Origin of the sequence: Trinickia terrae, assembly GCF_005144415.1 — a bacterium.
GTDB classification, from domain to species: Bacteria; Pseudomonadota; Gammaproteobacteria; order Burkholderiales; family Burkholderiaceae; genus Trinickia_A; species Trinickia_A terrae.
The window spans coordinates 54,842-112,512 of sequence record NZ_SWJE01000015.1; the positions used below are offsets into that span (position 1 = coordinate 54,842).

A 57,671-nucleotide genomic window follows, 5' to 3' on the forward strand; every position below is an offset into this window, starting at 1 on the left:
CAGCATCATGAGTCCCGCTTCGAACGCGCTGTAGCCGAGGCTCACTTGCAGGAGTAGCGGGATCAGGTACGGCATCGCGCCGCTGCCGATCCGCGCGAACAGGTTGCCGAGCAGACCCACGCTGAAGGTGTGGATCTTGAAGAGATCGAGCGGGAAGATCGGGCGCTCCGCGCGCACGGCGTGCAGCCCGTACGCGACGAAGCACGCGAGGCTCAGGATCAGCAGCACGAGCACCGTCGCGTGCTGCATGCCGAGGTCGGCGAGGCCGTCGAGCGAGAACGTGATCGCCACCATGCCGACCGTGAGCAGCAGGTAGCCCTTGAGGTCGAAGCGGGCGGTGTCGGGATTCTTCGCGTCGGGCATGTAGACGAAGGTCGCAATGCAGCCGAGCACCCCGACCGGCACGTTGATCAGGAAGATCCAGTGCCACGATGCGATCTTGACCAGCCAGCCGCCGAGCGTGGGGCCGATGAGCGGGCCGATCAGGCCGGGAATCGCGACGAACGACAATGCCGACAGATACCGCTCGGCCGGAAATACCCGCAGCACGGCGAGCCGCCCGACCGGCAGCAGCATCGCGCCGCCCACGCCCTGCACCACGCGCCATGCGACGAGCTGCGAGAGCGTGTGCGCGTTCGCGCACAAGAGCGAGCCGAGCGCGAAGATCAGGATCGCGCTGAAGAAGACGCGCTTGATGCCGAGCTTGTCAGCGAGCCAGCCCGACACGGGGATCATCACCGCCATCGTCAGTGAGTACGCGATCACCACCGATTGCATCCTGAGCGGCGATTCGCCGAGGCTTCGCGCCATCGACGGCAGCGCCGTGTTGACGATCGTCGAGTCGAGCGTCTGCATGAAGAAGCCGGTGGCGACGAGCCACAGCAGCACGTTCAGCGACTGTTTGGTGTAGGTGCGGGCGGGGCGGTCGGCGGTGGTCGGCGGATTGGACATGAGTGAGGCGCCGTATCCGCCGATCGAGAGAAGCCGGAGGCGATGGGCGATGCGCGGCGTGGTGAACCGGTTGGGGAAAGCGACGCCCGCTATTCTAGGGCCTGTTCACTTCATACTTAATTACAGGCCCTGGTCCGCCGTCGCGATGTCACGCTTTGGCTCGAGCTGCACCGCGCCAGCGAAGAACGCGCGGGCGCGCGGATCGTTCGTGTAGGCGCTGTTGATGCGGATCCATGGGCAGGGTTCCGCGTGCGGCCGGAAGTAGCTGCCCGGCGCGACGGTGACGCTGCAGGCCGCGCCGCATGCGACGAGCTCCTGCGAATCGTCGATCTGCGGCACGCGCGCCCACACGAACTTGCCTCCGAGCGGCTTCGCGAACAGCTCCCAGCCATACGCCTCGAGCGTCTGGACGGTCGCGCCGAGCGCGTCGCCGATGCGCCGGCGCAGGCGGTCGAGATACTTGCGGTAGGCGCCGCGCTCGAGCAGCGCGAGCGCGACGCTTTCCGCAAAGAGCGAGCCGCTGATGCTCGTGAGCGTCTTGATGTCGGCGAGATCCTTGATGACCTTGGGGTGCGCCGCGATGTAGCCGATCCGCAGCGACGACGACATCGTCTTCGACAACCCGCCGATATAGATCACCTGCTCGAGCTGGTCGAGCGTCGCGAGCCGGTCGGTCGGCTCGGCCTGGAAGTCGGCGTAGATGTCGTCTTCGACAATCGTGAAGCCGTGTTCGCGTGCGAGCTGCAGGAGACGGAACGCGACGGGCGGCGTGACCGTCGTGCCGGTCGGATTGTGAAACACGGTGTTGATGAAGAACAGGCGCGGCCGGTGGCGCTTGAGCTGCGCCTGCAGCACGTCGAGATCCGGCCCGTTGACGGTGCGCGGAATGCCGACGACGTTTACTCCGTGCAGCTTCAGGAGCCCGAACAGGTTGTAGTAGCCGGGGTCCTCGACGAACATCGTGTCGCCGTCCTTCAGCATGTAGCGGATCACGAGATCGAGCGCCTGGCTCGCGCCGCAGGTGAGGAGGATCTGTGAGACGCCCGCCTGGATGCCGAGCTGCGCGCTGCGCGCGCTCAGGTGCTCGCGCAGGGCGGGGTGGCCGAGCGGTGTCGCGTAGTCGATCATGCTCGACGGATCGGTGCGCGAGACCTGGCGGATCGCCTGCGCGAGGCCGTCGATGTCGCGCCAGGCCTCCGGAATGAAGCCGCCGCCCAGCTTCAGGTGCTGGCCCGGGTGGTTGAACTCCTGAAGGACGTGCATCGATTCTTCTTCGGCGCGCCGAGGATCGGAGGCGCCCTGGCAGTCGTCGGCGGCGGGCGTGCGGCTCGACACGTAGAAGCCCGAGCCGTGCCGCGATTCGACGTAGCCGAGCGAGACGAGCCGGTCGTAGGCCTCGATGACAGGGAAGCGGCTCACGCCGTAGTCGGCCGCGAACTGCCTGATCGACGGCAGCTTCGTCCCCGCGTGGACGTTCTTCGCGCGAATCCAGCCCTGCACGCCGGCAACGATCTGGTCGATGAGCGGCACTCCGCTTTCACGGTCGAGTTCGAGATCGAGCTTCATGGCGGTGTTACCTCACTGTCTGGTAATTCAACTGAACAGTTTCAATGAAACTGTTCGGAACTGTGCATGTGATTCTAGCTAGGGTAAACCAATAATGAAGCCAACCAAAATGCTTTTCGAAGGAGAGTTGCGATGCGCGAGATCCGAACTTTCGAGCTCGAGTACGGCGAGCCGGCGACCGCCTGGCAGATCGACCGGCCGGGCGTGCTCACGGTGACCGAAGGGGAAATCTGGCTGACGGTCGAAGGCGATTCCGAGGACTATTGGCTCGCCGCCGGCGAACGGTTCGCGCTGCCGGAAGGCGCGCGGGCCTGGGTCAGCGCCGGACGCGGCGGCGCGCGGTTTTCGCTGGCGTTCGCGAGCGCGGGACGCGGCGTGGCTGCCGCTGTCGCACCGGCCGTGCGCAACTGGATGCCGCGCTGGCTGAACCTGGCCTGACGTCAGTCCGTCGCCGGATGCACGCCGACGTAACGCGCGCGCGGCCGGATCAGGCCGCCATCCGTGGTCTGCTCCATCGCGTGCGCGATCCAGCCGGTCACGCGGCCGAGCGCGAAGAGCGTGAAGGCCGCGCCGGCCGGCAACGCCAGCACGCGCTCGAGCGAAGCCAGCGCGAAGTCGATGTTGGGCGGGAGCCCCGTCGTGTCGCGCACGGCGCGGGCGATCGCCTCGACCTCGGCCATCGCCGGGCGCGTCCCCGCGTGCTCGGCGAGGCCGTCGAGCAAGAGCCGTGCACGCGGATCGCCGTGCGGATACAGCGGATGCCCGAAGCCCGACAGGCGATGACGGTGCGTGCCGTCGTCGTCGCGGGCGAGGCGGGCGGCCAGATGGCGGTCGATGTCGCCGGAGCGCGCCGCCTCCTCGAAAAACGCCGTGACGCGGGCGGTCTCGCCGCCGTGGCGCGGTCCCGCCAGCGCGGCGAGACCGCCCGCCACCGCGCCGAACAGATGCGTGCCCGTCGACGTGATGCAGCGGACGGTGAAGGTCGACGGGTTCAGCTCGTGATCGGCGCAGACGACGAGCGCCGCGCGCAGCAAATCGGCGTGCCGCCGGTTGCGCACGCCCCAGGCGGCGGCGAGCTGGCGGTGCAGCGGCTCGCTGGCCGGGGCCGCCGAAATCATCGCGGCCGCCAACAGTCGCATCAGCATGCAAGCGGCATCGAGCTGCGCGTCGCGGCCGAGCGCCCAGACGCGCGGCATCTGCGCGGCAGCCGCCGGCAGCAGCACGAGCGCGCGCTCTAGCGGCGCGCTTTCTCCCCACAGCTTCAGCCACGCCGCCCATTGCGCGCCCGTGATCGGCGCGGCCGGCGCCGCGGCGATCCGGCGCGGGCTGCATTCCCAGAGCAGCGCCGCGGTCTCTTCGAGCGTCGCGCTCCTGGCCAGCTCGATCGCATCGTGTCCGCGATAGAAGAGGCGTCCGCCGGCGACGAGCGTGATTCGCGATTCGAGCACCGGCACGCCCCAGTCGAGCACTTTCTGCGCGACCTTGCCCGCGCGCTTGCCGTCCTCCTTGCGGCGGGCGAGGCGGCGCACTTCGTCGGCGTCGTAGAGCCGCCGCTTGCCGTGCGCATCGGGCGACGAGCGCAGCATGCCGCGGCTCACGTAGGCGTAGAGCGTCGGCAGGCTGATGCCGAGCGCCTCGGCGGCTTCGGCGGCGGTCAGATGGCTGGACATCGGTCGGCTTCCTTGCGGTTTATACGAGCGTGCGCATGGTTCGGGGCGGGAATTCAAATAAATCGATATATATTGATTATTTGAATCAAGATTGATCGGGCGATGTGCCGATTCTAGACTCGTCTCACCTGCCCAGCCAACGTCTCCGCCGAAAATGACTCCGCTTATCGCTCTCGAACATCTCTGGTCGCTTGCCGAATGCGATCCGGCCGCCCTCGACTCGATCGCCATCGACGGCGACGATCCCGGCCTGCCGTCCCTCTATCGCGTCGGCACGCTGGCGTCGGCGACGATCGGCGCGATGGCGCTTGCCGCCGCCGAATGCTTCCGCTCGCGCACGGGGCGCCGGCAGCGTGTCGATATTTCGATGCGCCGCGCGCTCGCCGCGTTTCGCAGCGAGCGTTATTTGCGCGTGAACGACGGCCCCGCGCCCGAGCTACGCGGCCCGCTGACCGGTTTCTACGAAACACGCGACGGGCGCTGGATTCAGCTTCATACGAATTTCGAGCATCACCGCGATGGCGTGCTCAAGGTGCTCGGCTGTGCGAACGACCGGCAGGCGGTCGCCGAAGCGATCCGCGGCTGGAACGGCGCGGCGCTCGACCAGACGCTCGGCGACGCGGGGCTGTGCGCGGCGCTGATCCGCGCGCCGCGCGAATGGGCCGCGCTCGAGCAGGCGGCTGCGATCGCCGGCTTGCCGCTGTTCCAGATCGAGCGGATCGGCGATGCGCCGCCCGAGCCCGTCGGCAGCGGCAGCGAGCGGCCGCTCTCCGGCGCGCGCGTGCTGGATCTCTCGCGCATCATCGCCGGGCCGGTGGCGGGGCGCGCGCTCGCGCAGCACGGCGCGCAGGTGCTGCTCGTGAACGGCCCGCATCTGCCCAACATCGCGCCGCTCGTCATCGACAACGGGCGCGGCAAGCGCTCGGCCACCGTCGACCTGCGCCACGCCGACGGATGCGCGACGCTGCGTGCGCTCGCCGCCGGCGCCGACGTGTTCCTCCAGTCCTACCGCCCGGGCGCGCTGGCGGCGCGCGGCTTCGCGCCGGAGGAGCTGGCGCGCGTGCGGCCCGGCATCGTCTACGTGTCGATTTGCGCGTACGGACATACGGGGCCATGGGCCAACCGGCGCGGCTTCGACAGCCTCGTGCAATCGGCGAGCGGCATCGCCTGGAACGAGACGCAGGCCGCGCAGGCAGCGAGCCCGCGGCACCTGCCGTGCCAGGCGCTCGATCACGCCACCGGCTATCTCGCCGCGTTCGGCGCGATGGCGGCGCTCGCGCGGCGAGCCACCGAGGGCGGCAGCTGGCATGTGCGGGTGTCGCTCGCGCAGACCGGGCGCTGGCTGCAATCGCTCGGGCAGATCGAGGGCGGTCAGCGCGTGCCGGACGTTATGTTCGACGACGTGCGCGATTGCCTGGAGACCGTCGAATCGCCGTTCGGCAAGGTGCTCGGGACGTCGCCCGCCGAGCGGCTTTCCGAAACCCCGTCGTGCTTCGGCCGCCCGCCGGTGCCGATCGGGACCGACGAGGCGCGCTGGCTGGCGTAGAAGGCGGCAGGCGGCGAGACTCTGGCGGCTGGCGGGGGCGGTGAAGGACATGCTTATCGCGACCGCGCGGCGTATGATTTTTTTATAAAAACAGCGGGACCGGCGCATACGTTGCTGCAACAGGCATTGCGGCGGATCCCGTTTTTTGTGCGCATGGCGGAGGAGGGGCATCCTTTCCTCAACTTTCGCCGAGCGTCGCCGTAATCCTGCGTAGCTGTCCAAAGTTGTCGACTGAAGTCAGTGCTTCAGCACTGACTCCGGTCCCATGCAGAGCTAGTCGGCCCATCCTGATTCCTCAGGAGCTACGCAATGAAAACCCATCCTCTGGCTGTCGCCGTGTGTTCGTTCGCGATCGCCGTGCTGCCCGCGCTCGCGGCGGGCCACGGCGCTTCTCCCGATCCGGACCTGAGCACCGTCTTCGGCTCCGCCAAGCTGACCTCGACGCAAAGCGTCGGCGGCTCGGCCACCATCCGTTCATCGCAGGGGGCCGCGCTCGACGCGTCGATCGGCGCCGACGCGATGCAGAAGGTGAGCGGCAACGTGGGCGTCAACGTCGCGGCTGGCGCGCTCAACGCGCAGGCCAATCAGATCGCGCTGATCGATACGCCCGCCGCCGATATCTCGTCGACTCAGACCGTGGCCGCGGCCGTGCATCTCACCGGCGGCGGCAATGCCACGCTTGGGGCAGGGGCGCTTTCGGGCGTGTCGGGCAATGTCGGCTTGAATCTTGCCGCCGGCGTGGCCAACGCGCAGTACAACGGCTTCATCATCCACTGACATGAAACAAACGCCACGCTCGCTTCGCGAGGCGCAGCGAGCGTGGCGCAGCGCGTGCCGACATGATCGAACACTTCTGGTCGTACTCCGCCTGGCTGACCGCGGGCGTCGTCTATGGGGCGCCGTGCGTCGCCCTGATCGTCAGGCAGCGCGCGTCTGCACGCTCGCGCCGCCGCCATCGCTCCTACTTGCGCAGTTCCGCGACGAAGTCGTAGTAGTCGTTGCGGCAGTAGGTGTCGGTGAGCTCGATCGCGCGCTGCTCGGCGGTGTAGCCGACGCGCGTGATCAGGAGCAGCGCGTCGTGCGGCGCGATGCCCATCTGATGCGCGATTTCCTCGCTCGCATTGACCGCGCGAAAGTGCTGCAGCGCGCGCACGATCGCGAGCCCGCGCTGCTCGAGATAGCTGTAGAGCGAGTCGCCGATCGCTTGCGGATCGGGGACGACCGACGACGGCAGCGTCGAGTTCTCGACTGCCATTACGATGCCGTTGGCAAGGCGCAGGCGCTTCAAGCGCGTGACCGCCGCCGCCGGCGACAGCCCCAGCTGAATCACTTCCTCCCGATTGGCCGGCTGGATCTCGCGCGAGATCCACTGCGAGCTTGGCGTGAAGCCGCGCCGCCGCAGCATTTCGCTGAAGCTGGAGAGGCGTGAGAGCGGATCGTCGTAGCGCGGCGTGATGAAGCTGCCGGCGCCCTGCGTGCGGCGGATGAGCCCCTGCTCGACGAGCAGCGCGATCGCCTTGCGCGCCGTGATGCGCGACACACCGAGCGCCTCCGACAGCACGCGCTCGGACGGCAGCGCCTCGCCCGCGTTCCAGCGGTTCTCGTGGATCGCGTTGCTGAGCTTGCGGGCGAGTTGCAGATAGAGCGGCGTGTCGTTGTCCGGGTCCGGGCGCAGATCGCGCCAGCGGTCTTCCGTGCTTGAGTTCATGGAGGGAGTGAGACAAAGGGCAAGCGGCAATTCTAAGACATTGGCGCGCCGCGTTATAGCCGGTTTTTGCCCTCCGATACGATCGATCGGCGCGCGTGGCGCTACACTCGGCGCCATCCGCAGCACGAATCTTGCGCGCGATCGAGCACGCGCACACCGCCAAGGAAACGCCATGACCAACGATCAAGCCTATGTCAGCCTGCCCGGCGGCGAGCGCATCGCCAAGCTCGGACAGGGTACCTGGGAGATGGGCGAGCGGGCTTCGCGCCGCGCCGCGGAGATTGCCGCGCTGCGCGAAGGCATCGAGCTCGGCATGACCGTCATCGATACCGCTGAAATGTACGGCGACGGCGCGACCGAGGAGCTCGTCGGCGAGGCGCTCGCGGGCCTGCGCGAGCAGGTGTTCCTCGTGAGCAAGGTCTATCCGCACAATGCGAGCCGGCGCGGCGTCGTCGCGGCCTGCGAGGCGAGCCTCGAGCGCCTGAAGACCGACCGGCTCGACTTGTACTTGCTGCACTGGCGCGGCGGCGTGCCGCTCGCCGAGACGATCGAAGGCTTCGAGGCGTTGCGCCGCGCAGGCAAGATCCGCCATTGGGGCGTGAGCAACTTCGACACCGGCGATATGGAGGAGCTCGTCTCCGCGCGCGGCGGCGAGGCGTGCGCGACGAACCAGATTCTCTACAACGTCGCGCGGCGCGGACCGGAATTCGACCTGCTGCCGTGGCTCGCCGCGCGCAAGATGCCGGCGATGGCCTACAGCCCGGTCGATCATGCTCGTTTGCCGAACCGCACGCCGCTCGACGAGATCGCGCGGGCGCGCGGCGTGTCGGTGGTTCACATCGCGCTGGCGTGGGTGCTGACGCAGCCGGACGTGTTCGCGATCCCGAAGGCGGGGAGCGTCGAGCATGTGCGCGAGAACCGTCGCGCGCTCGATCTGCGGTTCAGCGCGGATGAGCTCGCGGCCATCGACGGCTATTTCAAGCCGCCGCGCGGCAAGCACCCGCTGGAAATGCTGTGAGCGGCGCCCGGCGCGCTAGCTTGTCAATTGCACGCGTGATGCATATGGACTGAGCCGAGCACGGCGACTTCGGCGGGGGTGCGCTTGAGCGCGTCGTCGTTGACTGTGTGCGTATCGGCGACGAACTCGTCGACGATCGCCGCCACCGGCGTGCCGGCCAGGCACAGGGAGACTTGCTGCACGGCGTTGGGCGGCACGGTGGCGCGCTGGCCGAGGAACAGCACCCCGTATTGATAGCCGTGGATGATGCCGCGCACCGCGCCCACGCATTGGCCTTGCGCGACGTTGTCGGTTTTCTGCTGGCAGAGCTGGGAAAGCGAGTAGGCAGAGAAAGAGGGGTCGGCGTGGGGTTGATCGGCGACTGGTTGCTGCGCGTAGGCCTGGGAAACCGTCGCGAGCGCTGCGGCGGCGAACAGGGCGTTTGCCGTGCGCCTTGCCTGCGTGATGACGTTTCGCTTCATCTTGTTCTCCTGTGTCGACCGCAGTTAGCGCTTCAGCGCTTGCTCCGGGCCATCAGCGGTCGAATCGAATGTCGAATTCGATAGAGGAGCACGCGACGATTTGGTTCCTGTGCGAGGGTTCGCCAGCGCACAGACAGACGCCGGCGCCGGCGCGCGGCGGGCATCGAGGGGTGCCGTGGTCCCGCGCCCCGGGCGGTGACGCTCGACGGGGGATCGATGCGTCACCGCCAAAAGACGCTCCGAAAGAAGTTGGCTGCGCATCGTGCGCCGGGCGCGACGGCGTCGAGATGCCGTCGCCGGGATCTAGCGTCCCTTGCCGCCCGAACCGTGTCCGCCGGAGCCGCCGCCGAAACCTCCGCCGAACCCGCCACCGAAGCCGCCGCCAAAACCCCCTCCGAAGCCGCCTCCGAAGCCGCCCGCGCCGCCACTTGGACCGCTCGGGCCGCTGTGGCCGCCACAGCCGCAACCGCCACTGCTACTACCGCCACTGCTACTACCGCTACTGCCACCGCTACCGCCGCTACCACCGCTACCACCGCTACCACCGCTACCACCGCTACCACCGCTACCGCCACCGCCACCGCCACCGCCACCGCCACCACTGCTGCCACCACCACCACCGCTACTTCCACCACCACCGCTACTTCCACCACCACCGCTACTTCCACCACCACTCGCGCTTGCGCTCCCGACGCCGCCTCTGCCGCTCGAACCGCCCGCACTGCCCGGCGTGCCGGCCGGATCGCCTGCGCCCGCGCTGCTCGAACCCGCTGTACCGTTCGCCGCCGGATTGCCACCGCCTCCGCCCGCATGCGAATTACATGCGCCGCGGTTCGGATCGTCGCGGCAAGTCCGGACCAGGAAGACCGAATCCGCGTCGTCGAGGTACGTCGATGCCAACACGATCCGCTGCCCGCTCGAAGCAGGCTCGACGACCACGGGCGCCGAGGCGCCAGGCCGAGAGGCTGCGTTCTCCTCGACGAGCCAACGTGGAATCACGTCGCCGGACGAAGCTGCGTACGCATCGTTCTCCATCGGCACGACCGCGATGCCTGCGGTCAGGACCACTGCACACCGGAAAACTACATGGCAATACTGAATGAATGTTCTGCTCTTCATGGCGCTTCTCCCGAGGAGACGGCCGGCTTCGAGGTGTTGTCGACCGTTCTGCCCATCGATCGAAACCCCGCTTGCTGGCGCGACCGGCGGCCCGGCTATGTGCGCCGTTTAAAGCGAGTAGCGTGCCACTGCGTGCAAACCCGCGCCGCGTAAAGAAACGGCGACGGGCGCATCGCGCGGCATCGGGCGAAGCTCATGAAAACGTTTCGAGCGTGAAACGAGCGCCGGAATTGGCGCAGGGCGGCGTTACATCCTTGATCGGGCGGGCCGTCGGTTGAAGCCGCCGGACGCTATCCGCGCCGCGGCCCGCGCTGCAATTCGCGCAGTTGTTCGACGGGGATGTGGCAGCGAATCCGATGCTCGCCGCCGGCGTCGAGAAAAGGTGGATCCTGCTGTTCGCAGATCGCGCCGAGCTTGCGCGGACAGCGCGTCTGGAACATGCATCCCGTGGGAACCGCCGACGGGCTCGGCAGGTCGCCAGAGAGGTGGATGCGAGCAACGCTCGCGCCGTCGCCGTCGAGCGTCGGCACTGACGACAGCAGCGCTTCGGTATATGGATGGTGCGGTCCGTCGAACACCGCGCCGGCCGGGCCGATCTCCATCAAGCGCCCGACGTACAGCACGGCGATCCGGTCGGACACATAGCGCACGACGTGCAGGTCGTGCGAAATGAACACGTAGCTCACGCCGCGATCGCGCTGCAAGTCGGCGAGCAGGTTGAGGATCGCGGCCTGCACGGAGACGTCGAGCGCCGAAGTCGGCTCGTCGCAGACCACGACGCGCGGGTCGCCCGCGAAGGCGCGCGCGATCGCGACGCGCTGCTTGAGGCCGCCCGACAGCTGCCGCGTGCGCACGCCGAGATAGCGCTCGGGCAGGCGCACCGCGGCCGTGAGCGCGGCGAGGCGCGCATCGTGCGCGGGACCGCACAGCGAGCCGAGCTTCGAGAGCGCGCGGCCGATCAGGCGCTTCACCGAATGCGCGCGATTGAGCGCCGAGTCCGGGTTCTGGAACACGATCTGCAGCGACTTGACCTGGTCGTCGTTGCGTCCCGTCACGCGCGGCGGCAGCGGGGCGCCGTCGAGTTCGAGCACACCGCCTTCGTCGGGCGCGACGAGGCCGAGCAGCAGTTTCGCGAGCGTCGTCTTGCCGCTGCCCGATTCGCCGACGAGGCCGAGCGTCTCGCCCGCGGCAAGCTCGAGCGAAACGTCGTCGACGGCGCGCAGCGGGCCGTCCGCCACGTGATAGGTCTTCGACAGATGCGCCGCGCGCAGGGCGATGGCGCTGCCGTTCGTCTTCGCTCCCGGCTGCGAGCGGTTCGCATGGGCATTGCCGTTGCCGTCATCGGCCGCTGCGCCGTTCGCCGCGCGCGGCAACTCGATCGCCCGCTCGTGGTAATGGCAGCGCGACATCTGATCGCCGTGCGCGGCGTTCACGCGATAGGGCGGCGGCGCTTCGCGCCGGCAGCGCTCGTCGGCTAGGCGGCAGCGCTCCGCGTACACGCACCCCCGCGTCACCGAGCCTGGCGGCGGCAGGTTGCCCGCGATCGTATCGAGCCGGTCGATGTCCTTGCTGCGTCCCGGGCTCGGCAGGCAACGCAACAGGCCCACCGTATACGGATGGCGCGGCCTCGCGAACACATCGCGCGTCGCGCCTTCCTCTACGAGCTTGCCTGCATAGAGCACGCCGACGCGGTCGCACATGCGTCCGATCACGGCGAGGTTGTGGCTGATGAAGAGCACGGCGGTGCCGAGCTCGCTGCGCAGTTGCGCGACGAGATCGAGCACCTCCGCTTCGACGGTGGCGTCGAGACCGGTGGTCGGCTCGTCGAGGATCAGCAGCGCGGGGTTCGAGGCGAGCGCCATCGCGATCACGACGCGTTGCTGCATGCCGCCCGACAATTGATGAGGATAGCTGTCCATCACGCGCTCGGGCGCGGCGATGCGCACGCGCTGCAGCATCTCGAGCGTGCGCGTGAGCGCTTCGGCGCGCGTCGCGCCGGCCGCTTCGAAGGCTTCCGTCACTTGCCGCGCGATCGTGAGCGACGGATTGAGCGCGCGCGACGGGTCCTGGTAGACCATCGAGATTGCGTTGGCGCGCAGGCGGCGCAATGCATCGGCGTTGAGCGAGGCGATGTCCTGCCCCGCGATCGAGATGCGTCCGGCCTTGACCTTGCCGTTGCGCGGCAGATAGCGCAGCGCCGCCATCGCCACGGTCGACTTGCCGCAGCCCGATTCGCCGACGAGTCCGTACGCTTCGCCGCGCCGCACGCGGAACGACACGTCCTGCAGCACCTCGCGATCGCGCCCGCGCATCCGGTAGGCGACCGTCAGGCCGACCACGGTCAGGGCGTCGGCATGCTCGCTCTTCGAGACGTCGAAGGCGGGGAAGGACGAAGGCGGCGGCCCGTTCATCGGTCGAGCACTCCCTGCACGCTGTCGGCGATCAGGTTCACGCCGACCACGAGCGTGGCGATCGCGAGCGCGTCGAACACGACGGTCCACCACGCGCCGCCCGCCATCAGCGTGTACGACTCGGAGAGCGCGAGCCCCCAGTCGGCCGACGGCGGCTGGATGCCGAAGCCGAGGAACGAGAGCGTCGCGACCGCGAAGATCGCATAGCCGAGCCGCACGTTTGCCTCGACGGCGATCGGCGGCAGCACGTTCGGCAGGATCTCCGCGAACATGATGTAGAGCGCGTTCTCGCCGCGCAATTGGGCGGCGGCGACGTAGTCGAGATGGCGCTCGGCAAGCACGGCCGCGCGCACCGTGCGAGCGGTGATCGGCGTGAACGTGATGCCGATCACGAGGATCACGGTGGCGTTGCTCGCGCCGACCGCCGCGAGCGCAAGCAGCGCGACGATCACGAGCGGCAGCGCGAGCAGCGCATCGATCGCGCGGCCGACGACGTTGTCGACCCAGCCGCCGAAGTAGCCGACGAAGAGCCCGAGCGCGGTGCCCGCGAGCGTGCCGGCGAGGGTGGCAAGCGGCGCGATCGTGAGGATGTCGCGCGCGCCGACGATCACGCGCGAGAACACGTCGCGCCCGAGCTGGTCGGTGCCGAACCAGTGGACGCGATCGGGCGGCGTGAGTGAATTGAGCGGATCGGATGCGTACGGATCGAGCGGGACGATATGCGGACCGAAGATCGCGCACAGCACCCAGAACGCGACGATGACGACGCCGACCACGAAAGTCGGTGAGCGCAGCAACACGCGCAGCGTATCGAGGCGCGGATGGCGCGGGCGAGCGGCGCTGTCGGCGGTGGTGCTCATTCCGCACCTCTTACGCGCAGCCGCGGATTGAGCGCGACGTAGAGCGCATCGGCGGCGAGATTGGCGACCGTGTAGACGACGCCGATCGTCAGCACGCCGGCCTCGAGCATCGGGAAGTCCTTCGACTTGGCCGCGTTGTAGATCAGCGAGCCGATGCCCTGGTAGTGAAACAGCGTCTCGACGACGACGAGCCCGCCGATCATGTAGCCGAGCTGCGTCGCGGCGACGGTGATGGTCGGCAAAAGCGCATTGCGCAGCACGTGCCGCATGATCACGACGCGCTGCGGCAGCCCCTTCAGGATCGCGGTGCGCGTGTAGTCGGCATCGAGCGCCTCGACGGTGCCCGCGCGCGCCATGCGCGCGATATAGCCGAAGAACACGAAGACGAGCGGCAGCACAGGCAGGATCAAATGCCGCAACTGCTCGAAGAAGCCGGCGTTCGCGGGGTAGTCCGCTTCGATCGGCAGCCACTCGAGCCAGATGCCGAACACGAGGATCAGCGCGATCGACGAGACGAACTCCGGCACCACGGTGGCCGACAGCCCGGTGATGCTGATCGCGCGATCGAGCCAGCGCCCGGCGTGCATCGCGGCCCACACGCCGCCCGCGATGCCGAGCGGCACGACGGCGATGAACGCGAGCGCGCCGAGCTTCGCCGAGTTGCCGAGCGCGCTCGCGATGAACGGCGCGACCGGCGCGCGAAACGCGTACGACATGCCCATGTCGCCCTGCACGAAATGCGTGATCCACGCGGCGTACTGCACGAAGAGCGGCCGGTCGGCGCCGAGCTGGTGATCGAGCGCGGCGACCGCGCGTGCATCGGCGAGCGGCCCGAGGATCGCGCGGCCGACGTCGCCCGGCAGGAGCTGCCCGCCCGCGAACACGATCACCGACAAGAGCCAGAGCGTGACGAGCGACAGCGCAAGCCGCGTCGCGAGAAAGCGCGCGATGCGGGCCGCGCTGCCGCTGGCGGCCCGCCGGGGAGGGGAGGAGACCGTGGTCGACATCGTTCTATCGTGACTCTCGCTCGCGCGCAGCTTCGACGCCGGGCGCTACGCGGTCAGCGTCGCGCGATCGAAGTACAGCTGCAGGATCGCGGTGAAGCGCAGCCCGTTGAGCGTCTTGCGCGCCGCGATCAGTTGATCGAAGAAATACGGAATCACGACCGGCGTCTCGTCGAGCAGGAGCGTCTGGATCTGCCCGGCGATCTTCTTTTGCGATGCGGCGCCGAGCGCGCCGACGAATTGGGCGACGAGCGAGTCGTACTGCGCGTTCTTGAAGTGGGCCGCGTTCCACGTGCCGCTCGACGTGAGCGGTGCGCTCAGGAAGACGTTCGGCACGCCGCGGTGACCGTAGTCGGTGATGCCGAGCGGCGAGTCGAGCCAGTCCGACTTGCCGGGCGTGCCGGCGCCGTAATAGAGCTCCTGGCTCTCGACCTTGAGCGAAACGTTCACGCCGATTGCCTTCGCCGCGTTCTGCACGACGACCGCGAGATCGGGAATCTCCATGAACTTCTCGGTGGTGAGCGTGACGTCGAAGCCGTTCGGATGGCCTGCTTGCGCGAGCAATTGCTTGGCCTTCGCGACATCGAGCTTGCGTTGGGCGACGGCGGTATCGGTCGACGGAAATATGGGTGCAAACGGGCTGTCGTTGCCGATCTCCGCGCGGCCGTGGAAGAGGCCGCGCACCATCACGTCGCGATTCAGCGCGAGCGCGAGCGCCTGGCGCACGCGCTTGTCGGTGAATGGTGCGATGTCGTTGCGCATGTGGATCTGTCGATGCGCGCTGGATTTCACGCCTGTCACCTTGAAGCCCGGATTGTTCAGGATGCCGGCGCCGCCCTGGATCGTGAAGCCGCCCATGACGTCGGCCTGCTTGCCCTGCAGCGCGAGGATCTGGGCCTGCTGGTCCGCATAGAACGAAAACTGCACGCGCTCCGGCAGCGCTTTGGCGCCCCAGTAGTCGGGGTTGCGCACGAACGAGGCACCCACCTTCGGCGTGTACTTCTCGAGCTTGAACGGACCGGTGCCGATGAAGCTCTGCTCGTAGTTGCCGCTGAAATTCGCCGGCAGCATCACGGCGTTGTAATTGTCCGAGGAAACGTAGTACGGGAAGTTGCCGTTGGGGGCGTCGAGGTGGAAGGCGACCGTGTGGTCGTCGACGGCCTGCGTGCCGCCCTTGGACAGCACCCCCTTCAGCACCGACAGCGCCGCCGACCCGCTCGCGGGATCGGCGAGGCGGTCGAACGTCGCGGCGACGTCCTTCGCGGTGAACGGCTGGCCATCGTGGAACTTGACGCCCTGGCGCAGCTTGAAGGTCCACACGTCGCCCTTCTCGTTCGCTTGCCACGACAGCGCGAGCGCCGGTTTCAGCGCCATGCGCTCGCTGTCGTCGTCGATCAGGTACTCGCCCGTCTGGCACAGGAGACCGACGCCCGCGGCATCCCCCACGGTCAGCGGGTTCATGGCGCCAGCGGGCATCAGGTGCGCGACGCGGATCGTCGCGTTCGCCGCGCCGGCCGTGCCTTGCGCGTGCGCGCCGCGCGGCGCGAGCAGCGCGCCGCCGCCGGCTGCCGCCAGCAAGCCGAATAAGCCCATCGTGCTCGCATGGCGCAGCAGCTCGCGGCGCGTGAGGCGCCCTGCGAAGTATTCGTCGATCGCATGGTTGCCGAATTCGCCGGCGTCGCGGCGGGAGGCCTCTAGAGCGAGGGCCAGGCGGAGTTCCGCGGGAGTCTTCATCGATGAGTTTTCCGTTTCGTGGAGGGGCGCGCCGGCCCGCGGCGCGTTTGGGACGAGCGGTACTGCGATGATGAAAGCGGTTTTAGTGTAAGCGATTGGGCATGTTTGCGGCGCGTTCGTGCGGGTTGTCCCCGGGGCGTCGAGCAAGCGGTGTTCCCGAGCGCGGGCGGGTGCTGCCTACCCGCCCTGCGCGCCTCAATGATCGTGAGGATGCTTGTGGATCGGATCGACCCAGTACACGGTCTCGGGCGTTTCCACGGCGTCGATGTCGAGGTTCACGACGACCGCTTCGTTGTCGCTGCGCACGACCACGCATTCGAGCGGCTCGTCGGTGCTCGCGTTGATCTCCTGATGCGGCACGTAGGGCGGCACGAAGATGAAGTCGCCGGGCCCGGCTTCCGCGGTGAACTCGAGGTGCTCACCCCAGCGCATGCGCGCGTGTCCGCGCACGACGTAGATCACGCTTTCCAGCGCGCCATGGTGATGCGCGCCCGTCTTCGCATTGGGGTGAATCGTGACCGTGCCGGCCCAGATCTTCTGCGCGCCCACGCGCGCCGCGTTGATGGCCGCCGCGCGGTTCATGCCCGGCGTTTGCGCGGTGCTGGCATCGAGCTGGTCGCCGCGGATCACCTTCACGCCGTGCTCTCGCCAATCCACGGGGGCGTGCTCGGATTGATCGCTCATGATGTCTCCTGGTTTCGGTTTCGATCGAAGAAAAAGCCCGCCTCAAGCAGGGCTCGGGGCGGGCTCGACCGACGGTTGCACTCGCGGGACGGCTTGCTTTCACGAGCAAGCCGTCCCGCGTCAAGCGACGCTCACCTGGCCGCCTTCGAATTGACGATCCCTTCCGACACGTTCGCCGGCGTTTCCGCGTAGTGCTTGAACTCCATCGTGTAGGTGGCGCGCCCTTGCGTGAGCGAGCGCAGCGAGGTCGAGTAGCCGAACATCTCGGCGAGCGGCACCTCGGCGCGCACGAGCTTGCCGCCGCCGCCCGCGATGTCCTCCATCCCCTGCACGATGCCGCGCCGGCCCGAGAGATCGCCCATCACGTTGCCCATGAAGTCCTCGGGCGTCTCGACTTCGACGTGCATCATCGGCTCGAGCAGCACCGGCTTCGCACGGCGCATGCCTTCCTTGAACGCCATCGAGCCGGCCATGCGGAAGGCGTTTTCGTTCGAGTCGACGTCGTGGTACGAACCGAAGGTGAGCGTCACCTTGATGTCGACCACCGGATAGCCCGCCAGCACGCCCGACTTGAGCGTTTCCTGGATGCCTTTGTCGACCGCCGGAATGAATTCGCGCGGCACGACGCCGCCCTTGATGGCATCGACGAATTCATAGCCGCCGCCGGGCTTCTGCGGCTCGAGCTTGAGCACGACGTGACCGTACTGCCCGCGTCCGCCCGACTGCTTGACGAACTTGCCTTCGACATCGTCGGCGCTGGTGCGGATCGTCTCGCGATAGGCGACTTGCGGCTTGCCGACCGTCGCTTCGACGCCGAACTCGCGCTTCATCCGGTCGACGAGGATTTCGAGGTGCAGCTCGCCCATGCCGGAGATGATGGTCTGGCCGGATTCCTCGTCGGTCTGCACGCGGAACGACGGGTCTTCCTGCGCGAGACGGTTGAGCGCGATGCCCATCTTCTCCTGGTCGGCCTTCGTCTTCGGCTCGACGGCCTGCGAGATCACGGGCTCGGGGAACACCATCTTCTCGAGGATGATGATGTGGTTCGGGTCGCAGAGCGTGTCGCCGGTGGTCGCTTCCTTCAGGCCGACCGCCGCGGCGATGTCGCCTGCATACACCTCCTTGATCTCCTTGCGCTCGTTCGCGTGCATCTGCAGGATCCGCCCGAGGCGCTCCTTCTTCTCCTTTATCGCGTTGTAGACCGTGTCGCCCGAGTTGACGACGCCCGAGTAGACGCGGAAGAAGATCAACTGGCCGACGAACGGATCCGTCATGATCTTGAACGCGAGCGCGGAGAACGGCTCGTCGTCGCTCGGATGGCGTTCGGCCTCCTTGTCGTCCTCGTCGTGACCGAGGATCGCCGGCACGTCGACGGGCGACGGCAGGTAATCGATCACCGCATCGAGCATCGCCTGCACGCCCTTGTTCTTGAACGCGCTGCCGCACAGCATCGGCACGATCTCGTTGGCGATCGTGCGCTTGCGCAGCGCGGTCTTGATCTCGGCTTCGGTCAGCGAATGGTGGTCTTCGAGATACTTCTCGAGCAGCTCCTCGCTCGCCTCGGCGGCGGCCTCGACCATCTTCTCGCGCCACTCCTCGGCGGTCGCTTTCAGGTTCTCGGGGATGTCCTGGTACTCGAACTTGACGCCCTGGCTCTCTTCATCCCAGATGATCGCCTTCATCTTCACGAGGTCGATCACGCCCTGGAAGTGCTCTTCGGCGCCGACCGGAATCTGGATCGGCACCGCGACGCCCTTCAGGCGCTCGCCGATCTGGCGCTGCACGCGGAAGAAGTCGGCGCCGACGCGGTCCATCTTGTTGACGAACGCGATGCGCGGCACCTTGTACTTGTTCGCCTGGCGCCACACCGTCTCCGATTGCGGCTGCACGCCGCCGACCGAGTCGTACACCATGCACGCGCCGTCGAGCACGCGCATCGAGCGCTCGACCTCGATCGTGAAGTCGACGTGCCCGGGGGTGTCGATGATGTTGATGCGGTGCTCCGGATAGTTGCCGGCCATGCCCTTCCAGAAGGCCGTGGTGGCGGCGGAAGTGATCGTGATGCCGCGCTCCTGCTCCTGCTCCATCCAGTCCATCGTCGCCGCGCCGTCGTGAACCTCGCCGATCTTATGGCTCACGCCGGTATAGAAGAGGATGCGTTCGGTGGTGGTGGTCTTGCCGGCATCGATGTGAGCGCTGATGCCGATGTTCCGGTAGCGCTCGATGGGGGTCTTGCGGGGCACGTGAGCCTCCTTGGAGTTGGGCGCCGCGGATGAACCGGCCGGCCGGCGGTGCCGGACCGCGCCATGCGAAGCGATCTGCGGCGCATGCGGTGAGACTACAAGAATAGCGCTTGGCGAATGCTTTTGCAGGATTCTTGCCAGTGGCGGGAGAGGGCGGCGGGGCGGGGGAGAGCGGGAGGCGCGCCGCGCGTGGGAACGTTTTCTGCGGCCGGCGTTTCCGGCGGCCGGCGCTCCGGCGGCCGGCGCTCCGGCGGCCGGCATTCCCGGTGGCCGGCATTCCCGGTGGCCGGCACAAAAAAAGCCGGCGCGCAACGCGGCCGGCTTCCTTCGATATCGGGTGCGCCGCTTCAGCGCGGCTGTGGTAAGCCCGTGATCTTCATGCCGGGCTTGACGCCCTTCGACGCAAACCAGCCCTTGCTCATTTCCAGCGCGTAGACGCCGTTGTTTGCCGGGCAGTGGTTGTTGGTGGTCTCGGCCTGCATCTCGTCGATATCGGTGATCGTGCCGTCGGCGCGCATGAACGCGATCGACAGCGGGATCAGCGTGTTCTTCATCCAGAAGCAGTGCACGGCGTTCTCGTCGAACGCGAACAGCATCCCTTCGTTGGGCTCGAGCTTCGTGCGATACATGAGGCCCTGCTCGCGGTCGGTATCGTTCGCGGCCACGGCGGCGTCGATCGCGTACATGCCGATCGAGAGCTTCACGCGCGGGAAGTCGCCCGGCTGCTTGGCGCCAGGAGGCATTTGCTGCGCAAACGCGGTGCTCGACGCTGCGAGCGACAGCGCGGCGGCCAAGGTAAAGCGCGCCATCAACGAGCTCAGGGGAAATCGCACGACATGACTCCTTGCATATTGGAACCTGCGAATGTTACGCGAACGGTCGGGGATCCAACAAAAGAAAAAGGCAGATCGCCTCGCGGTGATCTGCCTTTCAACGCCGTAAAGAACGGCAGGACTGCTGGTTCTTGACTGCGTTGTTACGACAAACTTACTCCGAAGCTGCCGAAGCGGCTTCTGCCTTCTTTGCAGCCTTCTTGTGCGCCTTCTTGTGCGTTGCCTTCTTAGCCGGTGCCGAAGCAGCAGCCGGAGCAGCAGCGGAAGCAGCAGCCGGAGCCGAAGCTTGTGCGAAAGCAGCCGTTGCGAAGAGGCCAGCGACCAGAGCGGCGATCAGTTTGTTCATTTTGTAAATCCTCAGCTTTAGTTAATTAACCAAATGACCCGGTTATTGAGTCAAGTCGGTAAACGCGCCATCCACCTTTCGGTTGACAGCCGCATCGAGCAAATTTGCTGACGCGTCTGCGAGCTGTGGGACCGCCTGTTCACACCGCCGTAACGGCTGGGACAAGCGACCTTGAGGCTAATGCCGGATAGCTTCGGCGGCATCTGCGTCGAATAACGCGGGACTTTGCGAGTCGGTTGACGAGAATTTTTACGAATTCTTATTCGATATAGTGGGAAGCGCCGAGCCCCAGGCAATAGGTGCATCCGCAACCATTTTGAGAAAACTGGTGGGGTGGGGAAAAGACTTTCCGCACAACGGGTTAGGCTGGTCGATGGCGCTGCCGCCACGCGTGGAACATCCGTGAAACATCAAGCGAGGCCGTCCCACGGCGAGTGCGGCGGCAGCGCGGTGGTTTGACCTGGCGCAAGGCCGAGCGCGAAGATGTCCAGCGCGCCGATGCCGACGCGGACGAGCCGAAGCGTCGGAAAGCCGACCGCCGCAGTCATGCGCCGCACCTGGCGGTTCTTGCCTTCGGTGATCGCGAGCTCGATCCACGTCGTCGGGATCGCCGCGCGATAGCGGATCGGCGGGTTGCGCGCCCAGAGCGTCGCGGGCGGCTCGGCGAACCCGGCACGGCAGGGACGCGTCACGTAATCGCCGAGATCGACGCCGCGCGCGAGCGCCTCGAGCACATCGCCGCCGGGTGCGCCTTCCACTTGTGCCCAATAACGTTTGACAAGTTTGTGACGCGGCTCGGCAATGCGCGCCTGCAAGGCGCCGTCGTCGGTCAGGAGCAGAAGGCCTTCGCTGTCGGCGTCGAGCCGTCCCGCAGGATAAACGTCCGGCGTCTGAACCCAGTCCGCGAGCGACGCGCGCGTGTCATGCGCCGAGAACTGGCAGATCGTGCCGAAGGGTTTGTTGAGAGCGATCAGGCGCATTCAGGAATTTCCGCAAACGTAAAGCTCTCCGGCGCCGGCCTGCTTCCGGGCGCTTGCGGGGCAGGGTGGCGTCTATGGCGAATGGCGGGATATTAATGCATAATACGGAACGCCTGGTCTTATGTCTTATATAAGACTTAAAGAGGCTGTTCTTTTCCGCGCGCGGAGCGCGGTTGTCCGGCCGGCGCATCCCGCAGCAACGGCGTGGGCTAAAATAGCAGTCTGGCCGCTCATGGGCGTCCGGCGCTGCGAGCAATGAGATAAAGCCCGGTTCCGCAGTCCCCACCTGCTCCCTACACCAGCTATCCAATACTGGAGTCGATCATGCCGTATCAGCACATCAAGCTCCCGACCGGCGGTGACAAGATCACCGTCAACGCGGACTTCACGCTCAACGTTTCCGATCAGCCGATCATTCCGTACATCGAAGGCGACGGCACGGGCGTCGACATCACGCCGGTGATGATCAAGGTGGTCGACGCCGCGGTCGAAAAGGCCTACGGCGGCAAGCGGAAGATCCACTGGATGGAGATCTACGCGGGCGAGAAGGCGACCAAGGTGTACGGCCCGGACGTGTGGCTGCCGGAAGAGACGCTGGAAGTGCTGAAGGAATACGTGGTGTCGATCAAGGGGCCGCTCACGACCCCGGTCGGCGGCGGCATCCGCTCGCTGAATGTCGCGCTGCGGCAGGAGCTCGATCTGTACGTTTGCCTGCGCCCCGTGCAGTATTTCAAGGGCGTGCCCTCGCCCGTGCGCGAGCCGGAGAAGATCGACATGGTGATCTTCCGCGAGAACTCGGAAGACATCTACGCCGGCATCGAGTGGCCGGCCGAGTCGGAGCAGGCGAAGAAGGTCATCAAGTTCCTGCGCGAAGAAATGGGCGTGAAGAAGATCCGCTTCCCGGAATCGTCGGGCATCGGCGTGAAGCCGGTCTCGCGCGAAGGCACGGAGCGTCTCGTGCGCAAGGCGATCCAGTACGCGATCGACAACGACCGCCGCACGGTCACGCTGGTCCACAAGGGCAACATCATGAAGTTCACGGAAGGCGCGTTCCGCGACTACGGCTACGCGCTCGCGGCGAAGGAGTTCGGCGCGGAGCTCGTCGACGGCGGCCCGTGGATGAAGTTCAAGAACCCGAGGACGGGCAACGACATCGTCGTGAAGGACGTGATCGCCGACGCCTTCCTGCAGCAGATCCTGCTGCGTCCGGCCGAATACGACGTGATCGCCACGCTGAACCTGAACGGCGACTACATCTCCGACGCCCTGGCGGCGCAGGTGGGCGGCATCGGCATCGCGCCGGGCGCGAACCTGTCGGATTCGGTGGCGATGTTCGAAGCGACGCACGGCACGGCGCCGAAGTACGCCGGCAAGGACTACGTGAACCCGGGCTCTGAAATCCTCTCGGCGGAAATGATGCTGCGCCACCTCGGCTGGACCGAGGCGGCCGACGTCATCATCTCGTCGATGGAGAAGTCGATCCTGCAGAAGCGCGTCACGTACGACTTCGCGCGCTTGATGGAGGGCGCGACGCAAGTGTCTTGCTCGGGCTTCGGTCAGGTGATGATCGAGAATATGGAGTAAGCGTCGGCTCCCTCGGAGCCTTCGGCGCTGAAAAGAAAACCCCGGCGGGGCCGATAGGCCTGCCGGGGTTTTTCTTTGCCGAGAGGCTGCAGCCGCGGATTCGCGGCTTGCTCACGTCACGTTTTCTTCGTGTCGAGATCGATGACGAGCTTGCGCCACCCGCCCGCTTGCTCCTCGCCGGCGAGGCTTCCCGTCTTGACCGAGACGCGCCGCGATTCCCCTGCCGGCACGAAGATCTCCACTATTGACTGGGTTCGCGGCATGCTGCCCGCGCGTTCGACGCAGATCGCCAGCGTTCCGGCCTCGCCTTGCGCCGATACCAGCCATTCGCCGAATTCGCCGCGGCGCCACGCTTCCGACTCACCGTCGTCTTCGACGCAGCGGCCCGCTACTCGCGCATCGCCGCGCGACGGCACGACCATGAACGCGCGCCGATCACCACGCTGGTCGAAATGCTGCTCGGCGACGTTCAGCGGAATCACGCTGCCTTCGCGAATCAGCATCACCGGCTGGTCCCACGGGGCGGGAAGCGTGACGCTCCGGCCGCCTTCGAACGCTTCGCCGCTCCAATAGCAGACCCAGTTCGCACCGGCCGGCAGATAGACTTGCCGCTGCGTCTGCTCCGGCTCGACGACGGGCGCCGCCAGCAGCGACGCGCCGATCATCATGTCGTCGCTTTCCGCGTAGCAGCCCGGATCATCGGGAAACTCGGCGAACGCCGGGCGCAGCACCGGCTCGTAGCGCATCGTCGAATCCCAGAGCAACTGGTAGAGATAGGGAATCAGGCGGTAGCGCAGCTTGAGCAGCGACGACACGCATTGCGTGAGATGCGGATGCATCCACGGCTCGTTGACGGTGCCGTCGTCGTTCCACGAGTGGATCGAGAAGCGCGGCATCCAGACGCCGAACTGCACCCAGCGGATGAAGAGTTCCGGCTCCGGCGCGGGCCCGGAGAAGCCGCCGATGTCGTGGCCGATGTTGGATACGCCCGAGAGTGCGAGCCCCAGTCCCATCTTCAGGTTGTAGCGCAGCGTTTCCCACGAGGTGGAGTTGTCGCCGGACCACGTCTGCACGTAGCGGTGCATGCCGACGGCGCCCGAGCGCGACACGAGGAACGGGCGCTTCTCGGGCGCATGCGCGCGCTGGGCGTCGCGTGACGCGCGCATCATCAGGAGCGTCTGCAGCACCTTGGTCTCGCGCGCAGGGTAGGGCTGGCCGAAGCCGTGTGCGAGCGCATCCGGCGACCAGATCTCGAACTCGTTGTTGTCGTTCCAAGTCGAGGCGATGCCGTAGCGCAGCAGCGCATCGGTTACGTGGGCTTTCCACCAGTCGACGGCGGCCGGATTCGTGAAGTCCAGATACGCGCCGATCTCGTCCCAGAACTGCACCCATGCCGGTTCGCCATCGCGTGAGCGGATCAGGAGGCCATCGCGCGCGGCCTGCTCGAATTCCGGATGGTCGCGCAAGAGGCATGGCTTGATGTTGGCGCAGAGCTTCACGCCATGCTCGAGGTAGCCCTGCACGAAGCCGTCGACATCGGGAAACTTGTCGCGATTCCAGTTGAACACGTAGCGCTTCGGGCCGATCGACGTGTAGCCCGACGACAAATGGAACGAGTCGCAGAGGATGTCGTGCTCGCGGCAGCGCTCGATGAACTCGCCCATGCGGCGCTGCGCGTCGGGGGCGTCGGTGTAGCTCATCGTCGAGCCCGAGTAGCCGAGGCCCCACTTCGGCATCAGCGCGGGCCGGCCGGTCAGCCACGTGAAGCGCTTGACCGCCGCGAGCGGCGTGGCGGGCGACGCGATGAAGTAGTAGTCGAGGTCGCCGTGATCGGCCACGAAGTGCCGGTAGTGGCCGTGATAGTTGTCGAGCTCGCGGCCCATGTCGAACGTGCAGTCGGCGAGTGTGTCGTAGAAGAGGCCGTAGCCGAGTTGCGCGTCCTTCCGCCACGTCAGGTAGAACGGGATGTGCTTGTAGAGCGGATCGGTCGTTTTCGCGCTGTAGCCCATCGCGTCGACGTTGACCATGCGGTAGCTTTGGTTCGCGCGGTCGAGCGAGCCGGCGCGCTCGCCGAGGCCCAGGTACATCTCGCCCGGCATCCTGTGCACGTAGTGATAAACGCGCTCATCCCACCAGCCGAAGTTGTAGGCTTGCGTCGCGCGGTCCTGCAGCACGGCGCGCCATTCGTCGCCGTGACGGATTTCCCACGCGCAATAGCCGCCCGCGAGCATGATCGTGAGCCGCACCTGCTGCGTCTCGATGCGAAGCTGCGCAGGCGTCGCGTCGAGCTTGAACGTCGGCCGCGTGAAGCCGCTCGTGTCGAGCCGGTCGCGTCCTTCGAGGGCGACGTCGTCGAGCCCCGGCGCGATCGCCCAGGTGCGCGGACCGCGCGCAACGCCTTCCGGCAGCACGCGCACGCGGACGATGTCTTCCTCGAGCACGAACACGTCGATGGTTGCGCGTTGCGTGCTCGTGAGAAGCAGATGATTTCCTTCGTTCGCCGCCAACGCGAAGGACGGCGGATGCAATAACGACGTCATTGAACTTCCTTGTTGATTCGAAAGCGCTATCGGGGGGGAGCCGGCCCTAAGCGTGCGCCAGCGCGCGTTCCTGTCTCGTTTGGCCGCGTATCAGCCATATGAGCAAGGCGGCGCCGATCAGGTCGAACGCGCCGAGACAGGCGAACAGCGGCCCGTACCCGACCGTGTCGGCCAGCGCGCCGACCATCAGCGAAAAGCCGAGGCCGCCGATCCACGCCGCCATGCCGGCGAAGCCGCTCGCCGTACCGACTTCGCCGGGATCGAAGACGTCGGCCGACAGCGTGTTCACGAGCGTGGAGATCATCTGGTGCGCGAAGCCGCCGACGCAAAAGAGCGCGATGGCCTGATACGGCGACGCGACGAGGCCGATGCAGGCAGGGCCGATCATCATGAACGCGCCGAGCACCACGCCGGCCACGCGCGACCAGAGAAGCGGCATGCGGAAATACTTCATCAGGAACGGCGACAGATAGCCGCCCAGTATGCCGCCCAAGTCCGCGGCCAGGAACGGCAGCCACGCGAAGATCGCGATCTGCTTCAAATCCATGTGGCGGCCGGTGGCGAGATAGAGCGGGATCCAGAAGCTGAAGGTCTGCCACGCGGGCTCGGCGAAGAAGCGCGGCAGCGCGATCGCCCAGAAACGGCGCGACGCGATCACTTCGCGCACGCGTCGTTTGCCGCTCGCGGGGGCAAGCTTCTGGCCGTCGAGAATCAGCGCGCGTTCGCGCTCGCCGATGCGCGGGTGGGCCGACGGCTTGCGATAGAGCGCGTACCACGCCGCGGCCCAGACGAAGCCGATCGCGCCAGTCACCATGAATGCGGCCTGCCAGCCGAAGCGCAGCGACAGGAAGATCACGACCGGCGGGGCGAGCACGGCGCCGAGCGAGGTGCCGGCGTTGAAGTAGCCGACCGCGACCGACTTCTGGCGGTCGGGAAACCACTCGGCGACAGCCTTCATCCCCGACGGGATGGCCGCGGCTTCGAAGAGGCCAAGAAAGCCGCGCACGAGGCCGAGCGAGAGCCATCCGCTCGCGAAGCCGTGCATGACGCCCGCTGCCGACCAGAGCGCCGCGAACAGCGCGAAGCCGAGCCGCAAGCCGAGCAGGTCGACGATGATGCCGCACACGGGCTGCATGACCGTGTAGCCGATCTGGAAGGCCGCGACGATATACGAGTACTGCTGGGTGGTGAAGCTGAGTTCGTGCTTCAGTTCGGGCGCGAGCACCGAGAGTGAGTTGCGCGCGAGGTAGTTCATGATCGTGCCGACGCAGACGAGGGCGATGATCCACCAGCGCAAGCCTTTGACCGTTTTCAAGCCTGTCTCCTATGTTTGGGGTGCGGCAATGTTCCGCTTGCCGTTGGCCCCTTATTTTGCGCAAGTCATGCGATGACCGATGTCGTTGCGTTCGAAAATGCTATGTTCGCGAGCGCATGCTGTCAAGCGCTGATGTTCGAACGAATTCGAAAAGGCTTGCTTGGTTTTCGGCGAGTCAACCGCCTTATTTAGCGGTTATTTCATTGAAGTACGCGCGGAATACGTTCCGTTCGGGTTGTGCGGAAGCCGCTGACGCCAGGCTTGACGATGCTCGTTTGCGAACATAGTATGGTTTCGCATTTTCCATATCAGTCATCAGACAACTTGACGCCGGCATGCCGGGCGGCCGCGCTTTCCGCGCGTTCGGCCGCGCATGAACGACGCCGTGGACAACAGGAAGAGACAGGATGAAAAAGCAAAGAAGGATCCAGGCGCTGCTGCTGGCAGGCGCCTCGCTCGGCGCTGCATCGGCCCACGCGCAATCGAGCGTGACGCTCTACGGCGTGGTCGACGACGCCATTGCCTACGCCAACAATCAGAAGGGCGCCTCGAACGTCTATCTGGCGCAGGGCAATCTCTACGCGTCCAAGTTCGGCTTTCGCGGCACCGAGGACCTGGGCGGCGGCACGAGCGCGATCTTCGATCTGCAAGCCGGCTTCAATGCGAATACCGGCGCGGCGTCGGCGGCGGGACTGATCTTCAACCGGCAGTCTTATGTCGGCTTGCAGAACCAGACCTACGGCACGGTGACGATGGGCCGCCAGTACACGCCGTACCTGCTGTTCGTCGGGCCGCTCGCATCGAGCAGCTGGACGACCGGCGCGACGGGCGCGCATCCGGGCGACTACGACGGCCTCGACACCACGATCCGCATCAACAACTCGGTGACCTATACGTCGCCCACCTACTACGGTCTCAGCGCGAGCGCGATGTATGCGTTCAGCGGCATCGCGGGCAGCCCCGGCAAAGGGCAGACCTACAGCGGCGCGCTTCGCTATGCGAGCGGTCCCGTGAGTCTTGCCGCCGGCTATCTGCGCATCGACAACACGGGACTCACATCGGGCTTCGATGCGAATGCGACGGGGTCCTTCGCCGTCTCACCGGTCAACCAGGGCTATCAGTCGGCGCGCGCGCTGCAGAATGTCGCGGCCGCCGGCAACTACACGCTCGGCAACCTTACGCTCGGCTTGAACTATACGAACGTCGAGTACCTGGCGGGCGGCAAGTCGCTGTTCGCCAACACGGCTGTGTTCAACACCTATGGCGCGATCGCCGCCTACCGGTTCACGCCTGCGCTCGATATCGCCGGCGCTTTCGCCTATACGCTGGCGGCGAAGTCGAACGGCATCTCGAGCGCGGCGCGCTATCAGCAATACTCGCTGCGCGAGTCCTACCATTTGTCGAAGCGCACCACGCTCTATGCGCTGCAGGCCTTTCAGCATGCGAGCGGCCAGACGCTCGGTGCGAAGGGGGCGGGCAACATCGTCGACGCCGTGGCCGTGGTCGGCGATTCGCAAAACTCGACGCCGTCGTCGACGAACAAGCAGTTCGTCGGCATGGCAGGCATTACCGTGACGTTCTGATTCGCAGTGGTGCTGACAACACGACCGCCGTGGGCCTGGAGTAAGCGCTAAAGCGCTAACTCCAGGCAACCACGGCATTTACAAAGGTAGGGCAACATGAACGACGATCGACCGCAGCCGCGCAAACCGTTCCGGCGGCTGCTCCTGACCGGCGCGGCCGGCAATCTCGGACGGCAGTTGCGCGGCCCGCTCGCCGCGTGGGCCGACGTGGTGCGCGTGAGCGATATCGCGCCGCTGGGCGAAGTGGCGGCGCACGAGGAAGCATCGATCGTCGATCTTGCGGATCGTGCGGCAGTGCATGCGCTGCTCGAAGGCGTGGATGCGGTCGTGCATCTCGGCGGCATCTCGGTCGAGGCGCCGTTCGACGACCTGCTTCAGAGCAACATCCTCGGCTTGTACAACGTGTATTCGGCCGCGCAGAAGCAGGGCGTAAAGCGCATCGTGTACGCGAGCTCGAATCATGCGGTGGGGTTTCATCCGGTGACGGAAGTGCTCGGCATCGACGCGCCGCTGCGCCCAGATTGCCTGTACGGCGTGAGCAAATGCTTCGGCGAGGCGCTGTCGCGCTATTACTTCGATCGCTTCGGGCTCGAGACGGTCTGCCTGCGCATCGGCTCGTCGTTCGAGGCGCCGAAGAATCCGCGCATGCTGGTCACGTTTCTGAGCTATCGCGACTTCATCGAGCTCGTGCGCTGCTCGCTGTTCACGAATCGCGTCGGCCACGCGATCGTGTATGGGGTATCGGACAACCGCGTGAAATGGGTCGACAACACCAAGGCGGCGTTTCTCGGCTTTCGTCCGCAGGACAGCTCGATCGAATTCGAAGCGATGTTCCCCGTGGGTGCGCCGACGGCCGATCTCGACGATCCTGCGCAGAGCTTCCAGGGAGGCCCGTTCGTGCTGGCCGGGCCGATGGAGTGAGGTCGAACAGCGCCGCCGGCGCTCCGGCGACGCAGCCTTCCCATCAGTCGTTGTACTTCCAATCGTTGTAGTACGCGACCTTGCCGATCGGGAAATACAACTCCGCGAGGCGCCCTCCGCCGGTCTGCAGCGCCGGGAACTGGCACGCAGGCGAGCATTGCTGGACGTTGTTCGACGCCACGCCGGCCGTCACCGTCTCCGTGTACTGGCCGCCGGCCGCGAACGTCGCCGGGCCGACCCACCAGCCGTCGATTTCCGTCGACGGCGTCACGCCCGTGCCCGGCGCCGATTGAATCTGCGCTTTCGCGACCGGTGGTGCGATATTCCGGCCGTTGACCAGGTTCGACCACGACAGGTTGATCGTCGACTGAGTGCCGGCGAGCGAGCCGCTCGGATTGAGCACATCGTTCTGCGTGCTCGACGACAGCGTCTGCCACGCGACGTTCGCGCCCGCCGATGACGACATCGTCGGCGTGATGTTGCGCACGCTGGTGGTCCCGAGCTGGTTGCCGCTCGTGTCGTAGAACGTGACCGTGTAGGTCGTGAACTGCGGCACGCTCGAAACGTCGATCGGTTGCGCGGCGTAAAAGCCCCGATTGTTCGTTCCCGGCCTGAAGGTCGACGTCGCGCCGGGCAGCGCAGTCCACGACCAGCGGTAGAGACTGGTGTTCGCGCTCGACGTGACGCCGCCCGTCGGCACGCTGGTCAGCGCCTGGCTGGTCAGCGACAGAGTGGAGCTGCCGCTCGCGCTGCGCGGCACCAGGTAGAGCGTGCCGCTGATCCCCGGGCCCGTCACCGATGCCGCGGCGAGAGCGGCGGGGTTGGGCGTACCCGCTGCGCCCACGGGGATGGTGATGCCCAGGCCCGCTTCGTAGCGCCCGAACGATGCGTCGGCGCTATCCAGGTATTGGCGGCGGCTCACGTACGACGTGATCGTGACGTTGTATTGCTCCTGGTTGCCGATGATGTCCCAGGTGCCGTTGCCGGTGTCCTGCGCGACCGTGACTTCCTCGCCGCTGCCGCTGCTGGTCGTGTACGGCAAGGCGACGAGCGCCTGCTGCTTGCCATTGGTCCCGGTGAAGAACTCGATCGTATGGGGCATGCCGAGCGTCACGCCCGATGCCGCGAGCGACGGGTGGGCCGTGGCGAAAGTGGCGAAGCCATTGTCGAGGTAGCTGGCGTCGATCGCCGAGCAGGAGCTCGACGATGCCGCCAGGCATTGGCTGAGCTGGCTGAAGAGCGTCGCCAGATAGTTGGCGGTTGCGGGCGGCGCGGAGAGCGGTCCCGAGACCGTCGTGGACTGGCTCAGGGTGATGCCGCTCGACGGGCTGGCCGTCGAGACCAGTTGCGTGCCGCCCGACGGCCCGGGCACGATCTGAACTGCGTCGATCACGGCGTCCGCGCCGGTCTGGTTCGCCGTGAAGGCCGTGCCGATCGGATCGAAGGTGGCGTTCAGGCCGTTTGCCGAGAGGATCGACGCGAGCGCGCTATCGAGCTTGGTGACCGCTGCGGTGACCGTCGCCGGCGTCACGAGCGATTGCAGGCTGCTGCTCGACGCGAGATCGACCGGATTGCCGCTCGTCGTCAGCAGGGCGGCGACGGCGCTGGTGAGCGTCGTGACGTTGGCCACGACGGGCGAGCTGGTGCCCGTCGGCACCTGCGAGACAACCGAGTAGAGCGTGGCGTTGTTGCCGGTCGGGTCGGCTGCGACGACCACGAACGGCGCCGTCAGTCCGGCCAGCGAAACGGTGTAGGTGCCGCTGCTGTTGCTGGTGGTGGTCGCGGTATTGCCGTTGACGTCGATCACCGTGACGTTCGCGTTGGCGATGGCATTGCCGACGGCCACGGTGCCGGTCAGCTGGGTCGCGGTTGCGGTGGAGGTGCCGCTCGAAGTGGCCGTCGAACCGCTGCTTGAGCCCCCGCCTCCGCAGCCGGCAACGATCGACAATGCCAATACGCCGCCAATGGCAAGCGCTAATCTCGTTTTGGCCAGGATTCCCGTGTTGGTTTTATGTTTCATCGTATCTCGAAGGTCATGTTTGTTGTGATCTGCCAATGGCGGTCTGGGTGAGCCGGTTATTACCGTTCCTCGATCCGATTAACCGATTTGTGCGGCCCGTCGTGCGCTTTCTTTTTTTGAACGCGACTTTTCACGATGTAAAAGTCATTGAATCGAAAGTGAAAATGAAAGCGTCTTATAAGAATCGGCTGCTGGAGAAGCAATCTGCCATTGGCTCTCGAGTACTTCTTTTTTCTACTGCGTCACGTTTTACGGCAATTTCCCCGGGTTCTTGAGCGACGCTGCTTGGGGTTGATCGATTTAATCTGTAAATCACTGATGTCAATGATGTTTGTTCTGAATTTCGCGTGGCTGCGATATATCGCGAAGATTCGGCGGGGGCTCGCCGGGTTATGGGCGGCATGTCCGCATGCCTGGGAACGCAGTGCGTTATCATTCGGCGGATCCTCACGCGGCGTTGCCCCGCGTGCTTCATCGGCCCGACAACCTCGTTATCGACGAATCCATGCATTGGGTGTGGCGCGTGCTTTTGTTTTTCTGCCTGTCATCGTTTGCGATGACGGGTGCGCTTGCGCAACCGCTTCAGGATGCCTCGGGCGAGCATGTGATCCAATCGACGGGGCTTGTGTCATCGAGCCATGGGAGCCACTGCGCTTCGGGCGAGCATCTCGCTGGTCATGGCCTTTGCAAGACATGCTGCGCGATAGCGTGCGGTATCCACTGCTGTGCACTCCGTTCCACATTCCATTTCGTGCCGAAGGCGACGCCTGCCGATGCGCCTGCTGTCTTGGCCGCGTCCGAGCCCGTGAACCCGACGCGCGCGCCGCCGTGGCGGCCGCCCATTGCATGACTGTTGCTTCAAGCAATTCGACAGGCCTGAGGTGGGCGTCATGCGTCCCGCTCCCGGCTGTTTTCTGCAAGACAGTCACGCGTGAGGCGCGCATTTCGCGCGCCTCATGTGCAATGAGGAAACATCGATGATTCGCAGGGAATTCTTGGCTCGCACGCTCGGTGTGGCCGCAGCGTCGCTGGTCGTCCGGGGCGCATTCGCGCAGGACGCACAGGAGCACGCGCACGACATGTCGGAGATGCACGACATGCCTGACATGCCGCCGATGCCGGCCGGCAAGACTGCGCCGTCCGCGGCGCTGGCGCCGGTCCACGCACTGCCATCCGGCGCGCCATTGCCCGCGCTTCGCAAGCTCGCCAACCAGAGCCGCGAACGCGGCGCCTTTCGCGCGACGCTCGTCGCGCAACCGCATGCACTCGAGCTGCTGCCTGGAACGCAGACGCCTTTCTGGCTATACGGCGATGCGCTGTCGACTGCGCCCGGCAGCCCGATCGACGGGCCGATCGCCGGCCCGCTGATCGACGTGCGCGAAGGCGATACGGTCGAAATCGTCTTCATCAACCGCTTGCCGCAGCCGTCGATGATCCACTGGCACGGCATGCCGGTGCCGCCCGAGCAGGACGGCAATCCGTCGAACCCGGTCGAGCCTGGCGCGACGCGGGTCTACCGCTTCACGCTGCCGCGCGGCAGCGCCGGCACGTACTGGTACCACCCGCATCCGCACATGTTGACGGCGGAGCAGGTCTACCGGGGACTGGCCGGGCCGGTCATCGTGCGGGCTGCCGACGATCCGCTCGCCGAGTGGCCCGAGCGGCATCTGTTCGTCACCGATCTCAAGCTGGCGGCCGACGGCGCGATCGCGCCGAACGACATGATGGACTGGATGAACGGCCGGGAAGGGCAGTTTGCGCTGGTGAACGGCGCGCGCCGGCCGCGGATCGCCGTCGCGCGAGACGAGCGCTGGCGCGTCTGGAACGCGGGCAGCGCGCGTTACCTGCGGCTGATGTTCGACGATGGCCGCCGCTTCGAGCAGGTCGGGACCGATGGCGGTTTGCTCGAGCGTCCGCGCCGGGATTTGACCGAGCTGCTGCTGGCGCCCGGCGAACGCGCGGAGCTGATCGTGCGCGCCGCGGCGGACGGCAGCGCATCGACGCGCACTGTGCTGACGGCCGGCGTGTACGACCGTCGCAAGATGGCGATGATGCATGGCAGTTTGCCGCCCGAACCGGCGTGTGCGCTCGCCGACGTCGAATTCGCGTCGGGCGTCGATACGCCGGGCGCAGGCACGCAAGTGCATCGCGCGTTGCCGCAGCATTTGCGCACGGTGGCTTCGCTGGGTGAGCCGACAGCGCACAAGTCGGTCGTGTTTTCCGAAAAGATGGACATGGCTGCGATGCACCGTCCTGGCGCGTCGAATCATGGGATGCCGGCCGGCATGAGCTTCATGATCAACGGTGCGAGCTACGATCCGGCTCGCGTCACGCTGACAAGCCGCCGCGGCGAGGTCGAGCTGTGGTCGATCGAGAACCGCACCGACATGGATCATCCGTTCCATTTGCACGGCACGCAGTTTCAGGTGATCGAGCGAGAGCTGGAAGGCGTAGCGACGCCCGAGCCGTTTCTCGCGTGGCGCGACACCGTGAACGTGCAGCCGGGAGAGACCGTGCGCATCGCGACGATGCAATCGATGCGCGGCGAACGCATGTTTCACTGCCACATCCTCGAGCACGAGGATCTCGGCATGATGGGCGCGCTGAAAGTGACGTGAAGCGAACGATGGCGCGGCATTTTTTTGCCGCGCCGGACAACGCGGCAGGCGCTTCGAGATCGCAAAAAAAAAGAAACCCGGCACGAAGCCGGGTTTCCAGGGCACAGCGGATCGAACGGACTCAGGCGGCAGCCTGAATGTTCGATGCCTGTTTGCCTTTCGGTCCTTGCACAACTTCAAAGCTGACCTTCTGGCCTTCCTTGAGGGTCTTGAACCCGTTCATCTGGATCGCCGAGAAGTGTGCAAACAGATCCTCGCCGCCTTCGTCGGGCGTGATGAATCCGAAACCTTTTGCGTCATTGAACCATTTGACCGTACCAGTTGCCATACCAACTTCCCCTGTAACTCATGTCCTACCACGAGCACGCTCGAAAAGCTTGGCGACTGCGGAATGCTGCCGCCCCCTCCTCACTAGCTCACCTCGGCATTTTTTCGTACCTACGCACCTGCTGCGGCCAGCTGAAAAAAAGTGCCAGCTTGATTGTTGGATCTCTTTAATCGAGTGTCAAGTGAATTTTGAGACGTTGTGTGGGGCGTTGTATCGGACGCATTTCTAGGGGTTTTTCCCGCTTTTCATATGTGTGCTGGCGCAAGCGCTTGATCTTGAAAAAGATGCATAATCGACCCACATAGCGCCAAGGGCCGCGCCGGAAACGGCTCCCAGCCTGTCGGCACGTGATGTGCGATACTCGGTTCGAGTCGCCGGCGGCGCGGCAAGCGAGCGTCGACGTCGAAGGCCGGCGCCGCGATCGGCCGCGAGAAAAGCGTGCGTGCGCGACGGGGGATCGTCGGGCGGCAGCGTTGAGCCACCGGCCAGGCGGTCGGGTTTTGACAGGATTGCGGGCCTGTCCGAGTTGTTTAGAATGGGTGTATGGCGATTATTCCGGACAAGCAGGACAGCACCGTACTGGAGCGGCAGGAAAAGAAGCTGAAACCGCCTTCCATGTATAAGGTGGTGCTGCTGAACGACGATTTCACGCCAATGGAATTTGTCGTGATGATCGTGCAGGAATATTTCAGTAAAGACCGCGAGACCGCGACGCAGATCATGCTGAAGGTCCATCGCGAGGGGCGGGGAGTTTGTGGGGTCTACACGCGAGACATCGCGTCGACCAAGGTCGAGCAGGTAGTTACCCACGCACGGCAGGCAGGGCATCCGCTGCAGTGCGTGATGGAGGAAGCATGATTGCCCAGGAACTGGAAGTGAGCTTGCACATGGCGTTCATGGAAGCACGTCAGGCGCGGCACGAGTTCATAACGGTCGAACATCTTTTACTGGCCTTGTTGGACAATCCGACGGCAGCAGAGGTGTTGCGCGCATGCGCGGCCAACATCGAAGATCTGCGCCAGAACCTGCGCAACTTCATTCACGACAACACGCCTACCGTTCCCGGCACCGACGACGTCGACACGCAGCCGACACTCGGCTTTCAGCGAGTGATCCAGCGCGCGATCATGCACGTTCAGTCGACCTCGAACGGCAAGAAGGAGGTGACAGGCGCGAACGTGCTGGTCGCGATCTTCGGCGAGAAGGACTCGCACGCGGTCTACTACCTGCAGCAGCAGGGCGTGACGCGGCTGGACGTCGTCAACTTCATCTCGCACGGTATTGCGAAGACGAGCAGCAGCGACGCCGCCAAGGCAAGCGACGCGAACGCGGAAGCCGACGAGGCCGCCGCCCAGAAGGAAACCCCGCTCGCGCAGTTCACGCAGAACCTGAACCAGATGGCGAAGGATGGCCGCATCGATCCGTTGATCGGGCGCGAGCTCGAGGTCGAGCGCGTGGTGCAGGTGCTGTGCCGCCGCCGCAAGAACAATCCGCTGCTGGTGGGCGAGGCGGGCGTGGGCAAGACGGCGATCGCCGAGGGCCTCGCTTGGCGCATCACGCGCGGCGAAGTGCCGGATATCCTCGCGGACGCGCAAGTCTATTCGCTCGACATGGGCGCGCTGCTCGCGGGCACCAAGTACCGCGGCGATTTCGAGCAGCGTCTGAAGACGGTGCTGAAAGAATTGAAAGAGCGTCCGCACGCGATTCTCTTCATCGACGAGATCCACACGCTGATCGGCGCGGGCGCCGCGTCGGGCGGTACGCTCGATGCATCGAACTTGCTGAAGCCGGCGCTCTCGTCGGGCACGCTCAAGTGCATTGGCGCGACCACCTTCACCGAATATCGCGGCATCTTCGAAAAGGATGCGGCGCTGTCGCGGCGCTTCCAGAAGGTCGACGTGACCGAGCCGACCGTCGAGCAGACAGTGGCGATCCTGCGCGGCCTGAAGTCGCGCTTCGAAGAGCACCACGGCGTGAAGTATTCGTCGGGGGCGCTGTCGGCGGCGGCTGAATTGTCGGCGCGCTTCATTACGGATCGTCATCTGCCGGACAAGGCGATCGACGTGATCGACGAAGCCGGCGCGGCCCAGCGCATCCTTCCGAAGTCGAAGCAGAAGAAGACGATCGGCAAGGGCGAGATCGAGGAAATCATCTCGAAGATCGCGCGCGTGCCGGCGCAGAGCGTGTCGCAGGACGACCGCAGCAAGCTCCAGACGCTCGATCGCGATCTGAAGAGCGTCGTGTTTGGGCAGGACCCGGCCATCGACGCCTTGGCAGCCTCGATCAAGATGGCGCGCGCGGGCCTCGGCAAGACCGACAAGCCGATCGGCGCGTTCCTGTTCTCGGGTCCGACGGGTGTCGGCAAGACCGAAGTCGCGCGTCAGCTCGCGTTCACGCTCGGCATCGAGCTGATCCGCTTCGACATGTCCGAATACATGGAACGTCACGCGGTGAGCCGCCTGATCGGTGCGCCGCCTGGGTACGTAGGGTTCGACCAGGGCGGTCTTTTGACCGAAGCCGTCACGAAGAAGCCGCACTGCGTGCTGCTGCTCGACGAAATCGAGAAGGCGCACCCGGACATCTTCAACGTGCTGCTGCAGGTGATGGACCACGGCACGCTGACCGACAACAACGGCCGCAAGGCGGATTTCCGCAACGTCATCATCATCATGACGACGAATGCGGGCGCCGAGTCGATGCAGAAGGGCACGATCGGCTTCACGGCGCGCCGTGAAACCGGCGACGAAATGGTCGACATCAAGCGTATGTTCACGCCCGAGTTCCGCAACCGGCTCGATGCGACGATCAGCTTCCGTTCGCTCGATGAAGAAATCATCATGCGCGTGGTCGACAAGTTCCTGATGCAGCTCGAGGATCAGTTGCACGAGAAGAAGGTCGACGCGCTCTTCACCGACGCGCTGCGCAAGCACCTCGCCAAGCACGGCTTCGATCCGCTGATGGGTGCGCGTCCGATGCAGCGCCTGATCCAAGATACGATCCGGCGTGCGCTGGCCGACGAGTTGCTGTTCGGCAAGCTGATGAGCGGCGGCCGCGTGACGGTGGACGTCGACGAGAGCGACAAGGTGCAGCTCACGTTCGACGAAAACGCTGCTCCGCGCAATCCGAATCCGGAGACGGTCGAAGTCGAGTAATGCACGGCGGCACGATGTAGGCAGCAGAAACGAAACGGCGCGGGTCGATCCCCGCGCCGTTTTGCATTTCCAGCCGTCCGCTCGAGTCGAAACTCGATGCCCGGCTGCAGCAATCCTCAATGCTTGCCCGTGCTCCCGAACCCGCCTTCGCCGCGATCGCTTTGCTCGAACTCGTCGACGATGTTGAAGCGCGCCTGCACCACCGGCACGATCACGAGCTGTGCGAGGCGCTCCATCGGATTCAACGTGAACGCGGCTCGCCCGCGGTTCCACGTCGAAATCATCAACTGGCCTTGATAGTCCGAATCGATCAGCCCGACGAGGTTGCCGAGCACGATGCCGTGCTTGTGGCCGAGCCCCGAGCGCGGCAGGATCATCGCCGCGTAGCCCGGGTCGCCGACGTGGATCGCGAGGCCGGTCGGCACCAGGGCCGTTTCTCCGGGCTGAAGCGTCAGTGGCGTGTCGAGGCACGCGCGCAAGTCGAGGCCGGCGCTGCCGGACGTCGCGTAGGCGGGAAGCTGGTCGCGCATGCGCGCATCGAGGATCTTCAGGTCGAGTTTCATGCAGGATCGGTTCAGTGTTGGTCAGGCGGTTGGGTGTTGCGCCCGAGCTCGAAAGCCTGGGCGAGAAGTTCGTACGAGCGCAGCCGGGCCCGGTAGCTCCCGGCTACGGTCAGGATGATCAATTCGTCGGCGTCGAATTGGTCTCTCAGTTCGGTGAGGCGCGCCGTCACCGATTCCGGCGTGCCAATGATGCTGCGCGGCTTTTCGCGATCGATCACGAGCTGGTCGCGCTCGCCGAATTCCTGCAACTGGCCCTGTTCGATCGACGGAATCGGCGCGTTGAGGCCGTACGCCATTTGCACCCGGCGCAAGTCGACGGCCTTTTCCAAGTCCGCCGCCTCTTTTTCCGTATCCGCGCAGATCACGAAGACCGACGCGGCGAGGTAAGGCTCGTCTTCATGGCCGGGCGTGAAGCGTTCCCGGTAGGCATCGCCGACGCAGTGCCCGAAATGCGCGTTGATGAAGTGCGCGAATGCAAACCGCATGCCGAGCCTCGCCGCCAGCATCCCGCCGAAATCGCTCGAGCCCAGCATCCAGAGTTGCGGACGCGTCACGATCTGCGGCTGCAGCAGCACGCCTTGCGCGAGATGGTCGAGCGGCAGCTTGCCGCTCATCAGCCCGACGAGATCGGCGACCTGCTCCGCGAAGATCTCGCCCCGGTTGTATTGGCCGGCCGCGACGGCCTGCGCAGTCCGCATGTCGCCGCCGGGCGCGCGTCCGACGCCGAGATCGACGCGGTTCGGGAACAGCGCTTCGAGCATCAGGAACTGCTCGGCGATCTTGAACGGGCTGTAGTACGGCAGCATGATGCCGCCCGAGCCGATGCGGATGCGTTTGGTGAGGCTGCCGAGGCGGGCCAGCATCACTTCGGGGCAGGGGTTCGAGACAGCGCGCAGGCCATGGTGCTCGGCGCACCAGTAGCGCGTGTAGCCGAGATCGTCGGCGAGCTGCGCGAGCTCGAGCGTGGCGGCGATTGCATCGGCCACCGAGTGCCCGTCGATCACGGGCGTTTGATCGAGCACGGAAAGTAGCGTCATGGCAGTACCGCTCCGAGGTTCCGATAGGTGGCCGGCGGCCAGGTCCGGCGACGCGCTCCGCGGGTGCGAAGGCGGTCCCCGGAGTCCGCTGGCCAGTCCAATCCCCGATTACGAAATCAGGCTCGTGTCCGGCAGCCGGCGGGCGATTTCGCCGACCAGCGTCTGCGCGAGCGTGGTCTTGTCCGCGCGCGGCAGCTTCGTCACGCCGCCGGCTTCGAACAGTGCGACTTCATTATCGTCGCGGCCGAACGTTTGTGGCCCCAGGTTGCCGATCAAAAGAGGCACGTTCTTGCGGACGCGCTTTTCCTCGCCGTGCACGTCGAGATCGCCGCTTTCCGCGGCGAAGCCGACGCAGAACGGCGCATGCGGCAGCTTCGCGACCGCCGCGAGGATGTCCGGGTTTTCGACGAACGTGAAGCTCGGCATCTTGCGGTCGGCCGTCTTCTTGATTTTATGTTCGCTGACGTGATCCACACGCCAATCCGCGACGGCGGCCACGGCGATGAAGATGTCGCAGTCCGCGACCGCCTGCATGACCGCGTCGTGCATCTGCTGCGCCGTCTGCACGTCTTCGCGGTACACGCCCCAGGGCGTCTCGAGCGCGACCGGGCCGGCGATCAGGCGCACGTCGGCGCCTGCCTGCTGCGCGGCGCGCGCGAGCGCGAAACCCATCTTGCCGCTCGAGCGGTTGGTGATGCCGCGCACCGGGTCGAGCGGCTCGAAGGTCGGCCCGGCCGTGATCAGGACGCGCCGCCCGGCCAGCACCTTCGGCTGGAAGAACGAGGCGATCGCTTCATAGGTCGCTTCGGGCTCGAGCATGCGGCCGTCGCCGACTTCGCCGCACGCCTGCGCGCCCGAATCCGGGCCGAGCACGAGCACGCCGTCCGCGCGCAGCTGCGCGACGTTGCGCTGCGTCGCCGGGTTTTGCCACATCTGGCGGTTCATCGCCGGCACGACGAGCAGCGGGCAATCGCGGGCAATGCAGAGCGTGGAGAGCAGGTCGTCGGCCATGCCGTGCGCGAGCTTGGCGAGGAAGTCGGTCGACGCGGGGGCGATCACGATCGCGTCGGCCTCGCGCGACAGGTCGATGTGCGGCATGTTGTTCGCGATGCGCGCATCCCACTGGCTCGTGTAGACGGGGCGCCCCGAGAGCGCCTGCATCGTGACGGGCGTGATGAACTGCGTGGCGGCTTCCGTCATCGCGACCTGCACGGTCGCGCCGGCCTTGGTGAGAAGCCGCGTCAGCTCGGCGATCTTGTAGCAGGCGATGCCGCCCGTCAGGCCCAGTACGAGGTGTTTTCCTGCGAGTTCCGAAGTTGCCAACGATCGTCTCCGAAAGCGCGTTCAGCTAGCGCGCGCCGCGCACGCGCCGCAATTCGTCGAGCACAAGCAGCGCCGCGCCGACGCAGATCGCGCTGTCGGCAAGGTTGAACGCGGGCCAGTGCCAGCCGCCGACGTGGAAATCGAGAAAGTCGATCACGTGGCCGTAGGCGAGCCGGTCGATCACGTTGCCGAGCGCGCCGCCCATGATCAGCGCAAGCGACGTGCAGAAGAGCCGCTGGTTGCCGTGGCGCTTCATCAAGTAGCAGATCACCAGCGCGGCGGCAATGCCGAGCAGCGTGAACGCCCAGCGCTGCCAGCCGCCCGCCGCGGAGAGGAAGCTGAACGCGGCGCCGCGGTTGAACACCAGGAAGAAGTTGAAGAACGGCGTGATCGCATACGGCACCGCGTACGCAAATACCTTCTTGACGGCGATCTTCGTCAACTGATCGAAGAGGATCACGATCAGCGCGATGCCCAGCCACGGCGCGAGGGTTCCGCTTGCTTGCTTCGACATGGTCTTCGCCATTATGCCGCGCTCCTTGTCTCGCCGCTGCCGAACAGGTTGGACACGCAGCGGCCGCAGAGCGTGGGGTGCTCGGCGTTCGCGCCGACGTCTTCGCGGTAGTGCCAGCAGCGCTCGCACTTCAGGTACTTCGAGGTGACGACCTCGACGCCTTCGTCGCTTTCCGCCTGGACCTTGACGACGGTGGCCGCCGAGGTGATCAGCACGAACTTGAGGTCGTCGGCGAGGCTCGCGAGCGCGTCGTAGCGCGCGCCGCTCGCACGGATCTGGACCTCGGCCTGCAGCGACGAGCCGATCTGGTTCGCTACGCGCGCCTCTTCGAGCGCCTTCGTCACGTTGCCGCGCACTTCGCGCAGGAGCGACCACTTGTCGAGCAGCGCCGCCGCGCCGGGCACTTCAGGGAACGCGTAATACGTTTCGGTGAAGATCGTGTCGCTGCCCGGCTGGAACACCTTCCACGCTTCCTCGGCGGTGAACGAGAGGAACGGCGCCATCATCCGCAAGAGGCCCTGCGCGACGTGATAGAGCGCGGTCTGCGCCGAGCGGCGCGCGGCCGAATCGGGGGCGCTCGTGTAGAGGCGATCCTTCAGCACGTCGAGATAGAAGCCGCCCAGGTCTTCGGAGCAGAACGTCTGCAGCTTCGCGACGACCGGGTGGAACTCGTACTTCTCGTAGTGGGCGAGCACGTCCTGCTGCAGCGAAGCGGTGAGCGCGACGGCGTAGCGGTCGATCTCGAGCCATTCGCCGATCGGGCGCGCGTTCTTCTCGATGTCGAAGTCCGACAGGTTCGCGAGCAGGAAGCGCAGCGTGTTGCGGATGCGCCGGTAGCTTTCCGTCACGCGCTTCAGGATTTCCTCGGAGATCGCGAGCTCGCCGGAATAGTCGGTCGATGCGATCCACAGGCGGATGATTTCCGCGCCCAGGCGGTTTGCGACTTCATGCGGATCGACGCCGTTGCCGAGCGACTTGCTCATCTTGCGGCCTTCGCCGTCGACGGTGAAGCCGTGCGTGAGGAGCGCGTCGTACGGCGCGCGGCCGTCGAGCATCGAGGCGGTCAGCAAGGACGAATGGAACCAGCCGCGGTGCTGGTCCGAGCCCTCGAGATAAAGGTCAGCGGGGAATTGCAGCTGATCCGCGTGCGAGCCGCGCAGCACGTGCCAGTGCGTCGTGCCCGAATCGAACCAGACGTCGAGCGTGTCGCGGTTCTTCTCGTACAGGTTGGCGTCGTCGCCGATCAGCTCGCGCGGATCGAGCGTCTGCCATGCCTCGATGCCGCTTTCCTCGACGCGCTGGGCGACCGCTTCGAGCAGCTCCAGCGTGCGCGGATGCAGCTCGCCCGTTTCCTTGTGGACGAAGAACGCCATCGGCACGCCCCATTGGCGCTGGCGCGAGAGCGTCCAGTCGGGGCGGTTCGCGATCATGCTGTGGAGGCGCTGCTTGCCCCACGACGGGTAGAACGCGGTGGCGTCGACGGCCGCGAGCGCCGTCTCGCGCAGCGTCCTGCCGCCGTCCGCAGGCGTCACGTCCATGCCGGCGAACCATTGCGAGGTCGCGCGATAGACGATCGGCGTCTTGTGGCGCCAGCAGTGCATGTAGCTGTGGGTGTACTTCTCGGTGTGCAGCAGCACGCCGGCCGCGCCGAGGGCCTCGACGATCTTCGGGTTCGCCGTCCAGATCGACAGGCCGCCGAACAGCGCGAGCGATTCGATGTAGCGGCCGTCGCCCATCACCGGGTTGATGATGTCGGAATCGGCCATGCCGTGCGACTTGCACGACTCGAAGTCTTCCACGCCGTAGGCGGGCGAAGAGTGGACGATGCCCGTGCCGGACTCGGTCGTCACGTACTCGCCGAGGTAGACCGGCGCCGTGCGCTTGTAGTCGGGGTGCGCGGAAGCGAGCGGGTGACGGAAGCGCACGTTCACGAGCGCAGCGCCCGGCGCGGTCGCGACGATGCGGCCTTCGAGCTTGTACGTTTGCAGGCACGCTTCGACGCGCTCCTGCGCGAGGATCAGGAGGCCGCGCGGCGTATCGACGAGCGCATAGACGATCTCCGGATTCACGTTGAGCGCCTGGTTGGCCGGGATGGTCCAGGGCGTCGTGGTCCAGATCACGATGCCGCCCTCGTTGCGCGGCAGGGCGGCAAGGCCGAATGCCTGCGCGGTCTTCTCGGGTTCCGCGAACGGGAACATGACGTCGATCGTCGGATCGGTCTTGTCCGTGTACTCGACTTCCGCTTCCGCGAGCGCCGAGCCGCAGTCGAAGCACCAGTTCACCGGCTTGAGGCCGCGGAACACGTAGCCCTTCTCGATGATCTTCGCGAGCGCGCGGATTTCACCGGCCTCGTTGGCGAAGTTCATGGTCTTGTACGGATTGTCCCAATCGCCGAGCACGCCGAGGCGCCGGAAGCCCGCCTTCTGTTTCTCGATCTGCTCACTCGCGTAGGCGCGCGCCTTTTGCATCACCTCGGCGGCCGGCAGCGATTTGCCGAACTGCTTCTCGATCTGGATCTCGATCGGCATGCCGTGGCAGTCCCAGCCGGGCACATAGGCGGCGTCGAAACCCGCCATGTTGCGCGATTTGACGACCATGTCCTTCAGGATCTTGTTCACCGCGTGGCCGAGGTGGATGTCGCCGTTCGCGTACGGCGGGCCATCGTGCAGGATGAACTTCTTGCGGCCGCGGCTCGCGGCGCGGATCGTCTCGTAGACCTTGTTCTCCTGCCATTCCTTCACCCATTGCGGTTCGCGCTTGGGCAGGTCGCCACGCATCGGGAACGGCGTGTCGAGCAGGTTGACCGGATACTTGGCCTGGGGTTTCGAATCGGTTTTCTTGTTGCTCATGGTGAGAAATCGCTGGAAAACGGTGGACGCTCTGCGGTGCGTCGTGTCGGGCGCGGCGTCCGGCGCATCGTCCCGGGGCGGATGTCTACCGATCCGGGTTGCGGCGCGACGCCGTGTACTGTGTGTGCTGCGTTTGCGTCAGGGTGCGAACAGGCGTCGACGCCTGTTCGCACCGCTGCGCGGCTACCTAATTCGGTCGGTGGCCGAGGTGGAAAAACCCGTCGTGCGGCTGCCGGGTGCGGCGTCCGTGCCGCCCGTGGCGACGCCGAGCGCGGCGAAATACTCGCGCGCATGGGCGACGTCGCGGGCGATGGCCGCCGTCAGCGTTTCGAGATCGACGAATTTCTCCTCGTCGCGCAGCTTCTTCAGGAATTCGACGCGCACGAGCTTGCCGTAGGCGTTGCCGTGCCAGTCGAGCAAATGGACTTCGAGCAGGACGCGGCCGGAATCGTCGACGGTCGGCCGCAGGCCGAGGCTCGCGACGCCCGGCAGCGGCTCGGGGCCTATGCCATGCACGCGCACGATGAAGATGCCCGAGAGCGCCGGCCGCTTGTGGGCGATCGGCAGGTTGAGCGTCGGAAAGCCGAGGTCGCGGCCGAGCTTCAGGCCATGCACGACATGGCCGCTGATTGCGTAGTCGCGGCCGAGCGCCGAGCGCGCCGCGTCGAGATCGCCCGCGATCAGCGAGGCGCGCACGCCGGAACTGGAAATGCGCGCGCCGGAGGGATCGGCGACGGTCGCCATCTGCTCGACTTCGAAGCCGTGCTGCGCGCCCGCGGCTTGCAGCGAGGCAAAATCACCCGCGCGTTTCGCGCCGTAGCGGAAATCGTCTCCGATCATCACCCAGCGCGCGTGCAGCCCGTTGACGATGATCCGCTCGACGAACGCGTCGGGCGTCTGGCTCGCGAACGTGTGATTGAAGTGCTCGACGACGACGCGGTCGACGCCGTTCATCCGCAGCGCCTCGAGCTTGTCGCGCAGCATCGCGATGCGCGGCGGGGCGCCCGCCGGGTTGAAGAATTCCCGCGGGTGCGGCTCGAAGGTCATCACGCAGACGGGCAGGCCGCGCGCGTCGGCCGCCGCGCGCACGCGGGCGAGCAGCGCCTGGTGGCCGCGGTGGACACCGTCGAAGTTGCCGATCGTCAGCGCGCAGGGCGCCCGGCTTTCGGCATTGGGAAGACCGCGGAAGACTCTCACGATAGCGGATGGGGTGGGCGGGCGGAGTGCCGCAAAGCAGAAGATTATAAACGTTCGGGGCCCACGGCGGCTGAGCCTGCCGGTTTGGGCCTTTCCGAATGATAAAATTCGCGGATGAAAAAAATCGTCATCCTGATTTCGGGACGAGGCAGCAACATGGAAGCCCTCGTGCGCGCTTGCGCGCACGAGGGCTGGCCGGCGCAGGTCGCCGCCGTGATTGCCAATCGTCCTGACGCCGCGGGCCTGGCCTTCGCGGCGTCGCACGGCATTGCCGCGCAAGTGGTCGATCATCGCGCCTATCCCGACCGCGAATCCTTCGATGCCGCACTCGCCGCCGCCATCGACGGCTACGAGGCCGACCTCGTCGTGCTGGCGGGCTTCATGCGCGTGCTGACGCCGGGCTTCGTCGACCGTTACGCCGGGCGGATGCTGAACGTGCATCCGTCGCTCTTGCCGAGCTTTCCTGGCCTGCATACGCATCAGCAGGCGCTCGACGCGGGCGTGCGCCTGCACGGCGTGACCGTGCATTTCGTCACGTCGCAACTGGATCATGGGCCGGTCGTCGTGCAGGCGGCGGTGCCCGTCGTCGACGGCGACGATGCGGCGGCGCTCGCCGCGCGCGTGCTCGCCTGCGAGCACGTGATCTATCCACGGGCGGTGCGCTGGTTCGTCGAGGGGCGGCTCGCGCTCGACGGCCTGCGCGTGACGCTCACGCCGCCCGAGCCGCAATGGCTCTTTTCTGAACGACTTACCGGGGATGCAGAATGAAAAAAAGCAAAGGGTCCAACGGCCACAATCGTTCGCGCCGCGCTGAAGGAAACGGCAAGCAGCCGGGCCGCGGCTCCGCCGGCGGCGGCAGCGGTGGCCCCAGGGTGCACGGTTTCCTGATCGGGCAAACCGAATCGCTCCTCGCCGAGGTGCTCAAATTCGCCGGCCCCGCCGACGCCACGACGAGCCGCTTTTTCCGTGCGCATCCGAAGCTCGGGCACGCCGAGCGCGGCGTGATTGCCGAGGCGGTGTTCGCGGTGCTGCGCAGGCGCATGGAATTCGCACATCTGGCCGAAAGCGGCAGCGGCAGCCCGGCGCGGCGCCTCGCGCTGCTCGGCCTGATGCAGACGGTGGGGCTCACGGCGCTCAAGCCGTTCATTTCCGCCGACGAACTCGGATGGCTCGAGCACGTCTCGAAGATCGACCCGCAGAACCTGCCGCTGCGCGTGCGCACGAACTTGCCGGAGTGGATCGTCGAGGCGCTCGCCAAGCGTTTCGAGGCCGACGAGCTCGCGCAGCTCGCTGCCGCGCTGAACTACCCGGCGCCGCTCGACCTGCGCGCGAACCCGGTCAAGGCGACCCGCGACCAGGTGCTCGACGCGCTCAAGGAGGCCGGCATCGACGCGGGCGCGATGCCGTTCGCGCCGGCCGGCGTGCGCGTGGCCGGCAAGCCGGCGCTCACCAAATTGAAGGCGTTCGAGGACGGCTGGATCGAAGTGCAGGACGAGGGCAGCCAACTGCTGTGCTCGCTCGTCGCGCCCAAGCGCGGCGAGATGGTCGTCGACTTCTGCGCCGGCGCGGGCGGCAAGACGCTCGCGCTCGGCGCGATGATGCGTTCGACCGGGCGCCTCTACGCGTTCGACGTGTCCGACCGGCGGCTGGCGAAGCTCAAGCCGCGCCTCGCGAGGAGCGGCTTGTCGAACGTGAATCCGGTGCTGATCGACAGCGAGCACGACGCGAAGATCAAGCGCCTCGCGGGCAAGATCGACCGCGTGCTCGTCGATGCGCCGTGCAGCGGCCTTGGCACGCTGCGCCGCAATCCCGACCTGAAATGGCGCCAGACGCCCGAATCGGTCGCCGAGCTGACGCCGAAGCAGGCGTCGATCCTGGCGAGCGCGGCGCGGCTCGTGAAGAAGGGTGGACGTCTCGTCTACGCGACTTGCAGCCTGCTCGAAGCGGAAAACGAGGCAATCGTCGCGCAGTTTCTCGCCGAGCACCCCGAGTTCGCGCTCGTGCCTGCCGGCACGGTGCTCGCGGAGCAGCGCATCGAGCTCGAGATGGGCGATTACCTGTCGCTGTGGCCGCATCGTCACGCGACCGACGGCTTCTTCGCCGCCGTGCTCGAGCGGCGCGGGTGATGCCGGATAGTCCATGGCACTGACAGAAAACCGCATCTTTTCGCACATGCTGGGCGGACTCGTCCGCGATTTCGGCCAGCCGGTGATGATCTGGCAGGCGGGTGCGCTGGTCGGCTCGCTGCTTGTGGCGTGGCTGCTCACGCGCGTTGTACGCCGTAAGCTCGACCTGCGTCGCCAGACGCGCTACGAAGCGCTGCGCTTCGGCGCCGAAAGTCTCAACAAGGCGCTCTTTCCGTTGCTGGGCGGCGTGCTCGTCTGGTCGGTCGAGGCGTTGCTCGACAGCTACATGTCGACTTCGCTGCTCGAGCTGGCGGTCGTGCCGCTCTTCGGCATTGCGCTGATCTACATCCTGTTCTTCGTCGGGCGGCGCGTGTTTAGCAGCGACGGCCAGACGCATGCGTGGCTGTTCGTCGCCGAAAAGCTGGTCTCGGTGCTCGTCTGGATCGGCATGGTGCTGACCGTGCTCGGCATCCAGGACGACGTGCTGCGCTGGATGGGCAGCATGCGCTTCCATATCGGTAATGCGCACGTGACGCTCCTGTCGCTCTCGACGGGCATCCTGTGGGTTTGTGTCACGCTAATCGTCGCGATGTGGCTCGGCTCGGCGCTCGAGGACCGGCTGATGAGCGCCCGCTCGATCGACGCGAACCTGAAGGTGGTGCTCGCGCGCGTCGGCCGCGCCTTGCTCGTGCTCGCGGCGGTGCTCATCAGCCTGTCGCTCGTCGGCATCGACATCACCGTGCTCGGCGTGTTCGGCGGCGCGCTCGGCGTCGGCCTCGGCTTCGGGCTGCAGAAGATCGCGAGCAATTATGTGTCGGGCTTCATCATCTTGATCGATAGGTCGCTGCGGATCGGCGACACGATCAACGTCTCGGGCCTGCAAGGCATGGTCACCGAGATCCGCACGCGCTACACGACGGTGCGCGGGCTCGACGGCATCGAAACGCTGATCCCGAACGAGAAGCTGATCACGGACGTGGTCCAGAACCACTCGTCGTTCCAGACGCGCGGCTATGCCAAGGCGGCCGTGCAGGTCGCCTATCAGTCGGATATCGAGCAGGTGCTGGTGCTGCTCGCCGAGGCGGCCAAGGGCGTCGAGCGCGTGCTGGCGGACCCGGCGCCGGCGTCCTACCTGGTCGGTTTCGGTGCGGACGGCATCAATCTCGAACTCGGTTTCTGGATCGAAGACGCGGCCAAGGGCACGGCGGGCGTGCGTTCGCAGGTGAACCGTAACATCTGGCGCCTGTTCTCCGAGCGTGGGGTGTCGATCCCGTATGCGCAGCGGGAGGTGCGGCTCATCGGCGGGGTGCCGGACACCGTCGCAAATTGGGCAAAAATGACCAATCCTGTGGAGAGCGGGGCGGAGCGCGGCCTGTGAGGCATCTGCAAGGCTGGGGGCTGGATCGCGCTGTCGCTTTTTGGCGACGTATTGACGCAGTGCGCGCCGGCAAACAAAAAAATCTCCATTTGTTACAAACACTTGGGGCTGGCGAGGTAAAATACCGTCCAGTCTCGCTTCATGCTTTCATTTTCTTGACGTCCGCCGCCCGGCGGACGTTTTTCGATCCACGGAAGAACTGTCTTGCTCAATTCCCTGTTCGATTTCCTCTCGAATGGCCTGCTCCACTTCACGTGGTGGCAAATTGTGCTGTTCGCGCTTGTCGTCACCCACATCACGATCATCGGCGTCACCGTTTATCTGCACCGGTGCCAGGCGCACCGGGCGCTCGACCTGCACCCGATCGCAAGCCATTTCTTCCGCTTCTGGCTCTGGATGACGACCGGCATGCTGACCGGCCAGTGGGCGGCGATTCACCGTAAGCACCATGCCAAGTGCGAAACCGAAGAAGATCCGCACAGCCCGCAAACGCGCGGTATCTGGAAGGTGCTGCTGGAAGGCGCCGAGCTCTATCGCGCGGAAGCGAAGAACGAGGAGACGATGCGCCGCTTCAGCCACGGCACGCCGAACGACTGGATCGAGCGTAATGTCTACACGAAGTACCCGATCCTCGGCATTAGCCTGATGATGGTGATCGATGTCGCGCTGTTCGGCATCGTCGGCCTCTCTGTGTGGGCCGTGCAGATGATCTGGATTCCGTTCTGGGCCGCCGGCGTGGTCAACGGCCTCGCGCACTTCTGGGGCTATCGCAACTTCAACTCGGCCGACGCCAGCACCAACATCTTCCCGTGGGGCATCATCATCGGCGGCGAGGAACTGCACAACAATCACCACACGTATGCGACGTCCGCGAAGCTCTCGAACAAGTGGTTCGAGTTCGATATCGGCTGGATGTACATCCGCATCTTGTCGGCGCTGAAGCTGGCGAAGGTCAAGAAGATCGCGCCTACGCCGCGTCTGACGGCCGGCAAGCTCGTGCTCGATCAGGAGACGCTGCAAGCGGTGCTGTCGAATCGCTACGAAGTGATGGCGCGCTACGGCAAGACCGTGAAGCAGGCGTATCGCCAGGAACTGGCGCGCTTGAAGGAAGTGGGCGCGCGCGAGAAATACCTGCTCATGCGTAATGCGCGCAAGTGGTTCCACAAGGACGAAGCGGGTCTCGACGAGCCGCAGAAGCGCCAGTTGCCCGAAATCTTCGCGAACAGCCAGAAGCTGCGTACATTCATCGAGTTGCGCAACGACTTGAGCGCGATCTGGGAGCGCTCCAACGCCTCGCGCGAACAACTGCTCGTGCAATTACAAGATTGGTGTCATCGGGCCGAACAAAGCGGCATCAAGGCGTTGCAGGAATTTGCGATGCGACTGAGGCGCTACGCCTGATCGCGAAATCCATTAAAATTTCGCTACGTCACAAAACCCCGCGCTGGCGGGGTTTTTCTTTTTGTCGACCCGAGTTGGGACTTACTCAAGTCCCATGCAAAGCTCTTACTCGGGTCCCATGCAGAGCCGGGCTTTCGGGTCGCGCTATATACCGGTCAGGAAGTCTGTGGGAAAGGAAAGGCTGAGGAGATCATGATGGAATCGACGATCAAACCCGTCGAGTTCGACAAGCCGCTCGTCGCCGCGGGCGCGATGGGCGCGACCTGTGGCGTTGGCCAGGCATGGGCGAAGGTGGCGCCGGCGCCTTCGGCCGAGGAGCGCATCGCGTTGAAGGCGCGGATTCGTGCCTTGCTCGAACGTGAGAAGGCGGTGCTTGTCGCGCATTATTACGTCGACCCCGAGCTTCAGGAACTCGCCGACGAAACCGGCGGCTGCGTCGCCGATTCGCTCGAGATGGCGCGCTTCGGGCGCGATCACGAGGCGCAAACGCTCGTCGTCGCGGGCGTGCGCTTCATGGGCGAGACCGCGAAGATTCTGAGCCCGAACAAACGCATCCTGATGCCGGACCTCGATGCGACTTGCTCGCTCGATCTCGGTTGTCCGGTGGACGAGTTTTCCGCCTTCTGCGACGCGCATCCCGATCGCACGGTCGTTGTCTACGCGAATACGAGCGCGGCAGTGAAGGCGCGCGCCGATTGGATGGTGACCTCGTCGATTGGCCTTGAAATCGTCGCCGAGCTGCACGCGCGCGGAGAAAAGATCCTGTGGGCCCCGGATCGCCACCTCGGCAGCTACATCCAGAAGAAAACCGGTGCGGACATGTTGCTGTGGCAGGGTTCGTGTCTCGTCCATGACGAGTTCAAGGGTATCGAGCTCGACCTGCTGCGCGCCGAATATCCGGATGCGAAGGTGCTCGTACATCCGGAGTCGCCGGAAAGCGTGGTCGCGCAAGCGGATGTCGTGGGGTCGACCTCGCAGCTGATCGACGCGGCGAAGAAGCTCGATGCGACCCATTTCATTGTCGCGACCGATCTCGGCATCCTGCACAAGATGCGGCTCGCTGCACCTGGCAAGACGTTCATCGAGGCGCCGACAGCCGGCAACAGCGCGACCTGCAAGAGCTGCGCGCATTGCCCATGGATGGCGATGAACGGTCTCGCGAATCTTGCCGACGTGCTTGAGCGCGGGCACAACGAAATCCACGTTGCCTCGGCAATTGGCGCGCGGGCGCGTCTGCCGATCGACCGGATGCTCGATTTCGCCGCATCGCGCAAGCAGCGCGTGCAGGCAAGCGGGGATCTGGCGCGCGATTCGGGGTTGTTCGCGAATGTTGGGGCCGCGTGATGGGGGCGTCCGAATTGAAGCCGGTCGAAGCGGTGTGGCCGCTTTACGAGGAAATCCGCGCGCAATACGGCGTGGCGTTCGATGCGGCGCTTGCGCGCAACGTCGCCGATGCGCTTGCCGAGGATGTCGGCAGCGGGGATCAGACGGGGCGTTTGGTGCCGGCCGGTGAAGTGCGCGATGCGCGCATCATCGTGCGCGAAGAGGCGGTGCTGTGCGGCGTGCTGTGGTTCACCGAGGTGATGCGCCAAGTGGACCCCGCGATCACGGTGCGATGGCGCTATCGCGAGGGCGACCTGATGGCGGCGGATTCGCTCGTGTGCGAAATGCGCGGCCCGGCGCGCGCGTTGCTGACCGCCGAGCGCAATGCACTGAACTTCCTGCAACTGCTATCGGGTGTGGCTAGCGCGACGCGCCGCTACGTCGATGCGGTCGCCGGCACGCGCGCACGCATCGTCGATACGCGCAAGACGCTGCCGGGGCTGCGGCTCGCGCAAAAGTACGCGGTACGCGTGGGCGGCGGTGCGAACCAGCGGCTCGCGCTGTACGACGGGATCCTGATTAAGGAAAACCATATCGCGGCGGCGGGCGGCGTCGGGCCGGCGATGGATGCGGCGCTCGCGCTCGATGCCGGCGTGCCGATCCAGATCGAAGTCGAGACGCTTGAGCAGCTCGAGGCGGCGCTGGCGCATCGGGCCGAGTCGATCCTGCTCGACAACTTGTCATTCGACGCGATGCGCGACGCCGTTCGCCTGACTGCGGGACGCGCGGTGCTCGAAGCGTCGGGCGGTGTGAATTTCGGTACCGTGCGCACGATTGCGGAGACGGGTGTCGACCGCATTTCGATCGGCGCGCTGACGAAGGACGTGCGGGCCACCGACTATTCCATGCGTATCGTCGACGAGTTGCCGCTGTAGGCGTGTTGCTTGACAAAAGAAAGGCCGTCGCTTTACGCGACGGCCTTTCTCTTTCGTGCCGCAATCGGCTACGGGTGCCTCAAACGTTCCGGTTGCGCACGTATTCCGGCGACAGCACTGTCGGCAGCGCTTTCGGCAGCGTCGCCGGCCAGTCGCGGCTGTAGTGCAGCCCGCGGCTTTCACGCCGCGACCGCGCGCTCTCGACGATCAGCGACGCCACGTCGACAAGATTGCGCAACTCGAGCAGATCGCGGCTTACCTTGAAGTTCGCGTAGTACTCGTGGATCTCGTCGCGCAGCATGGCGATGCGGTGCTTAGCGCGCGCGAGCCGTTTGTCGGTGCGCACGATGCCGACGTAGTTCCACATCAGGCGCCGCAACTCGTCCCAGTTATGCGCGACGACGACCTCTTCGTCCGGATCCGATACCCGGCTTTCGTCCCAATCGGGAAGCGGTGCGTGGGCGGCCGCGCCGAATCCTTCCTGCTCGATGGCGGCGGCAGCCGAGCGGCCGACCACGAGGCATTCGAGCAGTGAATTGCTCGCGAGCCGGTTGGCGCCGTGCAGCCCGGTGCATGAGGTCTCTCCGACCGCGTAGAGCCCGGACAGGTCGGTGCGTCCCGCGAGATCGGTGACGACGCCGCCGCACGTATAGTGCGCGGCGGGCACGACCGGGATCGGATCTTTCGTGATGTCGATGCCGAACTCGAGGCAGCGGGCGAGGATCGTCGGGAAATGCTCGCGCAGGAAGGCTTCGGGCTGATGGCTGATGTCCAGGTAGACGCAATCGATCCCGCGTTTCTTGATTTCGAAGTCGATCGCGCGGGCGACGATGTCGCGCGGCGCGAGCTCGGCTCGTTCGTCGTGGCTCGGCATGAAGCGCGTGCCGTCGGGCAGTTTCAGGAGGCCGCCTTCGCCGCGCACGGCTTCGGAAATCAAAAATGACTTCGCGTACGGGTGGAACAGGCAGGTCGGATGGAACTGGATGAACTCCATGTTCGCTACGCGGCAGCCCGCGCGCCACGCCATCGCGATGCCGTCGCCGGTCGCAGTGTCGGGGTTCGTCGTGTAGAGATAGACCTTGCCGGCGCCGCCTGTCGCCAGCACCGTATGTGGCGCCTGGATCGTGACTGTGCGGCCACTCGCCAGATCGAGGGCGTAAAGACCGTGGCAGCGCCGGCCCGGCAGGCCGAGCCGGTCCGAGGTGATGAGGTCGATCGCGTAGTGGTCTTCGAGCAGCGTGATGTTCGGATGCTGGCGCACGCGCTCGCTGAGCGTCGCGACCACGGCGTGCCCGGTCGCGTCGGCGGCGTGGATGATGCGCCGGTGACTGTGGCCGCCTTCGCGCGTCAGGTGGAAGCCGAGCTCGGCGGCATCGTCTTTGGTGAAAGGCACGCCCTGGTCAATCAGCCATTCGATCGCCGCGCGCCCATGCTCGACGATGAAGCGCGTCGCGGTCTCGTCGCACAGGCCCCCGCCGGCGACGAGCGTGTCCTGCACGTGGTTTTCGACGCTGTCGGCCGAATCGAGCACGGCGGCGATGCCGCCTTGTGCCCAGTCGCTCGCGCCCTCGGTCATTGATCGTTTGGCGATGACCGCAACACGGTGCGTGTTCGCCAGATTCAGTGCGACCGATAGACCGGCCAGCCCGCTGCCCACGATCACGACGTCGAAATTCATCTGCTGTCCCTCTGTCTTCCGTCTATTTTCGATGCAGCTGCGCACCGCGCGCAGCGATAAACGGAAGAGCATACCCCGTTGCGGGCGAGGGGTCAGGTGCAAAAGCAAAAGCCCCGCACGGAGGCGGGGCTTTCGTCGTCTTCAGGCTCGGAACCAGATTACTTGATCTTGGTTTCCTTGTACGCCACGTGCTTGCGGGCGACGGGATCGAATTTCATGATCTCCATCTTTTCCGGCATGTTGCGCTTGTTCTTCGTGGTCGTGTAGAAGTGACCCGTGCCTGCGGTCGACTCGAGCTTGATCTTGTCGCGTGCGCCTTTCGCCATGATTTACTCCTTAGGCTTCGCCGCGTGCGCGCAGATCTGCGAGCACGGAGTCGATACCGTTCTTGTCGATCAGGCGCAGGCCGGCGTTCGAAACGCGCAGACGCACCCAACGGTTTTCGCTTTCAACCCAGAAACGGCGGTTCTGCAGGTTCGGGAGAAAACGACGCTTGGTCTTGTTGTTCGCGTGGGAAACGTTGTTGCCGCTCATCGGCGCTTTCCCAGTGACTTGGCATACGCGTGCCATATGAGAGCACTCCTAATACGCTTAAATTCGGGTTCGAGCCGGAAAGGTTGCTCTTCCTGGAAGAGTCGGTCTCACGGTTGCGGCTGCCACAGCTGCAATCGAGACCCGAGCCTTCTTTCAGGAAAGGCCCTCAGTCCTTCTTTGGCTTCTGAACAGGGTTGGAAACAGAGGCAGACGGCGATTCTAGCAGAAAAAGCTCAGAAAAATCAAACTCTATTTGCATCTGGCTGACGGAGCAAGCGCAGGCGGCCCGGTGGCGGGCCTCACATCCATCCTGCCTGGGCGAACGAGAACACGGCGTCGCCGCCGACGATGATGTGGTCCATCAATTGCACATCGATCAGCGCAAGCGAGTCGCGCAGCACGCGCGTGAGCCGGCGGTCGCTCGCGCTGGGCCTGGCGGCGCCGGACGGATGATTGTGCGCGACGATCAGACCCGCTGCGTTCAGCGTCAGCGCCCGGCGGACGATTTCGCGCGGGTAGACGGCCATCCGTGTCAAAGAGCCGCGCGAGCTTTCCTCCGTATGGAGCAGCCGGTGACGCGCGTCCAGGAAGAGGCAGACGAATACCTCGTGAGGTCGCGCACCGATCAGGAGCCGCAAGTAGTCCTCCACGGCGCCAGGTGAATCGACGAGCGGCCGTTCGCGCGCCTTCTCCGCAAGCGCCCGGCGTGCCATTTCGACGACGGCCAGCAGCACCGCGATCTTTGCCGGCCCGATGCCGCGCAAGCCTTTGAAGTCGGTGGGCGTGGCGTCCAGCATGGCGCGCAGCGAGCCGAACCGCGCCAGCAGCGAGCGGGCGACGTCGAAGACGTTGTATCCAGGCAGGCCCGAACCGAGAAAAAGCGCGATGAGCTCTGTATCGGAAAGCGCGGCAGGCCCGGCGTCGAGCAGGCGCTCGCGCGGCATGTCGCGTGCGGGCCAGTCGCCCGCCCGCTGCGGGGCGTCCTTCAGATGCCCCGACGCCGAAGAGGCAGACAGGGCATCCGTGAGCGGTGAGTCCGGGCGGGCTGAGGCGAAACTTTCGGACATCGTCTGAGTACCTCCGAGTGGCGTGGGCAAAAACAGGCTAGGCGGCAAATTCAAAAAAGACCGCTTACGGGGCTGGATCGAGAAAGTGCGATCGACGCGGCTGCCGGCGAGGCTCGAGCGTTTTTCCGCGATACCTTGGCTACGCTTGTTGCATTGATGTGGCTTAGAATAGTGCGCTTGCAACGGGCGCGGTCGCGCCCGCGCGGCGCCTACAGCGCTTTTCTCTGCGTGTGCGCTCTCTCGCGCGCACCGACCGAACGAGTTATTTCATGAGCATCATCGACATCTCCGAAGTGAAACCTGGTTCGCACGTCACGCTTCACTACCGGCTTTCGCTCGCCGATGGCTCCGACGTCGTCAGCACCTTCGGCGACAAGCCGGCCACGTTGCTGCTCGGCGCTGGCCAGCTTGCGCCCCCTCTGGAAGAGATTCTCGTGGGCATGAAGACGGGGCACCATTCGACCTTTCAGCTAAAGCCGGAGCAGGCCTTCGGTCCGCGCAATCCGGACCTGATTCAGCGCGTGTCGCTCGCTACCCTGCGCGAAAACGGCATGGTCGGCGAGGAGTTCGCGCCGGGCGACCTCATCGAGTTCAACGCACCGGGCGGCGGACGCTATGCCGGCGTGCTGAAGGAAGTCGGTGAAACGTCCGCGCTGTTCGACTTCAATCACCCGCTCGCGGGTCAGGCGCTGACTTTCGAAGTCAAAATCATCGGGATTCTGTAAACATGAGCGTCACGGACACCCCCTTGGCCGAAGCGGAGATCCTGCTTGCCCAGCCGCGCGGTTTTTGCGCGGGCGTCGATCGCGCGATCGAGATCGTCGAGCGTGCGATCAAGCTGTTCGGCGCGCCGATCTATGTGCGGCACGAGATCGTCCACAACGCGTACGTCGTCGAGGACCTGCGCAAGAAGGGCGCCGTTTTCGTCGAGCAGCTCGACGAAGTGCCCGCCGGTAGCACGGTGATCTTCAGTGCGCATGGCGTGTCGAAGGCTGTGCGCGAGGAGGCGGAAGTGCGCGGCCTGAGCGTCTACGATGCGACTTGCCCGCTCGTCACCAAGGTGCACATGGAAGTCGCGAAGATGCGGCAGGAAGGCTTGGACATCGTCATGATCGGCCACAAAGGGCACCCCGAGGTCGAGGGCACGATGGGGCAGACGGCCGAAGGGATGTATCTCGTCGAAAGCATCGAGGACGTGAACGCGCTTACGCTCGCAGACCCGGAGCGCGTCGCCTTCGTCACGCAAACCACGCTTTCCGTCGACGATGCCTCCGAGATCATCGCCACGCTGAAGGCGCGCTTCCCGGCGATCCGCGAACCGAAGAAGCAGGACATTTGCTACGCGACGCAGAACCGTCAGGACGCTGTGAAGTTCATGGCGCCGCAGTGCGATGTGGTGATCGTCGTCGGCAGTCCGAACAGCTCGAATTCGAACCGGCTGCGCGAAGTCGCGGAAAAGCGTGGCATTCCCGCCTACATGGTGGATTCGCCTGACCAGATCGATCCGGCGTGGCTCGAAGGCAAGCGCCGCATTGGCGTGACGGCCGGCGCGTCGGCGCCGGAAGTGCTCGCGCAGGCGGTGATCACCCATCTGCGCGGCTTAGGTGTGCGCAATGTGCGCGCGCTGGAGGGTATCGAGGAGAGCATCGCGTTTCCACTGCCGCGCGGACTTGGCCTGCCTGCTTGATTTATTGTTAATTGCTTGATTAACAAAAAAGCGCACGCGAGTGCGCTTTTTTGTTTTTGTAAATAACAAACCGGGTTGCTATACAAATAAAGAAAGGATATTGCAACCTGGTTGCACCAAACCTAATGAGGGGTCTCAAAAAAAGGTTGCAATGCAGGAAAACCCTGGCGAATTCACAATATTGGTCGTCCCATAATTAGAGTTACAATGCGCCCGTTCTCAAGGCCCAGACGCCTTTTGACAATGGCTTTAGCAAGGCGCAGGAGACCTACTTAATGCAATTTCAGTTTGCTTACGCCGTGTCCAGCGCGGCCGCGAACGCCCGAGCGGACGCAGCCAGCGAAAGGAGCCACGGTGGGGCGAGCATCGGCGAATCGGTCGCGGCCTGGAAGCACGCGGACGATATCGCCGGCAAAAGCGGGGGGCAATCGAGGTCCGGTCTCACGCAGGGCATGGCGGCGCGAAACGCGCTTCATGCCTGCCGCGGCGAGAGCGGGGACCCGGTTCACAAGGCATCGGTCTTCCAGGCCATCCTCAAAAAGATCAAGAATAGTCAGCCGGACGTGAGCATGTACGGTCGGATCAATGTAACGAACGGGGCGCGTGCCGATGAGGCGCCGCTTCTCAGCAGAGCAGCAAACCTTGGCGGCGACGGCGTGCGTGTCGGCAAGGTGGCGGATCTCGTGCTTCACGCACGGGTGGGCCGAATCTCTTCGAAGGCGGGTCTCCCGCCGACGCGGAGGATGAGGGATGCGGGCTTCGCAGTGCACGGCCAAGGGCAGTACGAAGACCGCTTCCGCACGTCGACGCAGCTTGCCGCGGCGTTCGCGCATGAGGTGATGCGCGAGGCTGTCGGCACGATGC

At 65.6% G+C, this 57,671-nt stretch carries 48 protein-coding genes (2 of these 48 running past the window's edge); 19 read left to right on the forward strand and 29 right to left on the reverse strand.

What is annotated here, in order from left to right; genetic code table 11:
- Both mdtD and FAZ69_RS24795 read right to left on the reverse strand, forming a co-directional pair.
- Positions 1–855, reverse strand: the 5' portion of a protein-coding gene (gene mdtD, locus FAZ69_RS24790) for a multidrug transporter subunit MdtD (RefSeq protein WP_439654799.1). 501 nt of this gene lie to the left of the window's left edge; only the first 855 of its 1,356 coding nucleotides appear in the window; its start codon is at positions 853–855; its stop codon lies beyond the left edge, outside the window.
- A 216-nt stretch (positions 856–1,071) separates the two neighbouring features.
- Positions 1,072–2,517 (reverse strand): aminotransferase-like domain-containing protein, encoded by a 1,446-nt coding sequence (locus tag FAZ69_RS24795; protein ID WP_136897741.1) that lies wholly within the window; start codon positions 2,515–2,517, stop codon positions 1,072–1,074.
- A gap of 132 nt (positions 2,518–2,649) precedes the next feature.
- Between FAZ69_RS24795 and FAZ69_RS24800 the strand changes: the two genes are divergently transcribed.
- Positions 2,650–2,955 (forward strand): DUF2917 domain-containing protein, encoded by a 306-nt coding sequence (locus tag FAZ69_RS24800; protein WP_136897742.1) that lies wholly within the window; start codon positions 2,650–2,652, stop codon positions 2,953–2,955.
- Positions 2,956–2,957: 2 nt separating this feature from the next.
- On the opposite strand, the gene FAZ69_RS24805 is transcribed toward FAZ69_RS24800, so the two are convergent.
- Positions 2,958–4,187: a citrate synthase gene (locus FAZ69_RS24805; RefSeq protein WP_136897743.1), complete on the reverse strand. Its 1,230-nt coding sequence runs from the start codon at positions 4,185–4,187 to the stop codon at positions 2,958–2,960.
- A gap of 154 nt (positions 4,188–4,341) precedes the next feature.
- On the opposite strand from FAZ69_RS24805, the gene FAZ69_RS24810 reads away from it, so the two are divergent.
- Positions 4,342–5,733, forward strand: a complete 1,392-nt coding sequence (locus FAZ69_RS24810) for a CoA transferase (RefSeq protein ID WP_136897744.1) — start codon at positions 4,342–4,344, stop codon at positions 5,731–5,733.
- 309 nt (positions 5,734–6,042) lie between these two features.
- Positions 6,043–6,510, forward strand: a complete 468-nt coding sequence (locus FAZ69_RS24815; protein ID WP_136897745.1) for a FapB/FapC family functional amyloid domain-containing protein — start codon at positions 6,043–6,045, stop codon at positions 6,508–6,510.
- Positions 6,511–6,694: 184 nt separating this feature from the next.
- On the opposite strand, the gene FAZ69_RS24820 is transcribed toward FAZ69_RS24815, so the two are convergent.
- Entirely contained in the window at positions 6,695–7,441 is a 747-nt protein-coding gene (locus FAZ69_RS24820; protein WP_136897746.1) for a GntR family transcriptional regulator, read from the reverse strand.
- A gap of 172 nt (positions 7,442–7,613) precedes the next feature.
- On the opposite strand from FAZ69_RS24820, the gene FAZ69_RS24825 reads away from it, so the two are divergent.
- Positions 7,614–8,459 carry an aldo/keto reductase gene (locus FAZ69_RS24825; protein WP_136897747.1) on the forward strand — a complete coding sequence of 282 codons (846 nt, stop codon included), beginning with the start codon at positions 7,614–7,616 and terminating at the stop codon, positions 8,457–8,459.
- Between the two features lie 23 nt (positions 8,460–8,482).
- On the opposite strand, the gene FAZ69_RS24830 is transcribed toward FAZ69_RS24825, so the two are convergent.
- The 11 genes from FAZ69_RS24830 to FAZ69_RS24880 form a co-directional block, all read right to left on the reverse strand.
- The gene (locus tag FAZ69_RS24830) at positions 8,483–8,920 is read right to left on the reverse strand and encodes a hypothetical protein (RefSeq protein ID WP_136897748.1); all 438 of its coding nucleotides are present in this window, start codon (positions 8,918–8,920) and stop codon (positions 8,483–8,485) included.
- 303 nt (positions 8,921–9,223) lie between these two features.
- Positions 9,224–10,039 carry a hypothetical protein gene (locus tag FAZ69_RS33410; RefSeq protein ID WP_169708758.1) on the reverse strand — a complete coding sequence of 272 codons (816 nt, stop codon included), beginning with the start codon at positions 10,037–10,039 and terminating at the stop codon, positions 9,224–9,226.
- A gap of 290 nt (positions 10,040–10,329) precedes the next feature.
- The gene (locus tag FAZ69_RS24840; protein WP_136897749.1) at positions 10,330–12,450 is read right to left on the reverse strand and encodes an ABC transporter ATP-binding protein; all 2,121 of its coding nucleotides are present in this window, start codon (positions 12,448–12,450) and stop codon (positions 10,330–10,332) included.
- Positions 12,447–13,310 (reverse strand): ABC transporter permease, encoded by an 864-nt coding sequence (locus FAZ69_RS24845; protein ID WP_136897750.1) that lies wholly within the window; start codon positions 13,308–13,310, stop codon positions 12,447–12,449. Before FAZ69_RS24845 ends, FAZ69_RS24840 begins: the two co-directional genes overlap by 4 nt.
- Positions 13,307–14,317: an ABC transporter permease gene (locus FAZ69_RS24850; protein ID WP_136897751.1), complete on the reverse strand. Its 1,011-nt coding sequence runs from the start codon at positions 14,315–14,317 to the stop codon at positions 13,307–13,309. Before FAZ69_RS24850 ends, FAZ69_RS24845 begins: the two co-directional genes overlap by 4 nt.
- A 45-nt stretch (positions 14,318–14,362) precedes the next feature.
- Positions 14,363–16,048, reverse strand: coding sequence for an ABC transporter substrate-binding protein (locus tag FAZ69_RS24855; protein WP_136897752.1), 1,686 nt, complete (start codon positions 16,046–16,048; stop codon positions 14,363–14,365).
- Between the two features lie 195 nt (positions 16,049–16,243).
- Positions 16,244–16,732: a cupin domain-containing protein gene (locus FAZ69_RS24860; RefSeq protein WP_136897753.1), complete on the reverse strand. Its 489-nt coding sequence runs from the start codon at positions 16,730–16,732 to the stop codon at positions 16,244–16,246.
- A gap of 131 nt (positions 16,733–16,863) precedes the next feature.
- Positions 16,864–18,975 (reverse strand): elongation factor G, encoded by a 2,112-nt coding sequence (gene fusA, locus FAZ69_RS24865; protein ID WP_136897754.1) that lies wholly within the window; start codon positions 18,973–18,975, stop codon positions 16,864–16,866.
- Positions 18,976–19,322: 347 nt separating this feature from the next.
- Positions 19,323–19,808, reverse strand: coding sequence for a DUF192 domain-containing protein (locus tag FAZ69_RS24870; RefSeq protein WP_136897755.1), 486 nt, complete (start codon positions 19,806–19,808; stop codon positions 19,323–19,325).
- Positions 19,809–19,962: 154 nt separating this feature from the next.
- Positions 19,963–20,154, reverse strand: coding sequence for a hypothetical protein (locus FAZ69_RS24875; RefSeq protein ID WP_136897756.1), 192 nt, complete (start codon positions 20,152–20,154; stop codon positions 19,963–19,965).
- 410 nt (positions 20,155–20,564) lie between these two features.
- Positions 20,565–21,134 carry a pseudouridine synthase gene (locus FAZ69_RS24880; protein ID WP_136897757.1) on the reverse strand — a complete coding sequence of 190 codons (570 nt, stop codon included), beginning with the start codon at positions 21,132–21,134 and terminating at the stop codon, positions 20,565–20,567.
- Positions 21,135–21,458: 324 nt separating this feature from the next.
- Between FAZ69_RS24880 and icd the strand changes: the two genes are divergently transcribed.
- Positions 21,459–22,718: an NADP-dependent isocitrate dehydrogenase gene (gene icd / locus FAZ69_RS24885; RefSeq protein WP_136897758.1), complete on the forward strand. Its 1,260-nt coding sequence runs from the start codon at positions 21,459–21,461 to the stop codon at positions 22,716–22,718.
- A gap of 116 nt (positions 22,719–22,834) precedes the next feature.
- On the opposite strand, the gene FAZ69_RS24890 is transcribed toward icd, so the two are convergent.
- Positions 22,835–25,258, reverse strand: coding sequence for a glycoside hydrolase family 31 protein (locus FAZ69_RS24890; RefSeq protein WP_136897759.1), 2,424 nt, complete (start codon positions 25,256–25,258; stop codon positions 22,835–22,837).
- Between the two features lie 46 nt (positions 25,259–25,304).
- A complete protein-coding gene (locus FAZ69_RS24895) occupies positions 25,305–26,573 on the reverse strand; it encodes an MFS transporter (RefSeq protein ID WP_136897760.1) in 1,269 nt (422 codons plus the stop codon).
- Positions 26,574–26,980: 407 nt separating this feature from the next.
- Between FAZ69_RS24895 and FAZ69_RS24900 the strand changes: the two genes are divergently transcribed.
- Together FAZ69_RS24900 and FAZ69_RS24905 are read left to right on the forward strand one after the other, a co-directional pair.
- On the forward strand, positions 26,981–28,156 hold the full coding sequence (locus tag FAZ69_RS24900; RefSeq protein ID WP_136897761.1) for a porin: 1,176 nt from the start codon (positions 26,981–26,983) through the stop codon (positions 28,154–28,156).
- A 96-nt stretch (positions 28,157–28,252) separates the two neighbouring features.
- Entirely contained in the window at positions 28,253–29,077 is an 825-nt protein-coding gene (locus tag FAZ69_RS24905) for an NAD-dependent epimerase/dehydratase family protein (RefSeq protein ID WP_136897762.1), read from the forward strand.
- Positions 29,078–29,120: 43 nt separating this feature from the next.
- On the opposite strand, the gene FAZ69_RS24910 is transcribed toward FAZ69_RS24905, so the two are convergent.
- Positions 29,121–31,097, reverse strand: a complete 1,977-nt coding sequence (locus tag FAZ69_RS24910; RefSeq protein ID WP_136897763.1) for a hypothetical protein — start codon at positions 31,095–31,097, stop codon at positions 29,121–29,123.
- A gap of 977 nt (positions 31,098–32,074) precedes the next feature.
- On the opposite strand from FAZ69_RS24910, the gene FAZ69_RS24915 reads away from it, so the two are divergent.
- The gene (locus FAZ69_RS24915) at positions 32,075–33,715 is read left to right on the forward strand and encodes a multicopper oxidase family protein (protein WP_136897764.1); all 1,641 of its coding nucleotides are present in this window, start codon (positions 32,075–32,077) and stop codon (positions 33,713–33,715) included.
- 121 nt (positions 33,716–33,836) lie between these two features.
- On the opposite strand, the gene cspD is transcribed toward FAZ69_RS24915, so the two are convergent.
- Positions 33,837–34,043 (reverse strand): cold shock domain-containing protein CspD, encoded by a 207-nt coding sequence (gene cspD / locus FAZ69_RS24920; RefSeq protein WP_017776809.1) that lies wholly within the window; start codon positions 34,041–34,043, stop codon positions 33,837–33,839.
- A gap of 543 nt (positions 34,044–34,586) precedes the next feature.
- Here cspD and clpS point away from each other — a divergent pair.
- Positions 34,587–34,901 (forward strand): ATP-dependent Clp protease adapter ClpS, encoded by a 315-nt coding sequence (clpS, locus tag FAZ69_RS24925; protein WP_136897765.1) that lies wholly within the window; start codon positions 34,587–34,589, stop codon positions 34,899–34,901.
- On the forward strand, positions 34,898–37,195 hold the full coding sequence (gene clpA / locus FAZ69_RS24930; protein WP_136897766.1) for an ATP-dependent Clp protease ATP-binding subunit ClpA: 2,298 nt from the start codon (positions 34,898–34,900) through the stop codon (positions 37,193–37,195). Before clpS ends, clpA begins: the two co-directional genes overlap by 4 nt.
- 116 nt (positions 37,196–37,311) lie before the next feature.
- Here clpA and dut read toward each other — a convergent pair whose 3' ends face one another.
- The 6 genes from dut to FAZ69_RS24960 form a co-directional block, all read right to left on the reverse strand.
- Positions 37,312–37,758, reverse strand: a complete 447-nt coding sequence (gene dut / locus FAZ69_RS24935) for a dUTP diphosphatase (protein ID WP_136897767.1) — start codon at positions 37,756–37,758, stop codon at positions 37,312–37,314.
- 11 nt (positions 37,759–37,769) lie between these two features.
- Entirely contained in the window at positions 37,770–38,795 is a 1,026-nt protein-coding gene (locus FAZ69_RS24940; protein ID WP_136897768.1) for an LLM class flavin-dependent oxidoreductase, read from the reverse strand.
- Positions 38,796–38,903: 108 nt separating this feature from the next.
- A complete protein-coding gene (coaBC, locus tag FAZ69_RS24945) occupies positions 38,904–40,118 on the reverse strand; it encodes a bifunctional phosphopantothenoylcysteine decarboxylase/phosphopantothenate--cysteine ligase CoaBC (protein ID WP_136897769.1) in 1,215 nt (404 codons plus the stop codon).
- Positions 40,119–40,143: 25 nt separating this feature from the next.
- On the reverse strand, positions 40,144–40,644 hold the full coding sequence (gene lspA / locus FAZ69_RS24950) for a signal peptidase II (RefSeq protein WP_136897770.1): 501 nt from the start codon (positions 40,642–40,644) through the stop codon (positions 40,144–40,146).
- Entirely contained in the window at positions 40,644–43,481 is a 2,838-nt protein-coding gene (gene ileS / locus FAZ69_RS24955) for an isoleucine--tRNA ligase (protein ID WP_136897771.1), read from the reverse strand. The genes lspA and ileS overlap by 1 nt, the downstream gene beginning before the upstream one ends.
- A gap of 183 nt (positions 43,482–43,664) precedes the next feature.
- Entirely contained in the window at positions 43,665–44,678 is a 1,014-nt protein-coding gene (locus FAZ69_RS24960) for a bifunctional riboflavin kinase/FAD synthetase (protein WP_136897772.1), read from the reverse strand.
- Positions 44,679–44,792: 114 nt separating this feature from the next.
- Here FAZ69_RS24960 and purN point away from each other — a divergent pair, with 114 nt between their 5' ends.
- The 6 genes from purN to nadC all read left to right on the forward strand — a co-directional run bounded on the left by purN (position 44,793) and on the right by nadC (position 51,841).
- Positions 44,793–45,446 (forward strand): phosphoribosylglycinamide formyltransferase, encoded by a 654-nt coding sequence (gene purN, locus FAZ69_RS24965; RefSeq protein ID WP_136897773.1) that lies wholly within the window; start codon positions 44,793–44,795, stop codon positions 45,444–45,446.
- Complete coding sequence (locus FAZ69_RS24970) at positions 45,443–46,804, forward strand: RsmB/NOP family class I SAM-dependent RNA methyltransferase (RefSeq protein ID WP_136897774.1); 1,362 nt, start codon at positions 45,443–45,445, stop codon at positions 46,802–46,804. The genes purN and FAZ69_RS24970 overlap by 4 nt, the downstream gene beginning before the upstream one ends.
- Before the next feature lie 13 nt (positions 46,805–46,817).
- Complete coding sequence (locus FAZ69_RS24975; protein WP_136897775.1) at positions 46,818–48,182, forward strand: mechanosensitive ion channel family protein; 1,365 nt, start codon at positions 46,818–46,820, stop codon at positions 48,180–48,182.
- 204 nt (positions 48,183–48,386) lie between these two features.
- A complete protein-coding gene (locus tag FAZ69_RS24980; protein WP_136897776.1) occupies positions 48,387–49,583 on the forward strand; it encodes a DesA family fatty acid desaturase in 1,197 nt (398 codons plus the stop codon).
- A 195-nt stretch (positions 49,584–49,778) separates the two neighbouring features.
- Positions 49,779–50,927 (forward strand): quinolinate synthase NadA, encoded by a 1,149-nt coding sequence (nadA, locus tag FAZ69_RS24985; RefSeq protein ID WP_136897777.1) that lies wholly within the window; start codon positions 49,779–49,781, stop codon positions 50,925–50,927.
- Positions 50,927–51,841, forward strand: a complete 915-nt coding sequence (gene nadC / locus FAZ69_RS24990; RefSeq protein ID WP_136897778.1) for a carboxylating nicotinate-nucleotide diphosphorylase — start codon at positions 50,927–50,929, stop codon at positions 51,839–51,841. The genes nadA and nadC overlap by 1 nt, the downstream gene beginning before the upstream one ends.
- Before the next feature lie 79 nt (positions 51,842–51,920).
- Here nadC and nadB read toward each other — a convergent pair whose 3' ends face one another.
- From nadB to radC, 4 genes are all read right to left on the reverse strand, one after another.
- Positions 51,921–53,519 carry an L-aspartate oxidase gene (gene nadB / locus FAZ69_RS24995; RefSeq protein ID WP_136897779.1) on the reverse strand — a complete coding sequence of 533 codons (1,599 nt, stop codon included), beginning with the start codon at positions 53,517–53,519 and terminating at the stop codon, positions 51,921–51,923.
- 158 nt (positions 53,520–53,677) lie between these two features.
- A complete protein-coding gene (rpmG, locus tag FAZ69_RS25000) occupies positions 53,678–53,845 on the reverse strand; it encodes a 50S ribosomal protein L33 (RefSeq protein ID WP_004185395.1) in 168 nt (55 codons plus the stop codon).
- Between the two features lie 10 nt (positions 53,846–53,855).
- Positions 53,856–54,089, reverse strand: coding sequence for a 50S ribosomal protein L28 (gene rpmB, locus FAZ69_RS25005; RefSeq protein ID WP_004186391.1), 234 nt, complete (start codon positions 54,087–54,089; stop codon positions 53,856–53,858).
- A 263-nt stretch (positions 54,090–54,352) separates the two neighbouring features.
- Entirely contained in the window at positions 54,353–55,120 is a 768-nt protein-coding gene (gene radC / locus FAZ69_RS25010) for a RadC family protein (protein ID WP_136897780.1), read from the reverse strand.
- A 269-nt stretch (positions 55,121–55,389) separates the two neighbouring features.
- Between radC and FAZ69_RS25015 the strand changes: the two genes are divergently transcribed.
- From FAZ69_RS25015 to FAZ69_RS25025, 3 genes are all read left to right on the forward strand, one after another.
- A complete protein-coding gene (locus FAZ69_RS25015; protein ID WP_136897781.1) occupies positions 55,390–55,845 on the forward strand; it encodes an FKBP-type peptidyl-prolyl cis-trans isomerase in 456 nt (151 codons plus the stop codon).
- 2 nt (positions 55,846–55,847) lie between these two features.
- Positions 55,848–56,807: a 4-hydroxy-3-methylbut-2-enyl diphosphate reductase gene (gene ispH, locus FAZ69_RS25020; RefSeq protein ID WP_136897782.1), complete on the forward strand. Its 960-nt coding sequence runs from the start codon at positions 55,848–55,850 to the stop codon at positions 56,805–56,807.
- Positions 56,808–57,082: 275 nt separating this feature from the next.
- A protein-coding gene (locus FAZ69_RS25025; protein WP_136897783.1) for a type 1 periplasmic-binding domain-containing protein crosses the window boundary here: on the forward strand, positions 57,083–57,671 show its 5' portion. 179 nt of this gene lie beyond the right edge of the window; 589 of the gene's 768 nt are visible here — the first part of the coding sequence; it begins with the start codon at positions 57,083–57,085; its stop codon lies off the right edge, out of view.

Bases quoted from the DNA above. Each gene is read 5' to 3' on its own strand.
- FAZ69_RS24940 (WP_136897768.1), bottom strand. From the start codon at position 38,795: ATGACGCTACTTTCCGTGCTCGATCAAACGCCCGTGATCGACGGGCAC.
- FAZ69_RS24905 (WP_136897762.1), top strand. From the start codon at position 28,253: ATGAACGACGATCGACCGCAGCCGCGCAAACCGTTCCGGCGGCTGCTC.
- FAZ69_RS24875 (WP_136897756.1), bottom strand. From the start codon at position 20,154: ATGAACAAACTGATCGCCGCTCTGGTCGCTGGCCTCTTCGCAACGGCT.
- FAZ69_RS24810 (WP_136897744.1), top strand. From the start codon at position 4,342: ATGACTCCGCTTATCGCTCTCGAACATCTCTGGTCGCTTGCCGAATGC.
- FAZ69_RS33410 (WP_169708758.1), bottom strand. From the start codon at position 10,039: ATGAAGAGCAGAACATTCATTCAGTATTGCCATGTAGTTTTCCGGTGT.
- ispH (WP_136897782.1), top strand. From the start codon at position 55,848: ATGAGCGTCACGGACACCCCCTTGGCCGAAGCGGAGATCCTGCTTGCC.
- FAZ69_RS24825 (WP_136897747.1), top strand. From the start codon at position 7,614: ATGACCAACGATCAAGCCTATGTCAGCCTGCCCGGCGGCGAGCGCATC.
- clpS (WP_136897765.1), top strand. From the start codon at position 34,587: ATGGCGATTATTCCGGACAAGCAGGACAGCACCGTACTGGAGCGGCAG.
- FAZ69_RS24855 (WP_136897752.1), bottom strand. From the start codon at position 16,048: ATGAAGACTCCCGCGGAACTCCGCCTGGCCCTCGCTCTAGAGGCCTCC.
- FAZ69_RS24820 (WP_136897746.1), bottom strand. From the start codon at position 7,441: ATGAACTCAAGCACGGAAGACCGCTGGCGCGATCTGCGCCCGGACCCG.
- icd (WP_136897758.1), top strand. From the start codon at position 21,459: ATGCCGTATCAGCACATCAAGCTCCCGACCGGCGGTGACAAGATCACC.
- cspD (WP_017776809.1), bottom strand. From the start codon at position 34,043: ATGGCAACTGGTACGGTCAAATGGTTCAATGACGCAAAAGGTTTCGGA.
- FAZ69_RS24890 (WP_136897759.1), bottom strand. From the start codon at position 25,258: ATGACGTCGTTATTGCATCCGCCGTCCTTCGCGTTGGCGGCGAACGAA.
- FAZ69_RS24860 (WP_136897753.1), bottom strand. From the start codon at position 16,732: ATGAGCGATCAATCCGAGCACGCCCCCGTGGATTGGCGAGAGCACGGC.
- nadA (WP_136897777.1), top strand. From the start codon at position 49,779: ATGGAATCGACGATCAAACCCGTCGAGTTCGACAAGCCGCTCGTCGCC.
- rpmB (WP_004186391.1), bottom strand. From the start codon at position 54,089: ATGGCACGCGTATGCCAAGTCACTGGGAAAGCGCCGATGAGCGGCAAC.
- nadC (WP_136897778.1), top strand. From the start codon at position 50,927: ATGGGGGCGTCCGAATTGAAGCCGGTCGAAGCGGTGTGGCCGCTTTAC.
- ileS (WP_136897771.1), bottom strand. From the start codon at position 43,481: ATGAGCAACAAGAAAACCGATTCGAAACCCCAGGCCAAGTATCCGGTC.
- FAZ69_RS24800 (WP_136897742.1), top strand. From the start codon at position 2,650: ATGCGCGAGATCCGAACTTTCGAGCTCGAGTACGGCGAGCCGGCGACC.
- FAZ69_RS24880 (WP_136897757.1), bottom strand. From the start codon at position 21,134: ATGCGCCTGATCGCTCTCAACAAACCCTTCGGCACGATCTGCCAGTTC.
- FAZ69_RS24840 (WP_136897749.1), bottom strand. From the start codon at position 12,450: ATGAACGGGCCGCCGCCTTCGTCCTTCCCCGCCTTCGACGTCTCGAAG.
- FAZ69_RS24975 (WP_136897775.1), top strand. From the start codon at position 46,818: ATGGCACTGACAGAAAACCGCATCTTTTCGCACATGCTGGGCGGACTC.
- FAZ69_RS25015 (WP_136897781.1), top strand. From the start codon at position 55,390: ATGAGCATCATCGACATCTCCGAAGTGAAACCTGGTTCGCACGTCACG.
- clpA (WP_136897766.1), top strand. From the start codon at position 34,898: ATGATTGCCCAGGAACTGGAAGTGAGCTTGCACATGGCGTTCATGGAA.
- purN (WP_136897773.1), top strand. From the start codon at position 44,793: ATGAAAAAAATCGTCATCCTGATTTCGGGACGAGGCAGCAACATGGAA.
- FAZ69_RS24970 (WP_136897774.1), top strand. From the start codon at position 45,443: ATGAAAAAAAGCAAAGGGTCCAACGGCCACAATCGTTCGCGCCGCGCT.
- FAZ69_RS24815 (WP_136897745.1), top strand. From the start codon at position 6,043: ATGAAAACCCATCCTCTGGCTGTCGCCGTGTGTTCGTTCGCGATCGCC.
- nadB (WP_136897779.1), bottom strand. From the start codon at position 53,519: ATGAATTTCGACGTCGTGATCGTGGGCAGCGGGCTGGCCGGTCTATCG.
- radC (WP_136897780.1), bottom strand. From the start codon at position 55,120: ATGTCCGAAAGTTTCGCCTCAGCCCGCCCGGACTCACCGCTCACGGAT.
- dut (WP_136897767.1), bottom strand. From the start codon at position 37,758: ATGAAACTCGACCTGAAGATCCTCGATGCGCGCATGCGCGACCAGCTT.
- FAZ69_RS24805 (WP_136897743.1), bottom strand. From the start codon at position 4,187: ATGTCCAGCCATCTGACCGCCGCCGAAGCCGCCGAGGCGCTCGGCATC.
- FAZ69_RS24900 (WP_136897761.1), top strand. From the start codon at position 26,981: ATGAAAAAGCAAAGAAGGATCCAGGCGCTGCTGCTGGCAGGCGCCTCG.
- FAZ69_RS24915 (WP_136897764.1), top strand. From the start codon at position 32,075: ATGATTCGCAGGGAATTCTTGGCTCGCACGCTCGGTGTGGCCGCAGCG.
- FAZ69_RS24910 (WP_136897763.1), bottom strand. From the start codon at position 31,097: ATGAAACATAAAACCAACACGGGAATCCTGGCCAAAACGAGATTAGCG.
- FAZ69_RS24795 (WP_136897741.1), bottom strand. From the start codon at position 2,517: ATGAAGCTCGATCTCGAACTCGACCGTGAAAGCGGAGTGCCGCTCATC.
- FAZ69_RS24845 (WP_136897750.1), bottom strand. From the start codon at position 13,310: ATGAGCACCACCGCCGACAGCGCCGCTCGCCCGCGCCATCCGCGCCTC.
- lspA (WP_136897770.1), bottom strand. From the start codon at position 40,644: ATGGCGAAGACCATGTCGAAGCAAGCAAGCGGAACCCTCGCGCCGTGG.
- FAZ69_RS24830 (WP_136897748.1), bottom strand. From the start codon at position 8,920: ATGAAGCGAAACGTCATCACGCAGGCAAGGCGCACGGCAAACGCCCTG.
- FAZ69_RS24850 (WP_136897751.1), bottom strand. From the start codon at position 14,317: ATGTCGACCACGGTCTCCTCCCCTCCCCGGCGGGCCGCCAGCGGCAGC.
- rpmG (WP_004185395.1), bottom strand. From the start codon at position 53,845: ATGGCGAAAGGCGCACGCGACAAGATCAAGCTCGAGTCGACCGCAGGC.